At 45.4% G+C, this 57,671-nt stretch carries 55 protein-coding genes and 1 other annotated feature (1 of these 56 running past the window's edge); of the genes, 38 read left to right on the top strand and 17 right to left on the bottom strand.

Going from position 1 to position 57,671, the window contains the following annotated elements:
- Positions 1 to 544: the 3' portion of a Cof-type HAD-IIB family hydrolase gene (locus FFM77_RS11150; RefSeq protein WP_137635842.1), read on the top strand. 227 nt of this gene lie to the left of the window's left edge; 544 of the gene's 771 nt are visible here — the last part of the coding sequence; the start codon falls outside the window, past its left edge; its stop codon occupies positions 542 to 544.
- 502 nt (positions 545 to 1,046) lie between these two features.
- Here the strand turns inward: FFM77_RS11150 and FFM77_RS11145 are convergent.
- Positions 1,047 to 2,006, bottom strand: coding sequence for a nucleoside hydrolase (locus FFM77_RS11145; RefSeq protein ID WP_137635841.1), 960 nt, complete (start codon positions 2,004 to 2,006; stop codon positions 1,047 to 1,049).
- A gap of 353 nt (positions 2,007 to 2,359) precedes the next feature.
- On the opposite strand from FFM77_RS11145, the gene FFM77_RS11140 reads away from it, so the two are divergent.
- The 3 genes from FFM77_RS11140 to FFM77_RS11130 all read left to right on the top strand — a co-directional run bounded on the left by FFM77_RS11140 (position 2,360) and on the right by FFM77_RS11130 (position 4,185).
- Entirely contained in the window at positions 2,360 to 2,917 is a 558-nt protein-coding gene (locus tag FFM77_RS11140; RefSeq protein WP_137635840.1) for a nitroreductase family protein, read from the top strand.
- Between the two features lie 19 nt (positions 2,918 to 2,936).
- On the top strand, positions 2,937 to 3,821 hold the full coding sequence (locus FFM77_RS11135; protein ID WP_137635839.1) for a polyphosphate kinase 2 family protein: 885 nt from the start codon (positions 2,937 to 2,939) through the stop codon (positions 3,819 to 3,821).
- Positions 3,822 to 3,969: 148 nt separating this feature from the next.
- On the top strand, positions 3,970 to 4,185 hold the full coding sequence (locus FFM77_RS11130) for a DUF2929 family protein (protein WP_137635838.1): 216 nt from the start codon (positions 3,970 to 3,972) through the stop codon (positions 4,183 to 4,185).
- Between the two features lie 87 nt (positions 4,186 to 4,272).
- Here FFM77_RS11130 and FFM77_RS14025 read toward each other — a convergent pair whose 3' ends face one another.
- Positions 4,273 to 6,897, bottom strand: coding sequence for an Ig-like domain-containing protein (locus tag FFM77_RS14025; RefSeq protein ID WP_171001613.1), 2,625 nt, complete (start codon positions 6,895 to 6,897; stop codon positions 4,273 to 4,275).
- A 260-nt stretch (positions 6,898 to 7,157) separates the two neighbouring features.
- On the opposite strand from FFM77_RS14025, the gene FFM77_RS11120 reads away from it, so the two are divergent.
- From FFM77_RS11120 to FFM77_RS11110, 3 genes are all read left to right on the top strand, one after another.
- On the top strand, positions 7,158 to 8,189 hold the full coding sequence (locus FFM77_RS11120; RefSeq protein WP_137635837.1) for a PrsW family intramembrane metalloprotease: 1,032 nt from the start codon (positions 7,158 to 7,160) through the stop codon (positions 8,187 to 8,189).
- Between the two features lie 145 nt (positions 8,190 to 8,334).
- Positions 8,335 to 8,532: a type II toxin-antitoxin system HicA family toxin gene (locus FFM77_RS11115; protein ID WP_137635836.1), complete on the top strand. Its 198-nt coding sequence runs from the start codon at positions 8,335 to 8,337 to the stop codon at positions 8,530 to 8,532.
- A 14-nt stretch (positions 8,533 to 8,546) separates the two neighbouring features.
- A complete protein-coding gene (locus FFM77_RS11110; RefSeq protein WP_137635835.1) occupies positions 8,547 to 8,936 on the top strand; it encodes a type II toxin-antitoxin system HicB family antitoxin in 390 nt (129 codons plus the stop codon).
- Here FFM77_RS11110 and FFM77_RS11105 read toward each other — a convergent pair.
- Positions 8,921 to 9,691: an alpha/beta hydrolase gene (locus tag FFM77_RS11105; RefSeq protein ID WP_137635834.1), complete on the bottom strand. Its 771-nt coding sequence runs from the start codon at positions 9,689 to 9,691 to the stop codon at positions 8,921 to 8,923. The two genes, FFM77_RS11110 and FFM77_RS11105, sit on opposite strands and share 16 nt — an antisense overlap.
- Before the next feature lie 553 nt (positions 9,692 to 10,244).
- Here FFM77_RS11105 and FFM77_RS11100 point away from each other — a divergent pair.
- Positions 10,245 to 11,252: an NAD(P)/FAD-dependent oxidoreductase gene (locus FFM77_RS11100; protein WP_137635833.1), complete on the top strand. Its 1,008-nt coding sequence runs from the start codon at positions 10,245 to 10,247 to the stop codon at positions 11,250 to 11,252.
- A gap of 61 nt (positions 11,253 to 11,313) precedes the next feature.
- Here FFM77_RS11100 and FFM77_RS11095 read toward each other — a convergent pair whose 3' ends face one another.
- Together FFM77_RS11095 and FFM77_RS11090 are read right to left on the bottom strand one after the other, a co-directional pair.
- Positions 11,314 to 11,817: a hypothetical protein gene (locus FFM77_RS11095; protein WP_137635832.1), complete on the bottom strand. Its 504-nt coding sequence runs from the start codon at positions 11,815 to 11,817 to the stop codon at positions 11,314 to 11,316.
- Between the two features lie 500 nt (positions 11,818 to 12,317).
- On the bottom strand, positions 12,318 to 14,468 hold the full coding sequence (locus FFM77_RS11090) for an LTA synthase family protein (protein WP_137635831.1): 2,151 nt from the start codon (positions 14,466 to 14,468) through the stop codon (positions 12,318 to 12,320).
- Between the two features lie 482 nt (positions 14,469 to 14,950).
- Here FFM77_RS11090 and FFM77_RS11085 point away from each other — a divergent pair, with 482 nt between their 5' ends.
- The 3 genes from FFM77_RS11085 to FFM77_RS11075 all read left to right on the top strand — a co-directional run bounded on the left by FFM77_RS11085 (position 14,951) and on the right by FFM77_RS11075 (position 17,295).
- On the top strand, positions 14,951 to 15,388 hold the full coding sequence (locus tag FFM77_RS11085; protein WP_137635830.1) for a GNAT family N-acetyltransferase: 438 nt from the start codon (positions 14,951 to 14,953) through the stop codon (positions 15,386 to 15,388).
- Positions 15,389 to 15,482: 94 nt separating this feature from the next.
- A complete protein-coding gene (locus tag FFM77_RS11080) occupies positions 15,483 to 16,595 on the top strand; it encodes an NADH-dependent flavin oxidoreductase (RefSeq protein WP_137635829.1) in 1,113 nt (370 codons plus the stop codon).
- A 133-nt stretch (positions 16,596 to 16,728) separates the two neighbouring features.
- The gene (locus tag FFM77_RS11075; RefSeq protein ID WP_137635828.1) at positions 16,729 to 17,295 is read left to right on the top strand and encodes a hypothetical protein; all 567 of its coding nucleotides are present in this window, start codon (positions 16,729 to 16,731) and stop codon (positions 17,293 to 17,295) included.
- 445 nt (positions 17,296 to 17,740) lie between these two features.
- Here FFM77_RS11075 and FFM77_RS11070 read toward each other — a convergent pair whose 3' ends face one another.
- Positions 17,741 to 18,076, bottom strand: coding sequence for a winged helix-turn-helix transcriptional regulator (locus FFM77_RS11070; RefSeq protein ID WP_137635827.1), 336 nt, complete (start codon positions 18,074 to 18,076; stop codon positions 17,741 to 17,743).
- Between the two features lie 193 nt (positions 18,077 to 18,269).
- On the opposite strand from FFM77_RS11070, the gene FFM77_RS11065 reads away from it, so the two are divergent.
- Positions 18,270 to 18,467: a type II toxin-antitoxin system HicA family toxin gene (locus FFM77_RS11065; protein WP_223876826.1), complete on the top strand. Its 198-nt coding sequence runs from the start codon at positions 18,270 to 18,272 to the stop codon at positions 18,465 to 18,467.
- 1 nt (position 18,468) lies between these two features.
- On the top strand, positions 18,469 to 18,852 hold the full coding sequence (locus FFM77_RS11060; RefSeq protein WP_137635825.1) for a type II toxin-antitoxin system HicB family antitoxin: 384 nt from the start codon (positions 18,469 to 18,471) through the stop codon (positions 18,850 to 18,852).
- Positions 18,853 to 18,943: 91 nt separating this feature from the next.
- Here FFM77_RS11060 and FFM77_RS11055 read toward each other — a convergent pair whose 3' ends face one another.
- Positions 18,944 to 21,682 carry an MMPL family transporter gene (locus tag FFM77_RS11055; protein ID WP_171001612.1) on the bottom strand — a complete coding sequence of 913 codons (2,739 nt, stop codon included), beginning with the start codon at positions 21,680 to 21,682 and terminating at the stop codon, positions 18,944 to 18,946.
- 161 nt (positions 21,683 to 21,843) lie between these two features.
- Here FFM77_RS11055 and FFM77_RS11050 point away from each other — a divergent pair, with 161 nt between their 5' ends.
- Together FFM77_RS11050 and FFM77_RS11045 are read left to right on the top strand one after the other, a co-directional pair.
- Positions 21,844 to 22,479, top strand: coding sequence for a TMEM175 family protein (locus FFM77_RS11050; protein WP_137635823.1), 636 nt, complete (start codon positions 21,844 to 21,846; stop codon positions 22,477 to 22,479).
- A complete protein-coding gene (locus FFM77_RS11045; RefSeq protein WP_137635822.1) occupies positions 22,472 to 22,693 on the top strand; it encodes a hypothetical protein in 222 nt (73 codons plus the stop codon). The genes FFM77_RS11050 and FFM77_RS11045 overlap by 8 nt, the downstream gene beginning before the upstream one ends.
- 146 nt (positions 22,694 to 22,839) lie before the next feature.
- Here FFM77_RS11045 and FFM77_RS11040 read toward each other — a convergent pair whose 3' ends face one another.
- Positions 22,840 to 23,097: a hypothetical protein gene (locus FFM77_RS11040; protein WP_137635821.1), complete on the bottom strand. Its 258-nt coding sequence runs from the start codon at positions 23,095 to 23,097 to the stop codon at positions 22,840 to 22,842.
- 561 nt (positions 23,098 to 23,658) lie between these two features.
- Here FFM77_RS11040 and FFM77_RS11035 point away from each other — a divergent pair.
- The gene (locus tag FFM77_RS11035; RefSeq protein WP_137635820.1) at positions 23,659 to 24,720 is read left to right on the top strand and encodes an aspartate-semialdehyde dehydrogenase; all 1,062 of its coding nucleotides are present in this window, start codon (positions 23,659 to 23,661) and stop codon (positions 24,718 to 24,720) included.
- A gap of 188 nt (positions 24,721 to 24,908) precedes the next feature.
- Here the strand turns inward: FFM77_RS11035 and FFM77_RS11030 are convergent, their stop codons facing one another.
- The 3 genes from FFM77_RS11030 to FFM77_RS11020 all read right to left on the bottom strand — a co-directional run bounded on the left by FFM77_RS11030 (position 24,909) and on the right by FFM77_RS11020 (position 27,419).
- Positions 24,909 to 25,256 (bottom strand): DUF1801 domain-containing protein, encoded by a 348-nt coding sequence (locus tag FFM77_RS11030; RefSeq protein ID WP_137635819.1) that lies wholly within the window; start codon positions 25,254 to 25,256, stop codon positions 24,909 to 24,911.
- Between the two features lie 22 nt (positions 25,257 to 25,278).
- The gene (locus FFM77_RS11025) at positions 25,279 to 26,187 is read right to left on the bottom strand and encodes a magnesium transporter CorA family protein (RefSeq protein ID WP_137635818.1); all 909 of its coding nucleotides are present in this window, start codon (positions 26,185 to 26,187) and stop codon (positions 25,279 to 25,281) included.
- Between the two features lie 68 nt (positions 26,188 to 26,255).
- The gene (locus FFM77_RS11020) at positions 26,256 to 27,419 is read right to left on the bottom strand and encodes a VanZ family protein (RefSeq protein WP_137635817.1); all 1,164 of its coding nucleotides are present in this window, start codon (positions 27,417 to 27,419) and stop codon (positions 26,256 to 26,258) included.
- A gap of 754 nt (positions 27,420 to 28,173) precedes the next feature.
- Here FFM77_RS11020 and FFM77_RS11015 point away from each other — a divergent pair.
- The 16 genes from FFM77_RS11015 (at position 28,174) to FFM77_RS10940 (ending at position 42,148) form a co-directional block, all read left to right on the top strand.
- Positions 28,174 to 29,397, top strand: a complete 1,224-nt coding sequence (locus FFM77_RS11015; RefSeq protein ID WP_307722475.1) for a glycosyltransferase family 2 protein — start codon at positions 28,174 to 28,176, stop codon at positions 29,395 to 29,397.
- Positions 29,397 to 29,696 (top strand): hypothetical protein, encoded by a 300-nt coding sequence (locus FFM77_RS11010; protein WP_137635816.1) that lies wholly within the window; start codon positions 29,397 to 29,399, stop codon positions 29,694 to 29,696. The genes FFM77_RS11015 and FFM77_RS11010 overlap by 1 nt, the downstream gene beginning before the upstream one ends.
- A complete protein-coding gene (locus tag FFM77_RS11005) occupies positions 29,683 to 30,573 on the top strand; it encodes a polysaccharide deacetylase family protein (protein WP_171001611.1) in 891 nt (296 codons plus the stop codon). Before FFM77_RS11010 ends, FFM77_RS11005 begins: the two co-directional genes overlap by 14 nt.
- 657 nt (positions 30,574 to 31,230) lie before the next feature.
- The gene (gene hisJ, locus FFM77_RS11000; protein ID WP_137635814.1) at positions 31,231 to 32,061 is read left to right on the top strand and encodes a histidinol-phosphatase HisJ; all 831 of its coding nucleotides are present in this window, start codon (positions 31,231 to 31,233) and stop codon (positions 32,059 to 32,061) included.
- Positions 32,062 to 32,126: 65 nt separating this feature from the next.
- Positions 32,127 to 32,361: a binding site (T-box leader), on the top strand.
- Between the two features lie 68 nt (positions 32,362 to 32,429).
- Entirely contained in the window at positions 32,430 to 33,581 is a 1,152-nt protein-coding gene (locus tag FFM77_RS10995) for an ATP phosphoribosyltransferase regulatory subunit (RefSeq protein WP_137635813.1), read from the top strand.
- The gene (gene hisG, locus FFM77_RS10990) at positions 33,574 to 34,236 is read left to right on the top strand and encodes an ATP phosphoribosyltransferase (RefSeq protein WP_137635812.1); all 663 of its coding nucleotides are present in this window, start codon (positions 33,574 to 33,576) and stop codon (positions 34,234 to 34,236) included. The genes FFM77_RS10995 and hisG overlap by 8 nt, the downstream gene beginning before the upstream one ends.
- Entirely contained in the window at positions 34,233 to 35,519 is a 1,287-nt protein-coding gene (gene hisD, locus FFM77_RS10985) for a histidinol dehydrogenase (RefSeq protein ID WP_137635811.1), read from the top strand. The genes hisG and hisD overlap by 4 nt, the downstream gene beginning before the upstream one ends.
- A 12-nt stretch (positions 35,520 to 35,531) precedes the next feature.
- Entirely contained in the window at positions 35,532 to 36,116 is a 585-nt protein-coding gene (gene hisB / locus FFM77_RS10980) for an imidazoleglycerol-phosphate dehydratase HisB (RefSeq protein ID WP_137635810.1), read from the top strand.
- Positions 36,117 to 36,743: an imidazole glycerol phosphate synthase subunit HisH gene (gene hisH / locus FFM77_RS10975; RefSeq protein ID WP_137635809.1), complete on the top strand. Its 627-nt coding sequence runs from the start codon at positions 36,117 to 36,119 to the stop codon at positions 36,741 to 36,743. It abuts the gene before it with no gap.
- The gene (hisA, locus tag FFM77_RS10970) at positions 36,724 to 37,443 is read left to right on the top strand and encodes a 1-(5-phosphoribosyl)-5-[(5-phosphoribosylamino)methylideneamino]imidazole-4-carboxamide isomerase (protein WP_137635808.1); all 720 of its coding nucleotides are present in this window, start codon (positions 36,724 to 36,726) and stop codon (positions 37,441 to 37,443) included. Before hisH ends, hisA begins: the two co-directional genes overlap by 20 nt.
- Positions 37,437 to 38,195, top strand: a complete 759-nt coding sequence (gene hisF / locus FFM77_RS10965) for an imidazole glycerol phosphate synthase subunit HisF (protein ID WP_137635807.1) — start codon at positions 37,437 to 37,439, stop codon at positions 38,193 to 38,195. Before hisA ends, hisF begins: the two co-directional genes overlap by 7 nt.
- Complete coding sequence (hisI, locus tag FFM77_RS10960) at positions 38,192 to 38,509, top strand: phosphoribosyl-AMP cyclohydrolase (RefSeq protein WP_137635806.1); 318 nt, start codon at positions 38,192 to 38,194, stop codon at positions 38,507 to 38,509. Before hisF ends, hisI begins: the two co-directional genes overlap by 4 nt.
- Before the next feature lie 16 nt (positions 38,510 to 38,525).
- On the top strand, positions 38,526 to 38,846 hold the full coding sequence (gene hisE, locus FFM77_RS10955; RefSeq protein ID WP_137635805.1) for a phosphoribosyl-ATP diphosphatase: 321 nt from the start codon (positions 38,526 to 38,528) through the stop codon (positions 38,844 to 38,846).
- A gap of 12 nt (positions 38,847 to 38,858) precedes the next feature.
- The gene (hisC, locus tag FFM77_RS10950; protein WP_137635804.1) at positions 38,859 to 39,929 is read left to right on the top strand and encodes a histidinol-phosphate transaminase; all 1,071 of its coding nucleotides are present in this window, start codon (positions 38,859 to 38,861) and stop codon (positions 39,927 to 39,929) included.
- A 593-nt stretch (positions 39,930 to 40,522) separates the two neighbouring features.
- On the top strand, positions 40,523 to 41,281 hold the full coding sequence (locus tag FFM77_RS10945; protein ID WP_137635803.1) for a TerC family protein: 759 nt from the start codon (positions 40,523 to 40,525) through the stop codon (positions 41,279 to 41,281).
- Between the two features lie 6 nt (positions 41,282 to 41,287).
- Entirely contained in the window at positions 41,288 to 42,148 is an 861-nt protein-coding gene (locus FFM77_RS10940) for an NAD(P)-dependent oxidoreductase (protein WP_137635802.1), read from the top strand.
- Between the two features lie 115 nt (positions 42,149 to 42,263).
- On the opposite strand, the gene FFM77_RS10935 is transcribed toward FFM77_RS10940, so the two are convergent.
- From FFM77_RS10935 to trpX, 4 genes are all read right to left on the bottom strand, one after another.
- The gene (locus FFM77_RS10935) at positions 42,264 to 43,619 is read right to left on the bottom strand and encodes an FAD-dependent oxidoreductase (RefSeq protein WP_137635801.1); all 1,356 of its coding nucleotides are present in this window, start codon (positions 43,617 to 43,619) and stop codon (positions 42,264 to 42,266) included.
- Between the two features lie 158 nt (positions 43,620 to 43,777).
- Positions 43,778 to 44,557 carry an ABC transporter ATP-binding protein gene (locus FFM77_RS10930; protein ID WP_137635800.1) on the bottom strand — a complete coding sequence of 260 codons (780 nt, stop codon included), beginning with the start codon at positions 44,555 to 44,557 and terminating at the stop codon, positions 43,778 to 43,780.
- Positions 44,544 to 45,449 carry an ABC transporter permease gene (locus tag FFM77_RS10925; protein ID WP_137635799.1) on the bottom strand — a complete coding sequence of 302 codons (906 nt, stop codon included), beginning with the start codon at positions 45,447 to 45,449 and terminating at the stop codon, positions 44,544 to 44,546. The genes FFM77_RS10930 and FFM77_RS10925 overlap by 14 nt, the downstream gene beginning before the upstream one ends.
- Positions 45,446 to 46,444, bottom strand: a complete 999-nt coding sequence (gene trpX / locus FFM77_RS10920) for a tryptophan ABC transporter substrate-binding protein (protein WP_137635846.1) — start codon at positions 46,442 to 46,444, stop codon at positions 45,446 to 45,448. The genes FFM77_RS10925 and trpX overlap by 4 nt, the downstream gene beginning before the upstream one ends.
- 1,374 nt (positions 46,445 to 47,818) lie before the next feature.
- Here trpX and FFM77_RS10910 point away from each other — a divergent pair.
- The 6 genes from FFM77_RS10910 (at position 47,819) to FFM77_RS10885 (ending at position 56,171) form a co-directional block, all read left to right on the top strand.
- Positions 47,819 to 48,688 carry a homoserine O-acetyltransferase/O-succinyltransferase family protein gene (locus tag FFM77_RS10910; protein ID WP_137635798.1) on the top strand — a complete coding sequence of 290 codons (870 nt, stop codon included), beginning with the start codon at positions 47,819 to 47,821 and terminating at the stop codon, positions 48,686 to 48,688.
- Between the two features lie 2 nt (positions 48,689 to 48,690).
- Positions 48,691 to 49,974: an O-acetylhomoserine aminocarboxypropyltransferase/cysteine synthase family protein gene (locus FFM77_RS10905; protein ID WP_137635797.1), complete on the top strand. Its 1,284-nt coding sequence runs from the start codon at positions 48,691 to 48,693 to the stop codon at positions 49,972 to 49,974.
- Positions 49,975 to 50,004: 30 nt separating this feature from the next.
- A complete protein-coding gene (locus FFM77_RS10900) occupies positions 50,005 to 51,297 on the top strand; it encodes a homoserine dehydrogenase (protein ID WP_137635796.1) in 1,293 nt (430 codons plus the stop codon).
- A gap of 227 nt (positions 51,298 to 51,524) precedes the next feature.
- Positions 51,525 to 52,424 carry a DegV family protein gene (locus FFM77_RS10895; RefSeq protein ID WP_137635795.1) on the top strand — a complete coding sequence of 300 codons (900 nt, stop codon included), beginning with the start codon at positions 51,525 to 51,527 and terminating at the stop codon, positions 52,422 to 52,424.
- A gap of 1,106 nt (positions 52,425 to 53,530) precedes the next feature.
- On the top strand, positions 53,531 to 55,540 hold the full coding sequence (gene nagE, locus FFM77_RS10890) for an N-acetylglucosamine-specific PTS transporter subunit IIBC (protein ID WP_137635794.1): 2,010 nt from the start codon (positions 53,531 to 53,533) through the stop codon (positions 55,538 to 55,540).
- Between the two features lie 430 nt (positions 55,541 to 55,970).
- Positions 55,971 to 56,171 carry a hypothetical protein gene (locus tag FFM77_RS10885; RefSeq protein ID WP_137635793.1) on the top strand — a complete coding sequence of 67 codons (201 nt, stop codon included), beginning with the start codon at positions 55,971 to 55,973 and terminating at the stop codon, positions 56,169 to 56,171.
- Positions 56,172 to 56,821: 650 nt separating this feature from the next.
- Here FFM77_RS10885 and FFM77_RS10875 read toward each other — a convergent pair.
- Complete coding sequence (locus FFM77_RS10875) at positions 56,822 to 57,091, bottom strand: helix-turn-helix domain-containing protein (protein WP_137635792.1); 270 nt, start codon at positions 57,089 to 57,091, stop codon at positions 56,822 to 56,824.
- Positions 57,092 to 57,116: 25 nt separating this feature from the next.
- Positions 57,117 to 57,218, bottom strand: a complete 102-nt coding sequence (locus tag FFM77_RS14325; RefSeq protein WP_379893263.1) for a hypothetical protein — start codon at positions 57,216 to 57,218, stop codon at positions 57,117 to 57,119.
- Positions 57,219 to 57,671: the final 453 nt, after the last annotated feature.

The following is a 57,671-nucleotide window of genomic DNA, read 5'->3' as shown; positions in this document are numbered from 1 at the left end:
AGTACATCAACAAACGCTGACTCAAGCCAATGTCGCCGCTTTAGTAAAAGCCGCCGATGAGCAACAAGTTGATATGATTTTTGAATCTTTAGATGGGTTGCATGCGCATACCCAACCAAGTCAATCAACGCTGCAAGTCTTGCATGACTTTCGAGCACCACTCCCAGATTATGCGCCGGATTATTATTTAAATCATCCGATTTATCAAGCGATGATGTTTTATCGCCCTGAAGTGGATGCCAAGCTCCCGCATGCTGATGAGTTTTCGTTCGTGCGCTTCGCACAAAATGGCGTCGATGTGATTCCACGTGTCGGTTCTAAAGCGGAAGGGGTTGCTAAGTTAGCCGCTCAACTGCATGTTGACGGTAAAGATATTGTGGCGTTTGGTGATAACGATAATGATCGTGAAATGTTACGTAGCGCGGGCATTGGGATTGCGATGGGCAATGCCGAGCCAGCCATTCAAGCTTGTGCGAACTTAACTACGACGGATTGTGATCATGATGGCATTCAAAATGGATTGAAAGCAATTGGCTGGATTTAAAACTGAAACGCCGAAACGATTGTCGATAATGGCAGTCGTTTTTTTTCTGGTCATTAAGATAATTAGGTCATCAATTTTAGTCGTTATGGAGATTAATTTGAATAATACGCTTGGTGCTGGTTGGATTAAATTGTCACTCTAGTTGGGCCAGAATCGGCTGGAACGTGGTGGCCGCGTTTGGAAGCCAAAGGGCGGTCTTCCAAGCCGGGCTTTGACTAACCCGGAAAAGCCACCGGCTAAGTCAAACGACACCACTGAGCCCATTCTGGCCCGCCCGGCGTTAATTAACGGGAATTAATGACTATTTATTGTCGACCACAAATTTAGCTGAGCGGTCGGTTCCTAAAATGCTCAGCTGTGTCGTTGGCCCATGGCGTTTCAGCGTTTTAGGAACCAACCGGCAGGCGGCAATTTCAACCAGCACCAAGCGTATGCACAATAGTTAAAACCGCGTCCCTTCAGGCAATCATTCGTCTGAGGGGCCGCGGTTAATTTTAGATGATTAGTTTTGTTTGAATAAGTCGGTTAAGTAGGTCATGAAGGTCTTCAGATAGCGATCGGTATCCACCGTCAAGGCGACGGTGACGTTCGGATTAGCATCGGTCAATCGAGCGGGGTCACCGATTGTCCGCCCATAATCTTCACCACTCGCTTGCACGAACATGTTCAACTTCAACGTTGAGACGAAGCTAGGGTCTAACGCCACGCCGACTGCTAATGGATCATGTAAAGCACAGCCATGCAAGTGTGGGCTAGTGACCTTATAAGCGTCGATGTAGTAATCAACAATGTCAGCAAACTTTTCGCCAGCAGTCGTCTTTAAGTCACGCCATTGGCCAGTTTCCTTAGTGGTCAATAAAGTCCGCAAGGTGACATCTAAGCCGACCATCGTTAAGTTGATCTTGCTAGTGAAGACGGCGTTAGCGGCTTCGGCATCTTGGTTGATGTTGGCTTCTGCAAAATGACTCACGTTCCCAGGAACGGTCAAGGCACCGCCCATAATCGTGACATTACCAATTGTCGAGGCAATATCGGGGGCCTTCTTGATAGCGGCGGCCAAGTTGGTTAATGGGCCAGTTGGCACTAACGTTAAGTCAGAACCATATTGGTGCACGGCATCGATTAAGAAGTCTACCCCAGATTGTTGTTCTGGTTGGCGTTTTGGTTCAGGTAATTGGACTTCGCCAATTCCGTTGACGCCGTGAATCTGTGCTGAAATTGCCATCACGTCAAAGTGTTCCGTTGTGCTAGAATGTGGTTCCCCAACAAAGACTGGTACATCGGTTGCTCCGAGTAATTCCAAAATTTGTAAACTGTTATGAGCCGCTTGTTCCACGACGACGTTCCCATATGAACTAATAATCCCAATTAAATCAACATCGGGGGCTCCGACTGCATAGGCGATTGCCATTGCATCGTCAATCCCAGTATCTAGATCCAAAATCATTTTACGTTTTGCCATGTGCCAAATTCCTCCCTAAGTAGGTGTGATGGGTAATGTCTGGTAATGATCATATCGCGTTTGGTGTTAGTTGGATTAACTTGCCACTCTGGTTGGGCCAGAATCGTTAACAACTTGATATTGTAAATTAACAGTTATGCATGATTAATCAGTAAATCTAGCCGGTAGGCGGAAATTTTAACTAGCATCAAACGTTTACAAATAATGTTAATACATTAATTGTAAACGTTTGATTAAGGGGTGGCAACGGGTTCTAACGGATAAACTAATATTTTACGAGTTAGATCGGTGAAAAATTTGGTTTTGTCAAAGTGAAACCGCTGACTTATACTAAACCTAAGGAAGTGACTTGAATGAGTACGAATAATCCAATCATTGACGTTATGCAAGCGCGGCACTCGGTACGACAGTATGATGGGCAGACTGAAATTAAGCGTTCGGAGTTGGAACGCTTATTAAAAACGGCCTTCTTAGCGCCGACTGCCTTGAACCTACAACCGATTCGCGCGCTAGTCGTTACGTCACCAGTATTACGCAAAGAACTGACCACGGCGACGGGCAATATGAGTCAGCTAACGACAGCTAGTGCGGTCGTCTTGTTTGTGAATGACCGTGAGAATCAAGATGACGCCCAGCCATTTCAACCTGCTCAAAAGACCCCCACTCAGGCACATACGGATATTGGGGCGTTGGACGCTGGGTTAGTGGCGATGCAATTCATGCTGTTGGCTAAGGATGCGGGCTATGATACGAATCCGATGACTGGTTTTGACCACTTGGCTTTTAGTCAGATCCTGGACTTGGATATCAAACGTTATCAGCCGTTGTTATTAGTGTCAATCGGCATGGCGGCGCAGCCTGGACAACCAGCTAAGCACAAATCATTACGGCAAATTGTAGCATTTAGATAAGTATGGAGGAGTGGCGGCAGTGAATTTTGAAAAGCAATATCGGTATACCGGCAAGCAAGCATTGAATTTAACTAAATTGGATACGCAACCGGATGCTGACTATAAATCAGAAAAGGTCATTAAGGAACAGATTGCACAAAATATTAAACAATTGACGGATCTGCAAGGTAAGCTGTACGCTCAAGACCGTTATGGGGTATTGATTGTCTTTCAAGCAATGGATGCAGCCGGTAAAGACAGTATGATTGCGCACATTATGAGCGGCGTCAATCCGCAAGGGTGTAACGTTAGTTCATTCAAGCAACCAACGACTAAAGAAGTGGCCCATGATTATTTGTGGCGAATTCATGACCAAGTCCCGAAACGCGGGATGATTGGTATTTTTAATCGGTCGTATTATGAAGATGTGTTAGTTAGCCGGGTTCATCCCAATATTATTGTGAATGAGCATATTGGGGATATTGAGAAAAAGTCGCAAGTAGATGATGCCTTCTTTGACCGTCGTTTTAAAGATTTACGTTACTTTGAAGATTACTTGCAGCATAATGGCTATTTAGTGTTGAAATTCTTTTTACATATGTCCAAAGCCGAACAAAAGCAACGGTTTATTCGCCGAATTGAGATTCCTAGTCATAATTGGAAGTTCTCGGCCGCTGATATTCGGGAACGTAAGTATTGGGATGATTATCAACAAGCTTATGATGATGCGATTACCAATACCGCGACCAAGAGTGTGCCATGGTATGTGATTCCGGCCGACAATAAGTGGTACTCTCGGCTTTGTGTGTCCGAGATTATTAATAAGCGTTTAGGCGAGTTACCATTGGCTTATCCATCATTAGATGCCACTGATCAAGCCCAATTAAAGACGGCTTTGAATCAATTGGATCGTGAAACCGATTAACTTTTTGGAAAAGCTGGCAATTTTTTCAGTTTCGGATTAAGATAACTAACGACAGGTTTGCAATGCAATTTATCAGCGGGTCTGCTATAGTAAAGTTGAGCGAAATTATGGTTTTTAAGCTATTATCGGTTCAATAGGAGGGTCAAGTATGAATAAGAGTCATTGGTTTTCAGGGGCACTAATTACGGCCTTTTGGGGCGCAATTTTTGGTTTGGTCGTTGGTTACATTGGCGATCAAATCGTTAGTGCCATCCATCAAAAGTTTGCCTTACAATTAGGACCATCCGCCATTGTCGGTGTCATTATCGCGTTAATCGTGGTCTTTGGGCTTTACCCAATGTTAGGCCATCGCGAAGTTAAATAAGCAAAGTAAAATCCTCGTTGGGTTTGACCAGTGCAGCGTATTGCAACTGGTGCAAACTAACGGGGATTTTTTGCATCTTAACAACAACTAAATTTTCCGTGAGCGATGACTTAACCAGTGGCTACCAATGAGAATTAAGACTAATCCAAGGATGGCTAATAAGCTGGCCAAAGCATGGTGTTGCTCGTTAGTTTGTGGCAAGGTTGACGCTGGACGAGTTGTCGCCGGGGTGCCAGTGGTTGGTGCCGCTGGGGTCGGTGTTGTACTTGGTGCGGTGGCAATCATGCCGGTTGTGGATTGTGTTGTTGGCGTGGTGGCACTAGGAGCCGTGGTATGCGGTTGATAAGGGGTGCCACTAGTTGTTGGTGTGCTTGTCTGACCGGTGGCGCTGGTTCCAGGCACGCTGATTGTTGGTTTTTCAGTAGCTGGCTTGTTTGGCGCTGGTTCCGGCTGGCTTGGTTTGACTGGCTTTTCAGTTTCGCCGGTTTCACCAGGGGTGCCAGGTGCTGGCGTACTTGGTTTTTCAGGTTCAGTAACGGTTGGATGTTCGTCATCTTCATCTGGAAATTCTGGTTCTTGAGTCCCAGGCTTTTCTGGTTCCTCAGTTCCGGGTTTTTCCGGTTCTTCAGTGCCGGGCTTTTCTGGTTCTTCAGTGCCAGGTTTTTCTGGTTCTTCGGTGCCAGGTTTTTCTGGTTCCTCAGTGCCAGGTTTTTCTGGTTCTTCAGTGCCAGGTTTTTCTGGTTCTTCGGTGCCAGGTTTTTCTGGTTCTTCGGTGCCAGGTTTTTCCGGTTCTTCGGTGCCAGGATTTTCCGGTTCCTCGGTGCCAGGATTTTCCGGTTCTTCAGTGCCAGGCTTTTCTGGTTCTTCGGTACCAGGATTTTCGGGTTCCTCGGTGCCAGGATTTTCTGGTTCTTCGGTACCAGGATTTTCCGGTTCTTCAGTTTCGTCAGGAGTCAAAATAATATCGTCGGTTGCTTCCGCGTGATGGCCATCCTCATCTTCGAAGACGGCATCATTTTGGTAAACTTCAGCGACGTTACTTGCGGCTGCTTTCGTCTGATAGGTAATCGTTAGGTCAGCATCAACGGTCTCATTAATCTTGAAGGTGACCTGGTTGCCGGCGACTGAAGCAGTTGTTGGAATGGTGGTGCCATTCGCGGTGACTGAGACGCTGTCTGGAATATAAGTGTGGTTAGCGCTTAAGGTATCGGTAATGGTTGGCTTAACCAGCTTGTTACCGTTGCTAGTGACTTGTAATGTCCAGAGAATTTGCGATTTGTCATCTGGATTGACCCAAGCAGCCGTTTTCGTCATACTGATTGGCTTAGTCGGTTCTGGCTGGCTAGGTTCTTCCGGTTCCTGATCGTCTTCTTCATCGGGTGCTTCAATTTCCGCGGTTGCATTGGCGTCATTATCGGCATCATCGTGATAATTGGCTTTGTTTTGATAAAGTTCGCCTGGATTGGGTTGCTTCAACAAAGTCTGATAGGTTAAGGCGAGGTTAGACGAGAAGGTACCGTGTAACTTGAATATCAGCAGTGTATTCCCGTCATTTTCTGGTCGAGTCGATGACAAGACCGGAATCGACTCACCGGCTGGATCGGTGGCTTTCGCACTATTGGCCCAGTAATACTGATCAGGGCTTAGAAGGTCCGTGAAGACGGGATTAACGAGCTCGTTGCCGTTATTCTTAACTTCCAAGCCCCAATTGATCGTGGATGGGTTACTAGGATCACTCCAAGCAGCCGTTTTGGTCATTGAAATGGGCTCGTGAGTGGGTTCTGGCTCCGGTTCATTGGGTTCTTCTGGAACCTCAGTATCTGGTTTGTCGACATCCGCGGTGGCATCGGCGTGGTTACCATTACTGTCGGTATAAACCGCCGAGTTATGGTAAATCGTTGATTTCGTCGTCTGATCGACAGTTTCGGTTTGATAGGTTAAGTGAATATTAGTCTCATAGGTGCCGGCAAGCCTGAAGGTGACATTATGGGTGCCATCCGCATCGGGTTTAATCGAACTCGTTGAGGTGACTGGAATGGTTTTACCAGTCTCATCGGTTGCGTGAGCGCTATTTAACACGTACTTTTGACCAATGCTTAAGGTATCGGTAATTACCGGATCGACTAACTTGTTGCCATTACCAGACACAATCAAATTCCAATTAATCTTGGAATAGTCGTCGGGACTACTCCAAGCCGCCGTTTTCGTCATCGCAATTGGGCCACTTGGCGTGGGCTCGGGTGTCGGTTCTGGTTCGCCAGGTTTGCTGGCACCGGGGAACTTAAACCAAATACGACCACGTTTATTGAGATTATGGCTGGCTAGATAATTGTTAAAAGTCAACGTTGCTGTGTAAGCGCCGGTAGCCAATTTAAGCCGGCCCATCACGGATCCCGTGGATGCTTTGATCGCAACATCGATATCGGAATCATTATAAATATTGCTTGGGAGTGTCAGATACATGACATCACCTGATTTAACTCGGGTTGAATCGGGTATCGTCCAATTAAAATCAACCCGGTAAAGTTCCTCAGATGAGAGGTCAGCGGTATGTGACATAACTTCACCAGCATCATTAGTAATGGTAGCGCTATCGGCATCAGTCCCAGTCGCAGTCGTGATGACTTTAGCTTGGCCTAATAATGGGGGACTAAAGACCATTAATGCCAAGCCGGCGACCGCTAACAATAGAAAATGCCAAAATTTGTGCATCGAAAATCCCTCCAATCAATTCAATTCATACTGAGTTACTCCTAACTCGGCAACCAAATCATACCGCCAGTGTACAACTCGGTGATATTGGGACGGTTTATTCGGTAAGCTGGCAAATATAAGGGGCATTACGGATTAGGTTGCCACTCTGTTTGGTCCCGAATCAGCGGTAACCAACAAGGATTTGTACTTAATCCTCGAAAACGGTATGCTTAGAAGGCTAACTTTTAAGTGTGATTGAAGCAAGGAGGGATGCGGTGATGGGAACCACGCAGTCACCAAAACATCGTAACCATCTTTTAGATGATACGACGAAAGAGATTAATGAATGGACGGGGGAAGCCAAGGCGGTGGAGATTCACCCGTTACGGATGTTTTCAGAAGTATTTGACCGGCATAGCCAAGATGATGCTGATGAGGTCTTTTCAGCGGGCACCAAAGTGACGACGCCACCGTTAGCGGAAGTGTCCGATGCGCCGGTTAAGCCATGGCTATTTTCACGGGTGCTGGTCATCTTAATGGTGACGTTTGGGCTATTATTGTTATTATTTTATGCGTTTAAGAATGAACGGGTCTTACCGGGATTGCTAGTGATGGGCTCGTTGATCGTGCCACTGGCGTTGGTGGTCTATTTCTTTGAAATCAACGTATTTAAAAACGTGTCGATTTGGCGAGTGGTGGAAGTCTTTCTGATTGGCGGTGTCGCGTCGATGGTGGCGACGATGCTGTTATATTCGTTGATTCCAACGTCGAATGGGACCGATTTATGGTCGGCCGTTTTAATTGGGTTGATTGAAGAGACCGGTAAGTTACTAATTATTGCGATTTTTATCAACCACCTACAACTGAACTATGTGTTTAATGGCATGTTGATAGGCGCGGCAATTGGGGCGGGATTCGCGGCCTTTGAAACGTCTGGTTATGGGATGGATTATGGCTTAGTCGTATTAATGATTCGATCCTGGCAAGCGATTGGGACTCATACCATTTGGTCAGCGATGGTCGGGGCGGCGGTTGTCTTTGCTAAGGACGATTACCGGCCATTGACCACACAAACAGTGTTACGGCCTAAGTTTATGCGGTTCTATTTTATGGCGGTAGCCTTGCATGCCTTATGGGATTGGCGCGCGCCATTAGCTTGGCTGGATATCTTTTATATTCATCAACTGATTTTGATCGTTCTCGGTTGGGTCGTAATTTTTGTCTTGATCGAAGCTGGGTTACGAGAAGTACGGACTCTGCGTCAAGCCGGAATTCCGAGCGAAGAACATATCTTTTTGCCATTACCGTAATTTACTTAAGACTGGGAGAAGCCCCGGTCTTTTTTAATTATGATTGTTTTAGTTAGCGTATCTAGATAAAGAACACACTTATACGTGGTTTTAAATACTTTTAAGTTGTGTATAAGTGTGTATAATATAAAGGAGAAGTTAGCTAATGACAATGAAGCCACGGAAACTCGAACGTTTAGTGTTAAAAGCCGGTTTTAAATATGTACCAGAACTAGGACGTGGTGGTCATCGATTTTATCGTCATCCTGATGGTCGAACTACTGAAATTCCATTTCACTCAAAAGAACTAAAAAAGGGAACTGAAATGAGAATCCTTAAGCAAATTAGTTTGCCAGCTAAGTGAAAGGACTGAAAAGAATGAAAAAAAAGGTCGTTTATCCGATTGTTGCCGAGGAGTTTAATGATGAAGACGGACATTATTATGTTGCCAGTTCTCCCAATTTACCTGGGATGGTCACACAGGGAGACACACTTAATGAGTTAGCCGTTCAAGCAGAAGATGCCATTGCGACTATTTTGGAAGAAGGTCATTATCCTGAGGTTCAAGACCCTGCTGACTGGAAGTTAAATGACAATGAGCGTGTCATGTTTATTGCCGTTGATATGCAACAGTATCTAGCAGAAAAGGCTAAAACGGTCCGACGCAATATTAGTATGCCAAAATATATTAGTGATTTAGCAAGAGAAAATAGAATTAATGTTTCTCAGGTTGCAACGGATGCCATTAAAGCTCAACTTGGGTTATAACCATACAGAAATTTTACCAATAAGTAGTCGACTTGCGGATTAATATGCAGCATCGAATGTTGTGCCGTTAAGGGACTACCATGAATAATTTTAGTCACCGGTTGAAAGCCGTGTTGGGTCAGCGTTGTGCTGAAGGCCAACACGGCTTTTAGATTGACTTCACCATCGCCCTTAGTTTGCCAGATCTGGCCAGCAAGGTTAAGAATTGCCAGATGTTTGGGTAATTTGGCCAATTGCTGGGTGGTCACATGAGGGTAAGTTGAGGCAATCGTAACAAATTTATGGATGCGTGGTTGGTGCTGGGGTCGCGCAATTAAGTAATCAAAAATAATATTACCACCGGATGAATGACCGACTGCATTGTAGTCGGTGACGTGGTAACGGTCGTGGAGGACTTGCATGACCGTTACCAGTTGGTGTGCTTGTCGTTGGGGGTGATGATTATCTTTGAAGACCACTTGGATAGTCGGATTGTGCCGTAGTGGTGCGAATTGTTGGACGGCGACGTGACCATTCTTAGCGACGTTAATGACTAAAGCTTTGGTCATTAAATGCGTCGCACTGAGCCGATGGACGAACCCATTGGTAGAAAAGGCGCGGGCATAGTCGCCAGCAACGAAGATCGTTGGTGTGTTGGTCTGCTGAATCTTTAATGTTTTTAGTGGCGCTAACCGGTGTTGCCAGTAAGCACCTAGGCCCACAACTAGGCCGATACTAACCGTAGCCATAATGGTGATTAATCGAGATCGACGCATGCAAAGCACTTCCCTTTAACTAAAATGAAGTAAAGTTTGTCCAAGTAGTTTCATTACGCTTAGTGCTAGTTGGCTTAAATTGCCACTCTGGTTGGGCCAGAATCGGCTGGAACGTGGTGGCCACGTTTTCGAGCCAAAGTGCGGTCTCAAAAGCCGGGCTTTATCTAAGTCGGAAAGTCACCGACCAAGATAAACGACACCACTGAGCCGATTCTGGCCCGCCCGGCGTTGATTAACAGGAATCAATGATTATTTATTATCGACCATAAATTTAGCCGAGCCGTTGGTTCCTAAAATGCTCAGTCATGTCGTTGGTCTTAGTACGAGTGGTTTGCTCGGACTTAGGCCAAGGCTAGTTTTGAAGACAGCACTTTGGCTTCAAAATGGCCCATGGCGTTCCAGCGTTTTAGGAACCAACCGGTAGGCGGCAAGTTCAACTAACACTAAACATAGTTCCATTATAAATGAAACGCGTGCAAATGGTTTTGCAAATGCCATGGTAATCCACTAAAATGAGGTCAGTATCGTAATAATTGAGAAAGTTGGTTGCCGAATGAGTTCAGAATATGATTTAACGATTATCGGCGGCGGTCCCGTGGGGATGTTCGCTGCCTTTTATGCCGGGATGCGGAATGCCCACGTCCAATTGTTGGAGAGTTTGCCAGAATTAGGGGGACAAGTCCAAGCCTTATATCCCGAAAAGATGATTCACGATGTGGCTGGTTATCCAGCGATTAAAGGTCGCGATTTGGTAGCTCAGTTGGCCAAACAACTGGCTGAATTTCCAATTGATGTTCATACCAAAAGTCCGGTTGCGGATGTGACTGGTCAAATGGGTGATTTTACCATTACGACGACTGATGGCACGGTATCGCATAGTAAAGCGATTATTGTGGCGACTGGGACTGGGGCGTTTGAACCGCGCCGCTTAGCCGTTGAAAATGCGGATCAGTTTGAAGGTCAACAATTGTTCTATCATATTCCGAGTCTAGCGACCTTTAAAGATAAAACGGTCTTAGTGGCCGGTGGTGGGGATTCCGCAATCGACATGGCTTTAATGCTCGAACCAGTGGCTAAAAAAGTCTATATCATGCATCGGCGGAACCAATTCCGTGGCATGGAACATAGTGTTGACCTGCTGAAGGCTTCTAGTGTGGTTATTAAGACACCGTTCTTAATTAAAGAAATGCAACAATTAGCAAATGGCCAGTTGGATCTAATGATGAAGGAAGTCCGCGGTGACGCTGAAGAACATGTCGCGGTAGATGACTTGATTGTCAACTATGGCTTTATTGCTGATCATAAGGCGATTGAGGCTTGGCAAGTGGCACCAACGATGGATCACTATCTGATTGATGTGAATACGGAAATGAATACTAATGTTGCAGGTGTGGCGGCCATTGGTGATGCGGTTACGTATCCGGGTAAACTAGGCTTGATTGCCAGTGGCTTCGGTGAAGCACCGAACGCGGTCAATCAATTAATGATGACCTTGTATCCCGAACGACGCAGTCCATTACACAGTACGACGTTATTTGAAAAACGCGCGCATCAAAAGTAAAAAAATAAAGCGATTGTTGAAACCGGCCAGTTAGGCTCCGTTTCAGCAATCGCTTTTTAAATTATGATTTTTGTAAAATAATATGGCTAACAAGGCGTCGATAATAGAACCAAGTCCCAAGACTACCGCCAATTGCGGCCCCAATCGTGCCACCCCAGCTCCAATCTTCAAGGGTGATGGCATTGAGGCTAAATATTACAACTACCATGATGGTGGCGATGCCGAAGCGATACACGCTTTTCACTAATGCTTGATGTTTCCAAGCGCGATAGGCGGCTTCAGTGGTAACTTTAAACGGTTGATTAAGGCCATTTACCCGATTCTGATGGTCAGAAAGCAATGCTGGAATGAAGACGGCCATGAGTAAACATACCGTAACCAGACCAAAATGATGACCTGGCCGCATATCGGTCACCAAGCTAAGCAAAAGGATCAGTAATATTAGGAATTGCGACAGGTTAAATAAGCCGGTTGCTTGTTGACTGCGAACTTGTTGCTGTTGTTCAGTGACGGGTCCAAAATTGCCGTCATTAAGAACTAGTAGTGTTTTAATCAGTCGTTGCATGAATATCCCCCCTGAAGCTAGTGTAACGGAGTGTGGGTGGTAACACAATACGCTTGATGCTAGTTGAAGTTTCCGCCTGCCGGTTGGTTTTTAAAACGCTGGAACGCCATGGGCCATTTTGAAGCCAAAGTGCGGTCTTCAAAATTGGCCTTGGCCTAAGTCTGAGCAGACCACTTACACTAAGGCCAACGACACGGCTGAGCATTTTTAGAAACCAACCTCTCGGCTAAATTTGTGGTCGACAATAGAGCCTCATTAATTTCCGTTAATTAACGCCGGGCGGGCCAGAATCGGCTCAGTGGTGTCGTTTATCTTGGTCGGTGACTTTCCGGCTTAGATAAAGCCCGGCTTTCGAGACCGTACTTTGGCTCGAAAACGTGGCCACCACGTTCCAGCCGATTTTGGTCCAACCAGAGTGACAATTTAAGTCAATTAGCACCGAGCGTACACAATAGATAAAAAGAGCCATTAACCAGTAGCGGTTAATGGCTCTTGCGAACTTATTTCTTTGAATTACTGCTAGATGTTGCTGACATGTCATCCGGGTTGGTAATTTGAATCCGGGTCGAATCAGTCTTCTTGTGTGAGGCTTCGGGTGCATCGGTCTTGTACAGTGAAGTGGTGGATTTATGGCCATTTTCAGCATACAGACTGGTTGCTGATTTCTTCAAAGCTGTTTCAATCTTGATTTCTTTTTGCAAACCCTCGGCATAGTTATATGTCGAGGCATCAACTTTCTTAAAGCCTTTTGGTGTGTAAAAGCGTAACAAGTTCTTCGAATTTAAGGAGTCAGAAAGGCTGAGTTCTTTGCTAACCTTTTTTTGATCCTTATCGACGGCTTTTTGAACGGCCTCGGTGGCATCAAGTTGTTCGCCGGTCGTATTGTCGTAAACTTTGCCGCTTAAGACGGTGTATTTCGGTGTGACGAAATCGCGATTCCGGAAAGCGACGACTTGGTCATGTTGCTTCGAGAACAAGTCGGTCCCAAACTGGATATAGCGTTTGCTAGAGATGCCGAGTAAGTGCATGATCGTTGGTAAAACGTCAATCTCGCCGCCATACGTCGACTCAACTTTGCCGCCTTTAGTTCCTGGCATATTGACCATGAACGGCACCCGTTGAAGTTGGGCATTATCATACGCCGTCCAATCTTTAGCGGTCTTTCCAAGTAAAGGCGCCAGTGTGGTGTTTTCACCATTAGATAAACCGTAATGATCACCATATAGGACAATCATGGAATGCTTAAGTAAGCCTGATTTCTGCAAGTAAGCGTAGAATTCCTTGATCGATTGATCCAAATAATGCGCCGTTTGGAAGTAGCCGTTGATGGCCGAATCACTCGTATCAGTCGTCTTAAAGGTGGTATCTTCTTTGTCCATCGTGTACGGAAAGTGGTTGGTAACGGTGATGTACTTCACGTAGAAGGGCTGTTGCAGCCGTTGTAAATATTGAATCGAGTTCTTGAATAACAACTTATCTTTTAAGCCATAGCCGGTTGATTTATCGCCGGTTGTATCAAAGTAGCTGGCATCAAAGAAGTATTGATAGCCCATACTCTTATACGTGTTATTCCGATTCCAAAAGCTGGCGACATTCCCATGGAATACCGCACTAGTATAATTGCGGCGCTGCTTAAGAATCGCTGGGGCCGCTTGGAACGTGTTATCAGACCCTAGCTGGGCGAAGAGTGAGCCGGTTGGTAAGCCGTACGTGCTAGTTTCGAGCATGTTTTCGGCATCACTGGTCTTACCCTGACCGACTTGATGGAAGAAGTTCTTAAACGCATAGGTCGATTGACTATGATACAGCTTATTCAAGAACGGGGTGACTTCCTTACCATTAATCTTTTTGTCAATTAGAAATTGTTGGAAACTTTCTAAATGAATCACAATGACGTTTTTACCTTTCGCAATCCCATACATACTGCTATTAGGGGCCGCGTAATGGGACTTAGTAAAGTCGTGGACCGTATCTAGTTCTGACTTCTTAGCACTCGCACGTTGATGATGGGTCTGTTCATCTTTAATGCCATCGTAGACCGTAAACGCATCAAGACCTAGGTATTTGACGATATAGTTATTGTCAAAAGTCCGGGTCAACAATTGTGGTCGGTTAGCTTCAGCCAACGTCAAGTTCAATCCAAAGCCGGCGATGGCGACTGAGATGGTGGCAAAGGCCTGGCGTTTGCGAATGGGTTGGTCGTCATGTTTGATGCGGTGGAAAATGAATAGGACTAGCATGGCGATGATATCGATCCAGTAGAGCCAATCATACCAATTGACTAACGCGAGTGACGATCCCGTTAGCCCTTGACTGACTTTGGAATAGCCAGTGATGGTGCTGACGGTCATAAAATCCGTAAACTCGCGATAATAAATGACGTTGGCATACAAGAGGACGGTATCCAACGCGTCAATCAGTAGCAGAATATAATAATAGAACCCGGTTTTGCGAATGAAAAGAGCTAAACCAAATAAGAACACCGTAATGGCGATCGGGTTCACAATCATTAGCAGGACTTGTAAAATATCGGAAACTCCCAAGGAGAATTCGGTCAAGTACGCTAGTAATGTTTTGGCCCAGAAAAAAATAATCAGTAGCCAAAAGAACCCCATCCGCGTGTTTAGGTGTTGGCGGAGTTGCTTAAACATAGTTAAAAGACCTCATTTGTAGCATATTTGGATATGACTCAAAAAGCAGTCATCATGTCATTTTAACATATCTCTAGTGGCGTAATGCTTAACATTTTGTTTAGAGCAAGCGATGGCTCAGTTTGCACGTGGTTGAGATAGCTGTACTAAATATTGCCACTTTGGTTTGACCAGAATTGGTGGGAACGTGTTGGTCCCGTTTTCGAGCCGAAGAGTAGTCTCGAAAACTGGGCTTTATCTAAGTCGCAAGTCCACGACTAAGGTAAACGATACCACTGAGCCGATTCTGGCCCGCTTGGCGTTAAAGTTTTGGAGTACTGAATGAATGGGCTAATTGATGCTAGCTGATAGGGTTAATTTAAATCGTTTATTTTAGGTGGGATTAGGAGATAACTTGTATTAGACTGGTTATTATTCGAGACTTATTATTTTTGAACTTTTGAGTTTGGCACCAACAATAAAAAACAAGGTAGGAACTTGAAATGGAAATTAAGACAAGTAATCAGACGGATTCAGTCGTCTATGCCGATGCCATTATGATTCGTCGGGCAGTATTTATTGATGAACAACATATTGATCCAGCCGATGAGTTGGATACCGTGACTTCAGCGACTTGGCACTATGTGCTATATGATGATACGGCTGCTGCAGTGGCGACTGCCCGGATGACGCCGGAAGCAGGACAACAGTTACATATTCAACGGGTGGCAACCCTCAAGTCAGCTCGTGGGCATGGTTACGCCCAAGCAATTATTAAGCGGATGATTCAAGACGCTCAGCAACAAGGCTATCGCCAATTAGTTTTGGGGGCGCAAGTGACCGCCCAGAGCTTTTACAGTCAATTGGGGTTTCAACCAGTTGGTGACCGGTTTATGGAAGCGGGCTTACAACATCAAGAAATGGTGTTAGTTTTAAACTAAATTGTTGTTCAGTATTCGAACTTAAAAATTAAAAAAAGGCAACTTAACGTGTATAGTTTAAATAGATGAACTTAAATTGGAAAGGACGTTTTGTATGACTGAACTAACGACTTCGTTCACATTTAATTCTGGGATTACTTTGAAAAATCGATTGATGATGTCGCCGATGACGACTCGCCAAAGCTTCTTTGACGGCGAAGTCACCCAGGACGAAATTGCTTACTATACCCGTCGCGCCCATGGGGTGGGGGCTGTGATTACTGGGGCAGCTAATGTGCAAGCTGGTGGTAAAGGTTGGCCGGGTGAGTTAAGTGTTGCCGATGATGCGATGCTACCACGGCTACACGACTTAGCGACAGCGATTCAAGGGGCTGGGGCCAAAGCCATCTTACAAGTGGTCCATGCTGGGCGAATGACCCACCGAGCTACTTTGGGTGGTGAACAAATTGTGTCAGCTAGTGCCGTGCCAGCCTTGCGCCCGGATGCTGAGATACCACGTGCCATGACTAATGCTGAAATTCTGGCAACCATCCAGGCTTTCGGTGACGCAACTCGCCGGGCCATTCAGGCTGGTTTTGATGGGATTGAATTGCATGGTGCCAACACATATCTGATTCAACAATTCTTTTCACCCCATTCTAATCGGCGTGATGACCAATGGGGTGGTAGTCGTGACAATCGGGCACGGTTCATTAAAGAACTACTAAAGTGTGTTTTTGCGGCAGTTGAAACGTATGCTGACCGGCCATTTCTGGTTGGTTACCGCATCTCACCAGAAGAGTTTGAAACGCCGGGAATTCAGTTCGAAGACACGTTGTGGTTATTGCAGAAATTGGCCAAGACAAAGTTGGATTATATTCATATTTCACTTAATCATTATGACCGCGTCGCCCGGACTGATGGTTATCAAGCTAAATCCATCTTGGCGTATGTTCAAGCTGCAATTGGTGGTCAAATTCCGTTAGTTGGGGTGGGCAGTGTCCGCAATCGGCATGACGTTAAGCAAGTTTTAAAGCATACCGATCTAGTAGCAGTGGGCGAACAATTATTGTTTGACCCTGATTGGGCGACTAAGTTAGTGACGCATCAAGATAATCAAATTGTGACGGGCGATTTTAAGGCGTTGTTTGAACAGCAACGGCACCAATTCAGTCAGCCATTAGCGACTTTCTTAGATGCTCGCTACCACTCAACACCTAATATTTAAATCAAGTTTATGGCGAGTCTGAAAATTTTTGGCTCGTTTTTGGGGCTTTATTTGTTTCTGGACGGTATGTTGTCTAGCGTAAGTGGTATGCTGAAAGTAAGAGAGAAAGCGTCGTAACTTAGGGGATTTTAATATGGTAGCTGCAGCACCAGTGACGGTCACTGATATTGCCGGTAATATCGATCGGCAATTAACCTTTATGGATATCGAGATTGAACAAAAGCGTTATCCGCATTTAAAACCAAAGCATGGTTGGTTGGAAAAGGCGATGGGTTATAATCCATATGCGGTGGGTTTATTAACGATTACGTCGGGACGGATAACGTTAGCTGATGAACATGGTCACACTTTCCGGTCACTGGGGCCAACGATGATTACGGCCGCTCAATTGGGAATTTATCGGTCAACCACGCATGGTTTCGGCAATGGCATCCGGTTGGAGGATCGGTTGACAGTTAACTTAAACTTAACGACGACCAGTGGCACGTATCAGCTATTGAATGATGATTTGACAGTTATTCCGGTCTTGTTGACTTGGTTAGCAAGTTTTGACGTTCCGGTCACGGACCCGTTGCACTTAAAACGGTTACCGGCTGATTTCAATTGGCAGCAGGTGACCGCGGCAGAAATTGCCAAGTGGTCGGTCTCAACACCGTATGCAGCGCAGATGACGACATTAGGCGCTCGGAACCGACATTAAAAATAGTGTCTAATATACGTATAGTGTTAGTTGGATTAGATAGCCACTCTGGTTGGCCCAGAATCGGCTAGAACGTGGTGGCCGCGTTTGTGAGCCGGAGAGCGGTCTCACAAGCCGGGCTTTATCTAAGTCGCAAAATCACGACTAAGATAAACGACACCACTGAGCCAATTTTGGGCCGCCCGCCGTTAATTAATTGGTATTTTATAGATTAACGTTAATGCATTGTAATGAATAGCTTTAGCCATGTTATTGGTCTAAATTCGAGTGGGCTTTTTTGGGACTTAGGTTAAGGTCAGGTTTAAAGGCCAGACTTAAAGTATTCCATGGCATTTTAGAAGCCAACCGGTAGGCACCAATTTTAATTAATACTAAGCGTATCATATAAAAAACGATTCAGGAATTTTTAATCAAATTTCTGAATCGTTTTTTGTTGATTGGTCGCTTAGCTTTTTAATTGCGCCATCGTATAGCGTTGTTGCCATTCTTGCCAGGTTGTGAGCAATGTTTGGGCAAATGGCGTTAATTGGTAGCGTACTTTGGTGACGGTATCAGGTTGTTCTAACTGACTGGTGATGAGTTGCGTTCGAGTTAAAGTTTGTAGAGCCAAGGTTAGGCTAGGCCTAGTGATTGGACTAAGCTGGGTTAATAGGTCTTCGTAATATTTTGGTGTTGTTAGTGCCGTTAAAATGGCCGTTTTAGTGTGGTCGGTTAATAAGTCGCGTAAGTCAGCAGTCGGTGTTTGGGACGAATGACGAGTTTGCATGGTTAACGTATTCATGGCAGTCGCTTCCTTTTTGATTAAAGCTTAGCAGATAGCTGATTAATCATGGGGTGCCGGACGCTTTCAAGGTAAGCTAACGAACAAAATCGTTTGATTGCAGACTGTTTGACGTCACTAAACTTGTACGACTATTTATTAGCTTAATGCGTATAAATGCGTATAATATGAGTATCGGAGTGGAAGCATGCCAATGAAAACGCGAGCGTTAATCAGACTGCTAGAAAAGCATGGTTTTAAAGTTGTGAGTCAAAATGGATCGCATGCTAAATTTAAGAATGCGACAACGATTATTATTGTGCCAATCCATCGACGTGAAGTTCCTAAGGGAATTTTACAATCAATTTTGAAGACTGCTGGTATCAAACCAACTAATCGAGGAGGATTTTAGGATGAAACATGATTTAGCAATTTATCCCGCAATTTTTGAGCCAACTGATGGTGTGATAATGGTCAGTTTTCCAGATGTCCCGGCTGTGCATACCTTTGGCGATAATGACGTTGAAGCAACTTTGATGGCCACTGATGCCTTAGCCTTGGCTTTGTATGGTGAATCTCGGCCCAAACCATCTGCTGTGGCAGATGTCCAGCTTAAGGCTAATCAATATTTAGTGATGATAACGGTCGACATGGATGAAGCTCGGCGAAAAATCACCAGACCAACCGTTAGAAAGAATGTCACTATTCCGGCTGACTTAGAAGTTTTAGCACGCAAACAAGGGTTAAATTTCAGTGAAGTCTTGACTAAGGCGTTACGTACCCAATTACATGCTTAGATTTTGAGCTCGAAATATTAGCAGCACTAATCATTTAGAGATCACTAAAAAGCCGCGCACCCAATCAGCAATGGGTACGCGGCTTTTAGTGTTATTTAGTTTCTGAATTGGATTTTGGTTGGCGCGTCACACGCTGTTTAATCCAAGATCCCCAGTTTTTAAAACTGATCTTAGGCGGATTAACCGTCCAAGCAATCAAGCCTGGGAGAATTAGTGGGGTGACGAGATTACTTAAAATAATCCCAATCACTAACATGACACCAGTTGACTGGAAGAGTTGCTCTGGCATGCCTAACATTGGCAAGTAGAAGACTAACTCGAACAGACTCACTGGCAGAATCAAGCGACCGCTTAATGCAAAGTGTTGCTTTAAGTCGGCTAATTCAAACCGATGTAGCCAGTCTTTGCGGTTCACGGTGACCGTACTGATTAGCAGCCAGTGCAAGGTGAGTAAGATGCTTCCCCAAATCAAGGTTAACCATGGTAAGTTACCCAGTTGTGCAAAGGTGGAATAACCTAAGCGGGTTAAGCCCCAGCTGGAGGCAATCATAATGGCTAGGCCAACGACCAAGTATTCACTGAGCACGATTGATCGTAAGCTCAACCAGAGGCAAATGGCAATCAGCACGAAGGCTAACAGACCCCACTTCAAGTAGTTAGAAATAAAATTCTGACGAACTTGACTTTGCGTGACCGTCTCACCGCTATAAACGACATTAGCTTGGGCAAGTGGTGTCGCTAACAAGTTAGCTTTGGTGGCTTGTTTAACGGCGGTCAACGCATGGAAACTGCTGGTGCTAGTTGGCGCTTGTTTAAAGGTGACGATTAACTGAGTGACCTTGCCCGTTTTACCAGTGTTAGTCGTCAGACTATTACGGAATAAGTCACTATTATAAGCATCGGCCGGAATAAAGAAGGCTTTACCAACTTCACTGGCTTTCAAGCTAGCTAGGTAGGTACTAGTACTGTTAATTGAACTATTAACTGTTCCAATCGTCTTAGCGGTCTTAGCAAGTTTCTTCTTAACGGACTTTAACTTGGTATTGGTATCATCATACATTGAGATGACGCTGTCTTGATTCATTTGAACGGTATTCGTTAAATCGGTAATCGAAGCCACTAATGAATCAGCTTTGTTCAATTCACGATTGAGTTCACGTAATGCAGCACGACTACGCTTATTTTTACCACTTACGTTGCCCGCGGCCATCTCCGTGTTCACTAATTGCGTGGAGATACGGTCGTTGTAGGTTGAAAGCTTGTTGAGTTGTTTACGTAACTTCTTCAAGCTCTTGAGCTGTTTGCCAACTTGAGCGCTAGCAATGGTTTCTTGGTTCGCTTTTAGGTGCTTTTGAACTTTGGCTAATTGTTTCTGATTAGCCGCTAAACTCGTTGTAATGGCAGTTAATTGGTTGCCAACGTAATATTGCGCTACCTTTTTACCGGTTGGTTGTGTCACGGAAACAACGGATTTAACGCCTTTGACGTGTTGTAGCTTAGTGGTTAACGTATCTAAAACTTGTAAATTATTTTGCGTCGTTAAGTTATGATCAGCCGTGATGTTAATCACCACGGGTGTTGCAGCCCCGGCACCAAAATGCGCAGCGATAACTTGGTTACCGTCTTCCGCATTTGTCGTCGTAGCTAATAAGTCAGGTGTCAGGTTGTCATATGAGAATTGGGCACGGGCAAACCAGAGGCCAGGAACCAATAAGATGATGGCAATTAGCCAACCAAGCATGGGTTTCCAACTGCTGAGCAAGCCAAATTGCTGCCAGAGGTTCTTGGGACGATGGCCCCATGATCGATTACCAGGCCAGCGAATCCCATGACCCAATAAGGCAGCAAACGTGTAGTTCAAGGTTGGCACGGCCAAGGTAGTCAAAATAACGGCCAAAGCGATAATCCAACTTGAGGCAACGGCTGGAAGTTGGGCAAAGCTCAGGCCAATAGCCATTAAGGCCAAACTAATTAAGACAACTAACCACTTTTTAAATTGTAAAGCGAGTGTCGCTTGAGCATCAGCTTCATGATCTTTGTTCTCAGCAGCTGTAGCCAAATAGTCGCTCATGTATGACCAAGTCAAAACGGTACTCAAAACTAAGACGACAATGCCAATAATGAGCACACTATTACCAGCAAATGGCAATTTCCAGAAGTCGACGGCATTCGCTGCAATACTGGTCGTAGTGATTAGGGCAATTGTTTGGATTAATAAGTTAACCAACGGAATGAGTACCGAACGGAAAATAATGCCCAGTAGTAAGAGGGCACAGACAGCACCAATAATCAGAATCGTGATTGTGTGATTTAATTGTGCTTGTTGGCGCTGAGCCGCAATTAGATCAGGACTGGTGACATAAGTCTCTAGGCCGCTAACGGTCATTGCATCATTTAACTGTTTGGCGACAACTTTTAACTCAGATTGTTGCTTGTCGACAGAAACAACGGCAAGTTCGGTCGAGCCGTCACTGGACGTTAATAATTGCTGATCATTGGTCGAAGTATGTATCGTCCGGAGTTGCTTGATGCCATAATACTTGGCTTTCTTATTGATCTGCGTTAAAGTCTTGTCAATTTTAGTTTGTTGACTGGACAGTAACTTAGTCCGCTGGTTATTAAAGACCAAGACTAGTTGATCGGTATGGTCTAACCCGCGTCCCCAATTTTTTTGAATCTTCGTCAATTTGGTCGTGGTACTTTGGTTATTCGTAGCCGTTTGGTGACTGTCGATCAGCGATTGCACATTAGGCAAAGCTGCAATACCGACAAAGACCACGACAATCCAGAATACCAGGAACAAAAATTTCGGTTTGAGAAATTTCTTCATGTGGATGTGACGCCCCTCATCTTTTGATTTCGTTACCATAAGTCTACCATAGAAAGCCGGACGCTAACATGACAATTGAAGTTGTAACCGCTTGAAAAAGCAAATGTCAGCATTCAAAATAAAATTATGATATTCTAATTGGATTGCGGGAGGCAGAATTAATGAAAACAGATCGCTTTCAGGCATTTAGCGATGGTATTTTTGCGATTTTAATTACTATTTTAGTCTTGGAGTTTCATATTCCAGATTACCAGCCCGGTCGCTTGTTACCGGCGTTACTGGCGCAATGGCCTTTGTTTTTGTCTTATGCATTTTCATACTTTTACGTCGGAACATTGTGGTTATTTCATCATGATTATTTCAGTATGCTGGAGCGCATTGATCGGAATGTTAACATACTGAATCTACTGATGCTTTTTAGTATCACATTGTTAGATTATCCGATGTCGTTGGTTGCCGATGCGTTAACAAGCGGTAATCGCGCGGATATGCAAACGGCATTTATTGTCTATGATTTAGTCGCGCTGTTTATTTCAGCGACGTTCTATTTTATGTATGCTTATTTGCATCATCATCAAGAGCTCAAAAGTCACGCCATGTCGAATGATTTCTATGCAGCGATTAAGTTTGACCCTGTTCGGAGTGTGACGATTTATGGTTTGGCGATTTTGACGACATTGTGGTCCGTCTGGCTCGGAGCGGTCTTGCTGGCTGCAGGGATTATCTTCCACTTTTTTGCCTATTTACGAATGAGTAAGCAAATGGCACGTTCGAAAGGAGCAGTCACTCATGACTGATTATTCAACTTTACTAGGTCCTGACCGCTATGATTTGGCAGTGAGTTTAGGACAGCAGTATCATTTAGATCCAAGCCAAGTGTTATTTGGCTACTTACAGGTTGTCAGTGATGTCACTGGCGGTGATCAACCACAATTAGGGGATTTACATGACCCTAAAATTTTGGCAGTTATTAATGAACAGTTTGATCATTTCTTGAAGCAACGCCACTAGCTGAATTGGTTAGTGTTTCTTGCCACGCTGGCTCGCCCAGCGTTTTTCAGTGATTACCAATCGCAAAAGCCCGTCTGTCGTTTTTTAGCGACAGGCGGGCTTTTGGTAAAAAAAGAACCCGTTACCGGATTCTTAAAAGGTTAGTTCTAACATTTATCTAAGTTCGCGTAAAGCGCGTCTAAGTCATCGATGGTGTTCATCATTGTCATTTGTTGGGGCGCTTCCGATGTCTCATCTGTGGATGTTGGTTGCGCCGCTTTAAACCCGTGTGGAACCAGGCCGGTGGTTGCCACTTGATGATAATATTCTGAAACTAGATTAGCAGAATTCATTTCCAAAGTATCCAAGACGTGATTAACATTCGCGAACAGCTTAACCCGCGTCGATCGTTTTTTGGTTGGCATTTTCTCACCTCAACCAATATTTTGCACCCTTTGACATCAATAAGCAAATAAAGTGAAACGGTTAAACTAATTTGTTGATATTTTCTACTTACTAATACCGTCTTTTCAATGATATCGGCTTTTTATTGCATTTTTGACAGTTGAAAATGATTCTAAATAACCACATAAGGTTAAAAATATTGATGATAATAAGGTCAATTGATTAACTTGTCAAACCTTACGCTTGGTGCTAGTTGAGATTGCCGCCTGCCGGTTGGTTCCTAAAACGCTGGAACGCCATGGCCATTTTGAAGTCAAAGTTGAGGTGTTCGAAAACGCGGCTACCACGTTTCAGCCGATGCTGGCCCAATCAGAGTGACAAGTTAAACCAACTAGTACCAAGTGTAACCGTATGAGTATCTTTAGCTGAGGGTTGGCACTAATTGATAAGTTTAATCTAACTTGTGTCTGACATAGGGACAAGCTAAGGTAACAAGCCAACAAATATAAACTCATTAGTTTCTAATAATTAAAATTGTGCTATAATAAAGTTTCAATAACTATCAAAGCGAGGTCTTCATTGTGAGTGGATATAACGTCGCGATTGTCGGTGCTACTGGCGCAGTTGGTGCGCGGATGATCAAAATGGTGGAACAAACGAGTTTACCAGTTAATTCAGTTAAACTATTGGCATCAAGTCGGTCAGCAGGAAAACAGCTTAAGTTTAATGGTCAAGATCTAACCGTTGAAGAAACGGTTCCAGAATCATTTGAAGGTATTGATTTGGCCTTATTCTCAGCTGGGGGTTCTGTTTCCAAAAAATTCGCCCCAGAAGCCGTAAAACGTGACGCGGTGGTCGTTGATAATACGAGTGCGTTCCGGATGGATCCTAAGATTCCATTAGTGGTTCCTGAAGTCAACGAATCTGCACTTTACCAACATCATGGGATTATCGCCAACCCGAACTGCTCAACCATTCAAATGGTTGTTGCGTTGGAACCAATCCGTAAAGCCTTCGGGTTGAAGCGGGTAATCGTGTCAACGTATCAAGCCGTTAGTGGTGCCGGTAACCGGGCCTTAAAGGAATTACGAGACGAAACCCAAGCTTACTTGGACGGTAAAGAAATGGAAGCTCATATCTTACCAGTCTCTGGCGACAAGAAGCATTATCCAATTGCTTTTAATGCGTTACCACAAATCGACGTCTTTGAAGAAGACGGCTATACGCATGAAGAATGGAAGATGATTCATGAAACCAAGAAGATCATGTGTGATGGTGACATGGACAGTAAGGATATCAAAGTAACAGCGACCTGTGTTCGGATTCCAGTGCCAGTCAGTCACTCTGAATCAGTATACTTCGAAGTCGAAGATCCTAAAGCGACGGTTAAGGGCATTCAAGATGCTTTAGCTGCGGCACCTGGGATCGTTTTACAAGATGATCCTGACAACCAAATCTATCCACAAGCCCACGAAGCAGAAGGCTCACGGGATACGTTTGTTGGTCGGATTCGTCCTGACCAAGAAACGCCACAAGCCTTCCAGATGTGGGATGTTTCTGACAACATGTTAAAGGGTGCAGCGTGGAACTCAGTTCAAATCGCTGAACACTTGGACAAGTTAGGCTTGTTGCACATGCAATAAACCAGAGTGTGAGGGCCAACGGGTTGTCCCTGAGCATTGCCTAGCTAGTTAATGGTACGGGTGGTTTTTCCCGTGCGATTAACTGGCGTAGCAAGCGGAGGGGGCAGTTGGCCCGAACACGTTTCGGCTAATTGAGTATAAAAACAAAAAAGGGTCTGTAAATTCAACCGAATTTACAGACCCTTTTATTATCCAACTAACTTTAAAATAGCCTTCACCAGTTCAACCGGTACTTCCTGATCAAAATCAATATTCAATCGTTTCTGACCAGTGGCATAGCCCGCAGCTTTAGCAGTTGCTAAAAGTTCTGGGGTCAAATTTGCTGAAAGGCTCAAACTGACATGGGCCTTATAAGCCGCAATGCCAACGTACTGTTTACCGAGTTCAAAGAAAGGAAGATTCCATTTGATTTTAGCAGTTGCATTCGGCAAGCCAGTTTCAACGAGTTGTTGTAACTGTTGTAAATAAGGCTGTGCGATTGGAGCAGCTTTGCTGATATATTCAGCAGTATCTTTTACGGGGACTCGACTTGGCATTTATAAGACTTCTTTCATAGGGTTATTTACGAAATGAATTGCGACGTAAGAGCCAGACGGTCAAGGCACACAGTCCAATGGCAATGACGACGGTAATTTCCCAGCCAAACGGATTCTTCATGAATGGGAGATCAACGTTTTGACCGAAAAAGCCAAAGACAATATTAGGCATGGTCAGAACGATTGAAAAGATGGTTAGCAGCCACATCGTGTTGTTCAGGCTGTTATCCAAGATATTGGAATAGGCATTTGACACGCGGCCAATAATATCAGAAGCGATGTTGGCCATTTCCAACCCTTGTTGCGCTTCAACAATAATGTCATCGAGGCGTTCTTTTTGGGCGGTCGATAATTTAATTGGCGCAAACCGTTTTAATGATTGCAACATGTCGTTATTAGTCTTAAGCGAGGTCAAAAAGTAGACCAAGGTGGTTTCTAATTCCATTAATTGTAAGATAACAGAGCGTTGAATCTGTTTACGCATCTTCGACTGAATATTTTGCCGGTCACGGTTAATCGCATTGATGGCTTGAAAGTATTGACGCGATAGCTTGTAAAGTACATCGAAAATGTAATCAATTGGGCGTTGGACCTTTTCCCAATCAGCGTCAATGACGTCGGCAAGCAGGTCTTCGACAAAGTCCGTCTGATCAGTCGTAAAGGTCAACAAAGTATGTTCAACCAACATAAAGCTGACTTGCGCGGTATAAGTGCCTTCATCACCATTTTGAGTGACCACATCAAAAATAATCGTCGTGATGGCGCTTTTGGCATCGTATTCCAAGCGCCCCCGTTCATGGCGGTCGGTGGCATAACCAAGCATCTCGTCGGTGACATGTTCTTCAGTGATGAGTTGGTGGTAATCATTATCCGTATAATTGTTAACGGCGACCCAGCGAAAGTCGTCGCTTAATGCTTGTACTTTTATCATTTTTTTAACTTCCAGATTTTTAGTTACTCTAAATTTAACATGGCAGGCTAACCAACGTAAAGCGGTTTTTACTTGACGGTGGTTTTACTGAGGCGCTCGCACCAGAGCTGATGGTCGCGGCTAAAGAACGTTAGGAGTAAGTCATAACTAATCACTAACAGGGTCAAGGACACCACGACGAGTGAAATATCCCAACGATTGAGTTCCGGGCTGGGAACATTGCCTAGCTTATTGAAGAACCATAAATCTAAGAAGAGTAGCGGTAGACTGACTAGATAGAGGCCACCGTAATGAATCAACAACTGCCAGCCAGTTGCCACTTGACCGCCGACGCTCACGATACGACTGTTGGTCAACCAACCCCCAATTGTTTTGCCTTGCCATAGTCGTGCGGGTAACCAGAAGAAAAGCAAAATATTGGCCAAGTAGAGCCAGCGAAAGTCGTGTGGCAAGGGCCAATTAAAATGTTTAACTAAGACGAAGTAGATAGTGTCGAAGCCGGCAATTAAGCCCCAGTCAATGAGTAAAGCCGTGATTCGCCGCCAGTTGATGGGGTGATTGGTATGCTGTAACTGCTTGGAGTGATCAGTGGTCCACCACTTTTGTGGCAATAATGTTAAGCCAACCGCTCCTAACCAGCCGCCAAATGTATTCGTGATTAAGTCGTCAACATCAAACATGCGATAAGCCCGACTATAATAGCCATATAAGCCAGTGAGTTGAGTCGTTTCAAAGAAAAGCGATAGTGCTAGACTCGCTAAAGTAATCAACCATAAAGGCCAATGATGGCGGGCTTTTAAGTAAGCACCAAAGGGCATCAATAAGAGCACATTGAAGAAGGGCTGAAAGAAAGTCGACGTTTTAAAGGTGGCCAGCCACGTTGCCGGATTGCTGAGTTGAAAACCGGTCAAAAGCCTGAGCTGACTGACAAAGAAGAACGGCTGTAAGTTATATTCAGCGCCAGTCATCGTTGCAACGGAACTGCGGGTTGGCAACGGTAAGATAATGAGTAAGTAAGCTGCGGCTAAGTACCAGATAAAGGTATAAGTACTAACGATTCGGCGTTCACTCAACGTTTGTTGGGTGCGTAATTGAATGGCTAGAATAATGAGCGCGATAAACAACGTTAAAAATGGTAGGGCCAAAATAATGATATGGGCCGGTTCCAGTAGCGTGCTGACAATATGACTGGTTTGAGCCAATTGATAAAGTTTTGTGATTAGATTCTGCATGGGACTCCCCCTGAAATAAGCTGCTCCTATTGTACTGTAGAAGCAGTGGCTGCGGGCGGAAATTAATAGAATTTTCAATTTACATAATAAAATTAGTAAAAAGTTAGTCATTAATCAGTTTTAAGGACGTTTAGTGCTAGTTGGGTTAAGTTGCCACTCTGGTTGGGCCAGCATCGGCTGGAACGTGGTGGCCGCGGTTATGAGCCGAAGAGCGGTCTCATAAGCCGGGCTTTGACTAAGCTGAGCAGACCACTCAACTAAGTCAAACGACACCACTGAGCCAATGCTGGCCCGCCCGACGTTAATCAGGTGATCAGTTATAAGCAGTTCAAGCTGCCAGTTTAGCCGGGAGGTTGGTTGCTAAAATGCTCAGCCGTATCGTTGGGCTTAGGCCAAGGTCGGTTTTGAAGAACGGGCTTTGGCTTCAAAATGACCCATAGCGTTCCAGCGTTTTAGCAACCAACCGGCAGGCGGCAAGTTTAACTAGCATCAAACGTATTTTGGGTCGGTTGTTAGAACATGGAAGCGGCCTGATTTGAAATTAAGGTAAGTTTAAAGAAGTTTTAACTAGTGATTAAAGGAGATTCATCACGTTTCAGGATAACCAGTACAGTTGAAGCGTGCGGCTGCATTTTGGTCAACGGTTAGGAGCAAAAATCAGTCGTTTATGCGAAGGGGGCAGTATTTTCTGAAAACGTATGTTAGAATAGTATGCTTATTGACCGGGAAAGACTTAAAGGAGCAGTTATTAACTATGTGGGTTATTAATTTAATGAATGATTTTGTGATTGGTTATCCGATTTTAGTGGCGGCAATCTGGATTATCGGTTGTTTGTACTTTGGCCGGTGGCAACATAGTCAGGAACGACCAGACCTGACGCCGGCCACCGCACCACTAGTTTCAATTCTAGTGCCGGCACATAATGAACAGGATACGCTAAAGGGGGCCGTAGCTTCGATTGCGGCGTTACACTACCATAATTTTGAGATTATTTTGATTGATGATAAGAGCAGTGATGACACGTTAGGTATTATGTATCAGCTGCAAGCACAATATGCGGAGCGCTTTTTAATCAAAGTTGTGCCGATTGAGATTAACCAGGGGAAAGCTAATGCCTTGAATCAAGGGTTAAAAGTGGCCAATGGGGTTTATATCTTAGGCATTGATTCGGATTCTATCCTAGATTATCAATCATTGTCAGAGCTAGTTAAAACCCTAAATAGCGATCCGAAGATTGGCGCCGTTGCTGGTAAACCAGTCGTTCGTAATCGGACCACCATTTTAGGTCGACTACAGTTGCTAGAATATATTGGAGTGATTGATATTATCAAAAAAGCCCAGGCCTTTTTAACTGGGCGGATTACCACCGTTTCTGGGGTGATTGTGGCCTTCAGACGTTCAGCGCTGGATGCGGTTGGCGGTTGGAATCCCGCCGTTATGACCGAAGATATTGATATCACTTGGCGAATGTATCGACATGGGTGGCAAGTTCGCTATGAACCGCGCGCAATTTGTTGGATTTTAGTGCCTGAAAGTATTCGTAACCTTATTCGGCAACGGCAGCGTTGGTCGCGTGGCGGCTTGGAAGTTCTCGTTGGAAACCGTGACGTTTTAACCCGTGGCAGTTGGAGTAAACGGGCGCTGTTGTACGAAACCGTAATTAGTAATGTTTGGGCAATCTGTACCACGCTAAGTCTGATTTCATGGGTCCTTAACTTAATTATGGTTCACTCTGTTCAATTAGACGGCGATATTTTATTAATCTTGTTAGTGATTAGTTTTACCCAATTCGGGATCGGGTTTAAGGCGTCACAATCAGCTGCGTATTTGCAATGGCGCGATCTTTTATTGATTCCAGTCTACATTTTGTACTACTGGATGATTAACTTGATCAGTTGTATTGCGGCGATTATCTCATTCGTCTTAGATCCAGATCGGATTGGGACGTGGACGAGTCCGGATCGGGGGTTGAAGTAATGCGTAATAGTGAAAAGTTCATCATTCGTAAACAAACCAGCCACCGCCGGACTTGGGGGCGAGTCGTTATTTTGACGGCCCTATGGCTTTTCGTGGCTTTTGTCATTATCGTTAACTTTAGTTTTATTTTTCATCTGTATAGTGATTCATTGGTTAGCTTTTACTTATTGATGAATCTAGATTATCGCTTGTATGGCATTGTTTTAGGGGTCATCATTGCGGTATCTTTGTTTGTCTGGGGTTATGCTGCTTGGCGCTTACGGCAGTTACGGGGGAAGCAAAAACATGAATCGGCATAAACGTAAAATCTTAATTTGGCTGGCGGCCATTGTGGTCATCGTGGGGATGGGCTTTACCGTTCAACGCAACTTTCAGTTCAATAAGGGTGGCGATGCGAATTATGCACTGCGACCACAAGATGCTAAAGTTAAAAACGGAATCATTATCTTTTGTTACCATCGGATCTTAAAAAATACGTTGGGCGTCCAGACCTCGAAGCTGTTATCCAGTAATTCACAGTTACATGATTTTGACGTGCCAGCGAATCAATTTGCCGCACAGATGAAGTACTTGCATGATCATCATGTCAGAGTCATCTCGTCAGCGCAAATGGCAGCTTTAAAAGCTAGCAAAACGCCAATCAAGGGGAAATATGTCGTCTTAACTTTTGATGATATTGACCGCACTACGATTGATAATGCCTTGCCAATCATGAAAAAGTACCACTTGCCCTTTACGACCTTTATCATCACCGGGAACACGGGCCGTTATCGGGAAGGCACACAATTAGCAACTTGGTCGCAGATTCGAGCAGCTAAGCGGTCAGCTGGCGACTTAATGACGGTGGGCTTGCATACGCATGATATGCATTATTTGACGAAAAAGTTCACGCCAATCTTTGATCAACCGCATGAATATCACCACTTTACGCGCGACTTTGCGCTAAGTAAACGGGAACTAAAAGCTCATCTTGGGGTGAAAGCACAAATGTTTGCTTATCCATACGGGAGTGGCCCACAACGGATCAGTAATTTCTTAGGCCGTCAAAACTTGCCACATGGTGTTGCAACGTTGGATGTGGGGATTGTGACCGATGCGACGAGTATGAATAACTTGCCACGAATGATTATTAATCAAAATAGTTGGCCAAGTATTGAACGTTGGTTGGGGAAGTAAGTCGGTTGGATTGAATCTGCCGCTTTGGTTGGTCTGGATTGACGCTGGAACGTGGTGGCCACGTTTGTGAGCCGAAGTGCGGTCTCACAAGCCGGGCTTTGACTAAGATCGGGAAAATCGCCCAATCTAAGTCAAACGACACCACTGAGCGTCATCCAGCCCGACCTGCGCTAATGCAACTTTAAAATGTTAGATGTTAAAACTTAAAAAAGTATCAGGGTGATTTGAGTGAACAAGCCTCAGATTGTACTGATACTTTTTTTACGTTTAATGTTAGTTGAAATTGCCGTGTGCCGGTTGGTTCCTAAAGCGCTGGAACACCACAGCTGGCTAAATAACCGAACTGAAATAATCAATCGTTAATTTTTCAATCATCGTTAATTAACGGCGGGCGGGCCAGAATTGGCTCAGTGGTGTCGTTTATCTTAGTCGGTGATTTTCCGACTTAGATAAAGCCCGGCTTTCGAGACCGCATTATGGCTCGAAAACGCGGCCACCACGTTCCAGCCGATTCTGGCCCAACCAGAGTGGCAATTTAAGCCAACTAGCACCAAGCAACCTTTTTTTTGTTACCATCAGAGTTTAGGCTAAGCCCAAGTTGCACAAACTGGAAATTTATGTTTGAATAGTGAACAATTATTAAAGGAGGATGAGAAAATGCTAATGGATGGTCACACGCACACGGAATTATGTCCACATGGCAGTGGCGAATCAACGGAAAAAATGGTGCAACGGGCAATTCAATTGGGCATGCAAAAGTACTGTATCACCGAACATGCCCCGTTGCCACCGACCTTTGCCACAACGTACGCTGGCGATATTACCGGGATTACGGAAGCCTCGTTAACCATGGCCCAAGTGCCGACCTACTTAGCATTGGGTCAGCATTTGCAGCAACAATACCGTGATCAGATTGAGATTTCGGTTGGCTTTGAAGTGGATTATTTACCCGGATTTGAAGCATGGACGCGGGACTTCCTAACGACTTATGGGCCCCAAACGCAGGAAAGTATTTTGTCCGTGCACTTTATGCCAGGGGTCGGGGACAAGACTTGGGCGATTGACTTGTCGCCAGAAAACTTTGGGGTGGCGTTTGCCGACTGGCTTAACCAGCCGCAACGCTTGTTTCAAATCTACTATCAAACTGTGCTAGCGTCGGTTCAAGCTGACTTGGGACCGTACGCCCCGCAACGAATTGGCCATATGAGTTTGGTGCGTAAATATCAAGATTATTTTGGACTTACTGAACCATTGGCAGCTGAAAATCTGAAGTTAGTCGATCAGATTTTAGACTTATTAGTCAGTCAGCATCGTGAACTAGATTTAAATCTGGCCGGCTTATATAAACCATTTTGTAATGACTTTTACCCAGGTGACCAGATTATTCAACGAGCTCGGCAGCGCGGTATTCCGCTGATTTATGGCTCGGATGCACATGATATTGTCAGCGTTGGTCGCGGTCAACATTTAATAAAAAAATTAATTTAATGGTTGACAAGCGCCATGAAAGTCACTAGAATGAGTTTTAAATTAAATAACTAATCAAATTTTAATAAACGGTTGTGATTAGAAAAAGTAGTTAATAATTTCCTCATCCAGAGAGTCCGGGTAGCTGCGAACCGGGCAGACATTATTAATGAACCCACATCTATGAACTGCTAAGGTGAACCAGTCTTATTAGCCTTAGTCGAATGGCATCGTTAGCCACGTTGACTTTTTGTCAACATGAGGTTACCAGTGTGAGCTGGCAACGAATTAAGGTGGAACCACGTTCAAAACGTCCTTTTAGCAATTTTGCTAGAAGGGCGTTTTTTTATTAAAATCAATGATCAAAAAACGTTAAGGAGGCGTTGGCAATGTTAAGTAATCTTTTACCACTCGGTACGCGTGATGAGTTCGGACGACGGGCTGCCACGAAGCAACAATTAATTTCGGTGATCCAAGCCCATTTTAAGCAACGCGGGTTAGCGCCGATAGCAACGCCGTTATTAGAGAATCAAGCGGTCTTTGATCCGTACCAAATGGGCAACACCCAATTGTATCGGTTGTTAGATCCGGAAGGCCAGACCTTAGTGTTGCGGCCAGATATGACGTTGCCGATAGCCCGCTTCTTGAGCGCCACGAAAATCCCATTACCGCAAAAGTTTAGTTACGTTGGCGATATCTTTCGGGTGAGTCGTCGTTTGTCGGGGTCTTATAACCAAATGACCCAAGCGGGTGTCGAACTGATTGGGTATCCGTCATTAAAAGCAGAGTTGGAATGTTTAGCGATTGCCAATCAACTCAGCGCTGAACTGATCGATGATGCCGTTGAGATTGAACTCGGGGATGCGCAATTTGTACCGCAAGTCGTGGCGACCTTGACGGCTGATCCCGCTGAACAAACAGCAATCAAACAAGCGTTGTTCAATAAGCAAGTCCCACGATATGAAGCATTAATTGCGGCGTACCAAGATCAAGCCTTATATCCATTCTTACAACAATGGCCACGGTTGTTTGGTGATCCAGCGACAATTTTTAAGCAATTGGCGACCGCGTCCTTACCCACCATTGTGGACGGTGCGGTTGCCCGGTTGAAGACGGTGGTGCGTTGGATGCAAACCACGATGCCTGAACAAGCAGTTTCGATTGATCTTAGTAGCCAAGCACCACAGAAGTATTATACTGGCCTGACTTTTCGTGGCTATTCGCAAGCCGGCGCTGGGTACTTATTCAGCGGGGGACGTTATGACCAGTTACTGGCGAACTTTCAAGCTAATAGTGAACCAGCAGTGGGGATGGGCTTAGACCTGGACTTGTTGACTGAATTAGCGCTCAAACAGGCCGTACCGACCCCGCGCCAGTTGATTTACTTTCAACCAGCGCAATGGTCACAAGCGGAACAGTTGTTGTTGAAATACCAGCAGGCTAGTTTGAGTTTAGCGGATAACGTGGCGGCTGCAAAGCAAGAAGCCGCACAGATGGGTGCCACTTTGATTGATTTGACGGAAGGTGACTTAGATGAGTGACTCACGATTAAAAATCGCTTTAACGAAAGGTCGGGTTGAGACGCAGGTCTTACCCTTATTAGAACAAGCCGGGGTTGATTGTTCGTTAGTACGGCATAAGCAACGGCGGTTGATCTTTGATTCCACCACCCAACCGTATGAATTCATCCTCGCAAAAGGCCCGGATGTGACGACGTTTCTCGAACGGGGCGCTGCCGATATCGGTATTGTCGGCAGTGACATTCTGGTTGAACATCAAAGTACGCAATATGAATTATTAGATTTAGGGGTCGGCCAATGTCAATTCGTCTTAGCCTCGACTGCCGATTTTGACCCACAAGCCCCACAACGTAAGATTATTGGGACCAAATATCCGTTAATCACGAAACGTTACTTTGACCGGTTGGGCCAAGACGTGGAGATTATCAAGATTGAAGGGTCGGTAGAATTGGCACCGTTAACCGGTTTAGCGGATGCCATCGTTGATATCACTGAAACCGGTACGACGATTCGGGAGAACCACTTACAGATTTATGATTATCTACAACCAGTTTCTACGCGGTTAGTTGTCAATCGACTAGCGCTCAAGCAACATCAAACCGCTATCTTCTCATTAGTCGATCAACTGGCCGCCGTCGTGAATGCCAATGCAGAAAAGGAAGTCTCGCAATTATGAAAATTATTAATGAAGATTTAGCGACTTTAAAAAAGTTAGTCCAGACTAAAACGCAACAATTAACTGACGCCAAAGTGGTTGCCGCCGTCCAAAAGATTATCGCTAATGTGATTGAAAATGGCGATACCGCCTTAAGAGCCTATGAACAACAATTCGATAACGTTGATATTGATCAATTCAAGCTCGATCAAGCTACGATTGATGCGGCTTATGAGCAATTAGATCCAGCGGTTAAGCAGGCGTTGTTACTCGCTAAGCGCAACATTACCAGCTTCCACGAAAAGGAAAAGGCGACGGGCTTTATTGACGCCGAACAACCGGGGGTCTTGCGCGGACAAAAGTTATTGCCACTAAAGCGGGTCGGGTTATACGTGCCAGGTGGGACGGCAGCCTATCCGTCAACGTTATTAATGAGTGCCTTACCGGCCAAGATTGCCGGTGTCGATGAAGTTATTATGGTGACACCACCTCAGCCAGATGGCATTAATCCTGCCGTGTTAGCCGCTGCTAAAATCGCTGGTGTCGATGCAATCTATCAAGTTGGCGGTGCCCAAGCGATTGCGGCTTTGGCATACGGGACGGATTCCATTCCGCAAGTTGATAAGATTATCGGTCCCGGGAATGTCTTTGTGGCAACGGCGAAGAAGCAAGTCTTTGGTCAAGTGGCCATTGATATGGTTGCTGGTCCTTCAGAAATTGGGATTATTGCCGATGATAGTGCTAATCCGCGCGAACTGGCTGCCGACTTATTGAGCCAAGCGGAACATGACAAGTTGGCACGGCCCATCTTAATCACTGATAGTCCCAAGCTAGCTCAAGCGGTTAGTGACAATGTGACTTCACAGTTGAGTGTTTTGCCACGAACGGCAATTGCCACGGCATCCGTTAATGAAAAAGGGTTTATTGCAGTCGTTGACCGGGTTGAAGATATGTTTGAGTTGATGAATACGGTCGCTCCGGAACATTTAGAGATTCAGTTAACAAACCCAACCCAGTACTTAAACTTGATTCGTAATGCGGGGTCGGTCTTCTTAGGCCGTTATGCTTCCGAACCTTTAGGTGATTACGTCGCTGGTCCCAATCACATCTTACCTACCAGTGGGACGGCACGGTTTAGTTCACCTTTAGGCGTTTACGATTTCGTCAAACGCACGTCCTTTATTCAATATACAAAACCAGCCTTAGCTAAAGAAGCTAAAGCCATCACTACCTTAGCACGAGTGGAAGGTCTAGAAGGTCACGCCCGTGCGATTGAAGCCCGTTTTGACACGTACTACGACTAGGAGGTCCTATTTATGCGACAAGCAACCATTAAACGCGTCACCCAAGAAACACAGATTGAAATTAGTTTGAACTTAGATGAACAGAGTGGCATTGAGATTGATACGGGAATTGGCTTTTTAAATCACATGCTGAACTTATTCGCCAAGCACGGTCGTTTCGGCCTGGTTGTCAAAGCACATGGCGACTTGGATGTTGATCCGCACCACACGACTGAAGACACCGGGATTGTCTTAGGTGAGTGCTTCAAAAAAGCGTTGGGCGATAAAGTCGGCATCGAACGCTACGGGACAGCATTTGTGCCGATGGATGAGACGCTCGGCCAAGTTAGTGTCGACTTGAGTGGTCGCTCATACTTAGTCTTTGACGCCGAATTAACCAATCCACGCTTAGGTGGACTGGATACGGAAACCGTTGAAGACTTCTTCCAAGCGGTTGCCTTTGCAGCCGAGATGAACTTACATGCGCGGATTCTTTACGGTCGGAATACCCACCACAAAGTTGAAAGTTTATTCAAAGCTTTGGGTCGCGCGATGCGGGCGGCGGTCACAGTTAATCCCGACATTATCGGCGTGAACTCGACGAAGGGCGTGATTTAGATGTTTGCAATCGTGGATTACGATACCGGGAACACCCGCAACTTGCAAAAAGCATTTGCTTATTTACAAGTACCGACGACCTTAACAGCTGATCCAGCAGTCTTAACGCAAGCGGACGCCGTTATCTTACCAGGAGTTGGCGCCTTTGCTGCGGCGATGACCGCCTTAAATAACCGGCAACTAGTTCCCGTCTTGCAACAAGTAGCGCAAGCGGGCAAGCCGATGTTGGGGATTTGTTTAGGCATGCAATTATTGTTTGAACGCAGTAGCGAATACGGCGATCACGCGGGGCTCGGTCTATTGCAAGGCCAAGTGACTGCGATTCCTAGCGATTTAGGTGTAAAAGTGCCACAGATGGGCTGGAATGAAAATGAACTACAACAGCCCAATAGTCCCTTTGCCAGTATTGATGGTGCGTATACGTATTTCGTGCATTCGTACTATGCGGTCAGTCCAGCTGAGCAGATTGTTGCGACCGTCCAGCATGGCGTGGCAATTCCGAGCATCGTCCAACGGCAAAACGTCGTTGGCATGCAGTTCCATCCGGAAAAAAGTGGGCAAGTCGGGTTACAGCAACTAGCAAGTTTTAAGGAAATGGTGAGTGCCAATGATTTTTCCAGCAATTGATTTAAAAGCCGGCCAGAGCGTCCGCTTATATCAAGGTGATTTTAGTCAAGCGACCTTGATTAACGCGGACCCGGTCGTGCAAGCGCAACAAATTAATGCCGCCGGATTACAACAGTTACATTTAGTTGATCTAGATGGGGCAAAATCTGGTCGACCAGAAAACTTGGCCACGGTGGCCGCGATTCGGGCGGCCTTTAATGGAACACTGGAGCTAGGCGGCGGGATTCGTAGCTATGACTTAGCGGCTCGTTACCTAAAATTAGGCGTAGATCGTTTAATTATTGGCTCCGCAGCTTTGACTGATCCGGCGCTAGTGAAGCGGTTATTAACCACATTTGGTGGTGAACGCATCGTGATCGGCGTTGATGGTCAGGATGGGCAAGTGGCAATTAACGGTTGGTTAGAACAATCGCAGACCAAGATGAGCACACTGATTCAAACGATGATGGCGAGTGGTGCTAAGCACTTTGTCGTGACTGATGTCGCTCGCGATGGCACCATGCAAGGGCCTAACTTGAATTTACTTGGTCAGTTACATGCTCAATTGCCCCAAGCGCAACTTGTTGCTAGTGGGGGCATTCGCAATGTGGCCGATTTGCAGACACTACAGGCGATGGGCATTGCCGATGCCATTATCGGTAAAGCTTTGTATGAAGGGTCCGTTACCTTGGCAGAACTAGCGGAGGTGGATGCATGTTAGCAAAACGACTTATTCCTTGTCTCGATGTGGCCGATGGGCGCGTCAAAAAGGGTGTGAACTTTGTGCACCTAACCGATGTCGGCGACCCAGTTGCCATTGCCGCGGCCTATCAGCAGCAAGGCGCCGATGAATTAGTCTTTCTAGACATTTCAGCGACTAATGAACATCGCAAAACAATGGCAGCGTTGGTTGAACAAGTTTCCGCCCAAGTCTTTATGCCCTTAACGATTGGTGGTGGCATTAGTAGTGTCGCTGATATGCAGCGGTTATTAAAAGCCGGGGCCGATAAAGTCGCCATTAATTCGGCCGCCGTTGCTGACCCGCAGCTAATTCAAGCGGGGGCCGAAAAGTTTGGCAATCAGTGTATCGTGGTTGCCATTGACACTGCTTGGGATGCGACAGCCCAACAATACCGGGTGTATACCCATGGTGGTCGTCAAGCAACGGACTTGGAGACGATCGCTTGGGCTAAGCAAGCCGTGGCGTTAGGTGCTGGTGAATTATTGGTGACGAGCATGGATCGCGATGGCACTAAAGCAGGCTTTGACTTAGGCCTCTATCAAGCGTTAGGGGCGGCAGTTAAAGTGCCCATTATCGCCTCTGGTGGGGCCGGTGGGTTAGCCGACTTCGTGGATGTTTTCCAACAATCCCCAGTGGATGGGGCGTTGGCGGCCTCCGTGTTCCATTATGGTGAGCTGACCATTAGTGAAGTTAAGCAGGCGTTACGGCAAAAGGCGGTGGTTGTGCGATGAATGAACAACCTGATTTTGAAAAAGGGGCCGGGCTAGTGACGACCGTCGTGACAGATGCGCAGACCAAGGATGTATTGATGGTCGCTTGGATGAATGCGGAAAGTTATCGGCGGACCCTCGCGAGTGGTCAGACTTGGTTTTGGTCCCGGTCGCGGCAAGAGTTATGGCATAAAGGTGCAACCAGCGGTAATTTACAAGATGTGGTCAGTATTAAGCTCGATTGCGACAATGACACTTTGCTTATTGCGGTGACGCCGCATGGGCCAGCGTGTCATACCGGCCACAAGAGTTGTTTTTTTAAGACAGTCAAATAAGAGAGGATTATCACTTATGCAAAATATGGAAGACTTATATCAATTAATCGCCCAACGGCAAAAAAATCCGAAAAAAGGGTCGTATACCGATTATTTATTTACCGAAGGACTCGATAAAATTTTGAAAAAAGTCGGTGAAGAGTCGACGGAAGTGGTCGTGGCCGCTAAAAATCCAGACGACGATGCCTTAGTCTACGAAACAGCCGACTTGTTCTACCACGTCTTAGTGTTGTTAGTTCAACGTGGGGTCAGCTTTGATCAGATTAAGGCCGAACTCGCTAAGCGGGAAGGTAAAATGAGTGACTTTAAGGACCGCCCCAAAATCAAGAATTTGTAGGAGGCCTTTTATATGAAGGAAAGCATTCAAAAGTTAACACCGTATGTGCCCGAAAAACCGTTGGCGACGCTCAAAGCAGAGCTTGGCTTAGACCGGTTAGTTCGGTTATCGGCCAACGAGAATCCTTATGGGACCTCACCCAAAGTCGCAGCGGCGGTAAAAAGCTGGGACTTCAATCAAAGTAATCGTTATCCGGATGGCGATGCGACTGCTTTGCGGCAAGCGATTGCGACCCAACAACAAGTTGATCCTGTCCAACTGGTCTTTAGTGTGGGGCTAGATGAAATGATTGTGATGGTTTCGCGGACCTTTTTAGCTCCCGGTGATCAAGTCCTCGTTTCAGCGCCAACCTTTTCAGAATATGGGTTGCATGCAGAGATTGAAGGAGCGCGCTTAGTCTCGGTACCAACCTTAGCTAATGACCACGTGGACTTTCAAGCATTGGCGCAAGGGTTGACATCAGCGGTCAAAATGGTCTGGTTATGCAATCCGAATAATCCAACCGGGACAGTTGAAACCTTAGCGGACTTAGAAGCCTTTATTCAACAAGTTCCCGCGGAAACGATTGTGCTAATTGATGAAGCATACCTTGACTTTGTTCCGCATGCCGGCGCAGTTTCAGCGATGCAATTACCGCGTCGTTACCCGAATGTGGTGGTGATGCGGACGTTTTCTAAGGCTTATGGGTTAGCCAACTTCCGCGTGGGCTATGCCGTTTTCTCCAAGCAATATGCCCCAACGATGCAGTCAGTGCGGTTACCTTATAATTTGAACTCACTGACGCAAGTCGCAGCATTAGCAGCCGTTCAGGATCAAGATTTTGTTCGGCAGACCGTTGCTAAAAATGCGGCTGAACGGGACAATTGGCAGCAGTTCTTTCAGGCGCAAGGGATTCAAGCTGACGAGTCCGCGGCTAACTTCATTTTCTTTTACTATCCACAAGCGGATCAGTTAGCGGATTACCTATTACATCACGGGTACAGTTTACGAACTGGTTTGCGACCAGATTGGCTGCGGTTGACGATTGGGACTGCCGCGGATGGGGCGCAACTGCGGGCGTTGATTAAGGCCTATGCGGTGTAGGAATTAGATTAAAAAAATAATTATTGGCAGTTAAAAACGGTCGCCGGTTGGTTGGCCGTTTTAATGTGTTAAGCGGTAAATTGGCTAAGATTTAGATCATTAGGGGTTGTGATAACTCAAGTTAGATATTTTTCTCACAAGGCGTATAATTAAAATTATATGAAATAAGTACACTTGGTGCTAGTTAGTTTAAATTGCCACTCTGGTTGGGCCAGAATCGGCTGGAACGTGGTGGCCACGTTTTCGAGCCAAAGTGCGGTCTCGAAAGCCGGGCTTTATCTAGGTCGGAAAATCACCGACTAAGATAAACGACACCACTGAGCCAATTCTGGCTCGCCCGGCGTTAATTAACAGGGAATAATGATTATTTATTATCGACCACAAATTTAGCCGAGAGGTTGGTTCCTAAAATGCTCAGCCGTGTCGTTGGCCTTAGTGTGAGTGGTTTTCTCGGACTTAGGCCAAGGCCAGTTTTGAAGACCGGGCTTTGGCTTCAAAATGGCCCATGGCGTTCCAGCGTTTTAGGAACCAACCGGCAGGCGGCAATTTCAACTAGCACCAAGCGTGAAATAAGTAGAAGGGAGCACGTCAGGATGCGTTTTATTGAACAACTGTACGCGCCATTTTTCAGCCTTGAAAATTGGCGTCAGATTATCACCACCCCTGATGATTGGATTATTATCTTATCATTGGCCCTGATTGAGTGCTTGTTGTCCGTGGATAATGCTGTCGTCCTAGCCGCTCAGACCCAAAGCTTGGATTCTGTGAAGGATCAAGAAAAATCATTGTTTTACGGGTTGTGGGGGGCTTATATCTTCCGCTTCATTGTGATCGGGATTGGGACCTATCTGATCGGCTTCTGGGAAATCAAGATTTTAGGCGCTGGTTATTTAATTTATTTAGTTTATCAATTCTTTACGAAAAAAAAGCAGACGACGGCTAAGCCGAAAAAACAACGCCGCTTTTTGGGCATGAGTCAGTTTTGGTCAGTCGTGGTTCAGATTGAGTTAATGGATATCGTCTTCTCAATTGACTCAGTGTTAGCGTCGTTGGCGATTTCGAAGAATCCAGTGATTGTGTTAATCGGTGGAATGATTGGGATTGCGGCCATGCGTGGAATCGCTGAAATCATCATGCGCTTGATGCAAAAGATCCCTGAACTAGAGACGATGGCCTATTGCTTAATTGCCATCATTGCGCTTAAACTATTCCTATCAATTCCGGCAATTGATATTGAAATTCCTGCGGTGGCCTTTGGTTTAATTGTTTTAGGGGCTGTGGTAATCACGTTAATCATTCATTTTATTCGGCAAAGTCGCAAAACAGCGCCGGATAAAGACCAGAAAGGATGACTCATAATGAAACTTGGTTTAATTGGTACTGGTGTGATGGGGGCCGCAATTGCGCATAATTTGATGGCTGCCGGTTATGAAATGACGGTCTATAATCGCACGAAACGAAAGGCTGATGCACTTGTCGCTGAAGGGGCAGTCTGGGCGGATACGCCGGCTGCCGTGGCTGCGGTTAGTGATGTGGTCTTGACGATGGTCGGTTTCCCTAAGGACGTGGCACAAGTTTATTTTGGTGAAGACGGAATTTTTACGAGTCTGAAACCAGATAAAACGGTGATTGATATGACGACCAGCCAACCAAAGTTAGCGGCAAAAATTGCGGCTTACGCGGCTGCCCATGGCTTTCATGCCTTGGATGCCCCGGTATCTGGTGGGGATATTGGTGCTAAAAACGCAACCTTAACGATTATGGTTGGCGGTGATCCCGCGACTTATCAAGCGATGCAACCGATATTTAAGGTGATTGGACATCAAGTCAACCACTTTGGCGCGGCTGGCGCTGGTCAGCATGCGAAGATGGCCAACCAGATTATGATTGCCGGAACGATGACTGGCTTAACGGAAATGTTACTTTATGCTAAGGCAGCGGGGCTTGATACTGAAAAAGTTTTAGCAACCCTCGCTAGTGGTGGCGCGGATAATTGGAGTATGGACAATTACGTGCCCCGTATCTTGAAGAATGACTACACGCCCGGTTTCTTTGCCCGGCATTTCTTAAAGGATCTACGCATTGCGTTGACGGAAGCCGATGCAATGGGCTTAGACTTAGTCGCCACCGCCCAAGCTAAACGGTTATATGAAGTGATGGTCGATGTTAAAGGTCTCGGTGATCAAGGGACGCAAGGCTTGATTAATATTTACAAGTAAAGTTAAACCTAAAAAAGACGCCCAATTGGACGTCTTTTTTGATATTGGTGGTTGGATTAAACTGCCACTCTGGTTGGACCAGAATCAATCCAGGCCGTCCGGAGCGGTAATTTAATTATTTCAAGGAATCAATCGCTTTTTGCGCCGCAATATTCATGATATTCCAAGGCCGGTCGAAGCCAGGTTGGAAGAAGAAGTCGGTATAAGCTAAGTCGTAAACGGTTAGGTTAGCTTGGATGGCTAGTGAAATCGTATTGATATTCGCCGTGACATCCTTTTTCGACATAATTTGGGCGCCAAGAATGCGACCGTCTGCTGGGTCAAAAGTGAGCTTGAACCAGACCTTAGCGTTGCCAGCATCATTTGGAACAAAAGCCGGTTGAGCCGTCTCGGTGACTAGGACTGATTGGCTCTTAACGCCTAGTTTTTCACTAGTCCCAGCTTTAATCCCAGTTGAAGCGAAGTGGTAATCGAAGACGGATAACGCTGACGAGCCGGAGACCGCTGGCATGGTGACCTGGTCACCGAAGATGTTTTTGGCGGCAATCCGGCCTTGTCGCCGTGCATTCGTCGCTAAAGCAATCCGGTTTGATTGGCCGGTTGGAGCGAATGGGACAAGCGTGGCATCGCCCACGGCATAAATATTGGGATCACTGGTTTGAAGGTAATCATTAATCTTGATTAAGCCATGGTCATCTAAAGCCACCACATCTTTTAAGAAGCCCGTATTAGCCCGAATTCCAGCCGCAGAAATAACTAGATCAGCGGGGTACTCGCCTTGGTCAGTAATCAGCTTGGTGACTTTACCATTCTTACCTTCAAAGGCTTTGACACCTTGACCAGTGGCAGCTTGAATCCCATGGTCAGCCATCGTTTGGGTCAGGGTGTCGGTGAATTCAGCATCCAGATAAAGACTCAGTAGGCGTGGTAGCATATCGACAATGGTGACGTGTTTGCCAGCCTTGGCGAAGACTTCCGCGGCTTCAATACCGATATAGCCAGAACCAATCACAACAACATTTTTGATGTTGGGATCAACGGTCTTCGCCTTGAGCTTGATGGCCCAGTCACGTCCACGCATCGCGTAGACATTTTCTAAGTCATGCCCGGGAACGGGTAAGTCGAATGGTACCGCGCCGACCGCCAAGACGAGCTTGTCATAGCCTTCATCCCGTTCTTCACCGGTCGCGTGATTAATCACGTGGACGGTTTGCCGATCAGGATGAACGGTCGTAATTTCTTGCTCCGTATAGACATGAACGCCTTGTGCTCGCATCCCAGCTGGTGTGGCATAGCTAACGGCATTAACATCTTTGACCGTGCCTTCCAAGTAGAGTTGCATCCCGCAGGATAGGAAGGACAAAAAGTCGCCTTTTTCGTACCACTGAATCTCAGTTTCGGGATGGGCTGCTAAAATCCCACGAACTGTTTCATAACCACCATGTGAAGACCCCACAACGATAACTTTCATAATAACTGCCTCCAATAAATTTTAGATTAGAACTGTTCTAATATCTAAGGTAACACTAATCGTACACAATTAAAAAGAAAGCAACTTATTTATTTTATGTGGGTCCAGCCAATTAAAAAGTGGACTAGAATCAGCTGAGATTCTAGTCCACTTTTTAGCTATTCGATGGTATCAAAGAAACTTAAGAGCTTATCTTTGGTTAAGGCGGCTTTTTCAGCGCCGCGCACATCGTATTTGATCTGTCCTTGATCCAGCACAATCAAACGATTACCGTACTTTAAGGCATCGTCCAAATGATGCGTGATCATTAAGCAGGTCAGCTTTTCTTGGGTGACCCGTTGATTGGTTTGCGTCATTAGTTCGGCACTAGTCTTGGGGTCTAACGCTGCCGTATGTTCATCCAACAAGAGTAGGTCGGGATGCTGTTCAGTCGCCATCAGGAAGCTCAATGCCTGGCGTTGGCCACCAGAAAGGCTCTCCGTGGCGGTGCTTAAGCGTTCTGATAAGCCGTTATTCATGGTTGCCGTCAATGCTTTGAAGTGCGGTAGTGATTGCTTTAAGCGTCGTAAACGTAAGGTGCGCCGTTTGCCTCGTTGACTAGCTAATAGTAAGTTTTCAGCGACCGTCATCCGCGGCGCCGTGCCCATCTTCGGATCTTGAAAGACGCGGGCTAGAAAGGCCGTCCGCTTTTCAACGGATAGATGGGTAATGTCGTGATCTTTGAGTTGGATGTGGCCGTCGTTAACTGGCAATTCACCACTAATCGTATTGAAGAGGGTCGATTTCCCGGCACCATTGGAACCAAGGACAGTGATGAAGTCACCAGCGTAAATATCTAAATTCAAGTGCCGTAAAATCATCACTTCATTCGGCGTGTTGACGTTGACTTTAGTCACGATATTGGTTAATGAAAGTAATGGAGTTTCAGTTTTCGTCATATTTAGCCACACCTTTCTTTAGGACTTGATTTAAATGCAACTTTTTGCTGAGTTGCGGCAACATTAGGCAGACTGCCAAGATAATCGCGGACAATAAGTTCAAATCGTTAGTGCTGAAACCTAATTGCAACACGATTAAGAGGACGAAGCGATATAAGATACTGCCTAAGGTGACGGCAACTAACCGTTGATTCAAGGTCAGTTCACCAAAGACAACTTCGCCAATAATAATTGAGGCGAGGGCGATGACGATAATCCCAATCCCCATGTTCACATCGGCATAACCGTTATTTTGGGCAATTAAGGCGCCACCCATCCCAATCATCCCATTGGAGACCATCAAGCCCATCATGGTCATGTTATCGGTGTTAATCCCGATTGACCGCGCCATGATCCGATTATCACCAGTGACGATAAAGGCTTGGCCAAGATTGGTCTGTAGGAACAAGATGAGTAGGACGGTGACAATCAGAATGACCACTAAGCCGATGAAGACACTGTCAAAGTATTTCGGTAAAGATTGTAAGAAATGACCTGAGAAAATGGTTTGCTTGCCTAGTAAGGAAACGTTGGCACTACCCATAATTCGCAAGTTGACCGATAAACAAGCGGTCATCACTAAAATACCGGCTAATAAAATCGGAATTTTACCTTTCGTGTAGAGCAGGCCGGTAATTAATCCGGCTGCGGCCCCTGTTACAAAGGCTAATAATGTCGCCGCATATGGATTCATCCCGTGGGCAATCGCCGTGACAGCGGTGGCCGCCCCGAGTGGGAACGTGCCTTCAACCGTCATATCTGGGAAATCTAAGATTCTAAATGTTAAGAACAAGGCAATCCCTAAAATGGCCCAGAGTAAGCCTTGTCCAATACTCGATACAATCATGCTCATTTGAAGATTTCCCCTTTCTGTTTGGCTTCCTTAATCACACTAGCTGGGAAGGTAATCCCAAGCTTCTTAGCTTCGGTGAGGTTCAATGTCATCTCACCTTTAGTAATTAACTTAATAGGATAGGTGGCAGGTGACTTGCCTTTTAAGACTTTAGCCGCCATTTCACCGGATAATTTACCAAGTTCAAATTGGTTAACGGATAAAGTAGCTAAGCCGCCATCTTTGACCATCGTATCAACTGCTGGAATGACCGGCACTTTGGCTTTGTTAGTGACTGAAATCAACGTCTTCATGGCACTGGCAACCCCGTTATCTTGTGGGGCATAGACGGCGTCAACTTGTGACGCCATCGTTTCAGCGACTTGTTGCATATCATTAGTAGAAGAAATCGTGTAAAGCTTGTAAGCGACGCCTTCCTGCTTGCAAATCTTAGCGAACTTCTTGGCGTTATATTCACCACCGTGATCCGAAGTTGTGTAGATAATCCCAATTTTCTTTGCTTTAGGGACCAGCTGCCTTAGTAAATCTAAATGGGACTTTAATGGTGATTCACCAGATGTCCCAGTGACATTACCACCGGGATGTTGGTTGCTCTTAATCAAGCCACCGCCAACGGGGTCGGTAATTCCGGCAAGAATTACGGGGGTATCCTTACCCGCGGCATTCGCTAAAGCCTGTGCGGACGGGGTTGCAATGGCAATCGTTTCATCAGCGTTTTCGTTGATGAACTTTTGGCTCATCGTCTTTAAGTTACTTTGATCACCTTGGGCGTTTTGATAATCAATCTTAATATTCTTACCAGGCGTATAACCGCCAGTTTTAAGCCCGGCGATAATGCCACGATGAATGGCGTCTAGGGCTGGATGGGTCTGGAGTTGGAGAATCCCAACCGTTGGTACTTTTTTGGTACTAGTTGTTTTGGTCGTGGTCGAATTGCCAGTCATGAAAAAGGCAATGCCGAGAAAAACGATGAGCGCGCTAATAAATGCAAGCATTCTTTTCAATTTGGTCACCTCATATAATGAATTGTGTTTGGGTTGGAGCAGGTGGATTGTTGTTGGGCCGAAACGTGTTCGGACCAACTGCGCCTTCCGCTTAGCTACGCCAGTCAACCATCCGGAAGTTCACCGGATAATTGACTAGCTAGGCTAATGCTCAGGAGCAACCCGTTGGTCCTCACACTCTGGAATACAAAAAAGGGCAAACCAGTAAGCTCTGGTTTGCCCTTTACGGAACCGAAGCCTGCTGTGTCTAAAACCCATGCAGACTTCTTTGAATATCAAAGTTAGCCGGCACAGATACAAACTGTTTGCCAGATTGTATCCGTGTGGCGGAATTACAATCTGAATCGCCGGCTTTGCCATGAACTATTCAAGTTGCGTTGTGCTAACTTTGTCATCCTTGGTTCCTCACTTTCCGTTAATTGATTGAATTCAGTATAGGCAAAGTTAAAATGTCTGTCAAGTCTATTATTAAAAAAATATGAGAAAACAACGAGTGAATGCTCAATAAAGGTTCCGATACGGATTAAATTTGCCACTCTGGTTGGGTCAGAATCGGCTGGAGCGTGGTGACCACGTTTTCGAGCTATAGTGCGGTCTCAAAAGTCGAGGGTTATCTAAGTCGGAAAAACACCGACCAAGATAAACGACACCACTGAGCCAATGCTGACTCGCTCAACGTTAACTAATAACGGATATTAAAAAATAATGATTAATTATTTTCAGTTCAGTCATTTAGCCGAGCAGTTGTTGCTAAAATGCTCAGCCATGTAGTTGGCTTTAGTGCGAGTGTGCTTCTCGAATTTAGGTCAAGGTCAGTTCGGGCAGCTAAATTAATGTCGATAATAAAAGAATGGAAACTGAGTTGACAATTAAAAAAGATGGTGTTAGATTAATAGTACATTAGAAAATGATTAAGACGTTGAAGAGAAGAGTAGCGTTGTGACCAACTCCCCAGAGAGCTTCGAAGTGGTGTGAGAAGCAGTTGTGAGCAAAGTGAAGATGAGCTTGGAGTCATGATTCGGGTCGCAAGGCTACGAATGCGGTGGCAACCGATATATTGCGGAGTATCCCCATTTGGCGGGGTACTTGTCGAGGTTATCATTGTGAGATGGTAACGAATCACGGTGGTAACGCGAAAGCTTTCGTCCGGTAGTTTCCTTAGGGAGACTATTGGGCGGGAGCTTTTTTTGTAGAGTGTGAGCGAGGGCGGGAGCTTCTGAGCATTGGCCTAGCTAGTCAATTGTCTCGGTGATTTTCCGAGATGGTTGACTAGCGTAGCCAAGCGGAGGAAGCTGCCCGAGCGAACACGTTTCAGAAAACCTACATAGTACACTCAAAACTAACTAAAGAGAGGAAGTCATCAAAATGACCGTAACTGCAGTAAACGGCTTACTAAAAGCCCAACAAAAATGGATCAATCAACCCCAAGGTGGCGCGCCAATGCGGCTGTTAATCTTGAACTTGATGCCGACAAAAGTCACGACGGAACGCCAATTCTTAAGTAACTTCGCTGCGGTGCCTGGTGACTTCGAGATCACCTTTATGTATCCGGCGACTCATCAATTCAAAAGTTTATCGCGGGAGACGGTGGCGGCTGCGTATGTCAGCTTGGACCAAGTCTACGACCAACATTTTGATGGCTTAATCATCACCGGTGCACCGGTTGAAAAAATTGACTTTGAAGCGGTGGACTATTGGGATGAGTTTGGAACGATTGTGGATTGGGCACAAACGCACGTGACCCAAACGTTATTTGAATGCTGGGCCGCCCAAGCTGGCTTGTACTATCAGTTCAATATTCAAAAGCGACTCGTTGCTCAAAAAATCTTCGGTATTTACATGGCCACGAGTTTAGATGAGCAGTCGCAATTGGCACACAATCTTAGTGCTGGCGGGTTGTTGAAGATGCCCCAATCCCGTCACACGCAGTTGGTTTTACCAACCACCGTACCGAGTGACTTGCACGTGGTGGCGACTAACGATGAGATTGGACCGTTGATTATTACTGCACCAGCGGCTAACGCCGTTTATGTTACCGGTCATCCGGAATACGATACGGATACCTTAGCGAATGAATATTTCCGTGATCAGCGCAAGCACTTACCAATTGAATTGCCCAAATACTATTTTAAAAATAAAAACTTGCAGACAATCAATGATAGCTGGCATCAGACGAGCCATCAATTATATGCCAATTGGATTGAAACTCTTAAATTAACGAAAGTAGGTCTTTAATAATGACAACATCTAATGAAAAGTTACACTTTGAAACGCTCCAAGTTCATGCGGGTCAGACGGTGGACGAAACCGGGTCACGAGCTGTGCCGATTTATCAAACAACCTCCTATGTTTTTAAGGATGCTAAAGAGGCGGCTGGGCGCTTTGCCTTGACGGATGCCGGAAACATTTATACGCGGTTGACTAATCCCACGACGGATGTTGTCGATAAACGAGTCGCCGCGCTGGAACACGGTACCGCGGGCGTGACGTTAGCAACGGGTTCGGCGGCGATTACCGCGGCAATTTTAAACATCGCTGAACAGGGTGATGAGATTGTCGCGGCTAACACGTTATACGGTGGGACGTTTGACTTATTTAGCGTCACTTTGAAAAAGCTAGGCATTACGACGCACTTTGTAGATCCAGACGAACCGACTAACTTTGAAGCGGCAATCAATGAACATACCAAAGCGTTGTATGTTGAAAGTATTGGAAATCCGGGCATTAATCTGGTCGACTTTGAAGCGATTGGTAAGATTGCTCATGAGCACAATATTATCTTTATCGTGGATAATACGTTTGGGACGCCTTATCTGGTGCGGCCATTGGAACACGGTGCTGATGTGGTTGTGCATTCCGCGACCAAGTTCATTGGCGGTCATGGGACGACCATGGGCGGCGTGATTGTTGAAGGTGGGACGTTTGATTGGCAAGCGAGTGGTAAATACCCTGGCTTTACTACCCCAAGTCCTCAATATAATGGGCTGGTCTTTGCTGACTTAGGTGGTGCGGCCTTTACGACGAAAGTCCGGGCAGAAACCTTACGTGATACTGGCGCGACAATTAGCCCATTTAATTCGTTCTTGTTGTTACAAGGCTTAGAGTCTTTATCATTGCGGGTGGAACGTCATGTGGCTAATACGCGTAAGATTGTTGACTATTTAAATGCCAATCCGAAGGTCGCTTGGATCAACTATCCTGAACTCCCTGACAGCAAGTATCATGCGCTTGCGACGAAGTATTTTCCTAATGGCGTTGGTTCAATCTTTACCCTCGGTTTAACCGGTGGTGAAGCGGCAGGGAAGGCGTTAATCGAGCATTTGCAATTATTCTCGTTACTAGCCAATGTGGCGGATGCCAAGTCGTTGATTATTCATCCGGCGTCAACGACCCATGCACAACTTAATGAACAGGAATTACTAGCAGCCGGAGTCACACCGGATTTGATTCGGATTTCAGTCGGCGTAGAAAATGTGGATGATTTGATTGCGGATTTGGATCAAGCATTGGCACAACTTTAAGTAACAACCATTAGAAAGGCGTGATTAAAAATGACAACGACAATTGCAGTGGGCATGTTAGGACTCGGAACAGTGGGCAGTGGTGTCGTGATGCGGTTAACGCAAGCGGCTCGTAAAATTGAACAAACTCAAGGACTCCGGTTACAACTAGCAGCGGTTGCCGTGCATCATTTGAATGCGCCACGGGCAGTGACGTTACCCATCGGCACGCGTTTAACGGATTCCATCGAGTCAGTCGTCACTGATCCTAAGATTCAATTGGTGATTGAAGTTATGGGAACGTTGAAGACGGCGGAACAAGCCATTGTTACAGCACTACAGCATGGCAAATCAGTCATTACGGCTAATAAGGATCTGATTGCAACGGCCGGGGACCGGTTAACGACTTTAGCTCAGCGTCAACATTGTGACTTATTCTATGAAGCTAGTGTCGCCGGCGGTATTCCCATTCTACGGACGTTGACGGATAGCTATGCGACGGATCAGGTGACGGCAGTCGCTGGGATTATTAATGGGACGGCTAACTACATCTTAAGTGCCATGACAGCGGGCAAGTCTTATCCACAAGCGTTAGCCGCCGCACAACGGGCCGGTTATGCTGAAGCTGATCCAACGAACGATGTCGGTGGGTTAGATACGACTTACAAATTAATGATTTTAAGCCAGTTTGCTTTTGGTCAGCAGTTGACGATCAATCAAATTGCCCCGCAAGGTATAACGCGATTGACCGCTGAACAGTGCCAACAAGCCGCTCAAGCTGGCTGGCAAGTTAAATTACTCGCGCAAGCGCAACGCTTTGGTGACCAGTTGGCTTGTCGAGTTGCGCCGGTGGCCGTGCCACAGACGACTGCTTTGAGTCAAGTCCAAGGGGTACAAAATGGCGTAGCGGTCACAAGTCAAGCGATTGGTAACAGCTTATATACCGGTCCGGGTGCCGGCAGTACCGCCACGGCCAATAGTGTCTTGAACGATGTGATTGTGGCCGCCCAGCAGTTGGTCCGCCAGACTCGGGGTCGCGCTTTTAATCAAAATCATGCTAACTTAGCGGTGACACGCTTAGCTGCCTTACCACAACGATATTTAATTTTCACAGATAGTTCCGTATTGGCTCTCCAACGCGCCGCTAATGAAGGGGAGTTCTCATTAAAACGCCATACCGCTGATTGTTATGAGACCAGTGTTGTAACCACTGACCAATTACAACAATTGACTGTTGATTTAGCCGTTGATGGCCACGGATTAACCGCGTTGCCAATCGCATTTTCAACCGTTTCAACAACGGCTGCGGCTAAAACGGTGCAACCAGTTCACGTTGCGATTTGAAAAAGGACGCTGACGTACAGTATACTGTATGTGAGCGTCTTTTTTTGTGGCGTTATTCGCTGGTAGTGTCATGATGGTGATGCTGTCGAAACGTGTTCGGGCCAGCTGCGACCTGTGCTTGCGACGCTATCCAAACAACTCGGAAAATTCACCGAGTTATTCGGATAGCTAGGCAATGCTCAGTCGCAACCCGCTGGCCCTCACACTCTTGAATTGGAGTGAAATAAATGAAAATTGCGGTAGTCACTGATAGTTCCGCAAATCTGTCCGCTCAGGCGGCACAAGATTACAAAATTACCGTGGTAAATGATCCAATTATGTTTGGTAACCACGTGTACCATGAAAATGTAGATATTAATGCCGATCAATTTTACCGATTATTAAAAGTAGAAAAAGATATTCCGACGATTTCCCAAATTTCAATGCCGGAGATGCAAGTGGTTTTTGACCAATTGCAAGCAGCCGGTTATGATCAAGTGCTAGTGGTTGGCTTGAGTAGTGGAATTAGTGGGTATATTAATAATCTCAAGACTTACGCGCCATCCGTAAAAGGCCTTGCCGTGGAAGTCTTTGATTCACGGACCGCCTGTGCTGGGACCGCGAATATGGTGAAGTTAGCGGCAGCGATGGCGTTAGCTGATTACAGTATGGCTGATATCTTAGCCCAACTGGATCTCTTGCGGACAACCACGCAGACTGTTTTGATCGTCAATAGTATGCGGCATCTGGTCAAAAATGGTCGTATCTATAATAATAGTAGTTTAGCTGGGACGATGGTCTTACGTAATAAACCGATTATTACCTTTAATGAGCATGGCAAGATTCAAGTACTGGGTAAAGAACGCACGTTAAAAAATGCGCAACAAGCTGTGCAAGATGAGTTTAACCGGTTCGTGATTACGAGTGAACAACCCGTTCGCTTGGATATCATTAATGCCAATGATCCGCAGATTGCGGAAGATTGGACCAGTGAACTCCGTTATCAATTCCCAGCGGTTCGAGTTAAGACTGGTGAGATTGGGCCGTTAATGGGTGTTCTAACGGGGGAACATGCGCTGGGCATGATTTGGTCGTATGATTGGAAACCATTGCTAAATACGCTTAATCAGCAGCGCGTCGTTGATTAAGAAAGTTAAGTCTTAACGGCGATTAACTGGCTAATAGCGGGTAGCTTGGTTAAGATTCAATCGTGGTGTCATCAAGGGTTGACAGTTGTGATAAATGATATTATGGTTATAACATTAAAGCTTGATGAAAAAGTCAAAATGGTTTGAAGGAGTCGTTAGATTGACATGCGAAGCAAGCACCGGTCGCTGGGAAGGTGTCATGGCAATCTAATTAAAGTTCAATCATGACGCGAACTTTTCGAGGTTCGCTGGGGGCACCCATTAGCGTGCATACGTTTAGTGATACTGAACGTACTGAGGAATCGTGAGTGATTACGATTCAAACTAAGGTGGTAACCCGTGTGAAACGTCCTTTGGATTTTTAAATCCATTGGGCGTTTTTTCGTTGAGTTGAACACATAAGCTAGTTGTTCCACCTCCACATAGCAGTTTCACATAGCATTACTATTAAGGATTCCAGCACACATAAAGTATGTTTGGTGCTAAATTGCCACTCTGGTTGGCCCAGAATCGGCTGGAACGTGGTGGCCACGTTTGGAAGCCAAAGCGCGGTCTTCCAAGCCGGGCTTTATCTAAGTCGGAAAGTCACCGACTAAGATAAACGACACCACTGAGCCAATTCTAGGCCGCCCGCCGTTAATTAACGGGAATTAATGACTATTCATTGTCGGCCACAGATCTAGCCGAGAGGTTGGTTCCTAAAATGCTCAGTCGTGTCGTTGGCCTTAGTGCGAGTGTTCTGCTCGGGCTTAGGCCAAGGCCAGTTTTGAAGACCGCACTTTGCTTCAAAATGGCCCATGGCGTTCCAGCGTTTTAGGAGCCAACCGGCAGGCGGAAATTTTAACTAGCACCAAGTGTTAAAGTGCCATTATTGATGGCTTCAGTCACGAGGCCCTGTCAGCTGATAGGGTTAAATTTAAATTATTTATGAAAAGTTCTGAATTTTTTCAGAACTTTTTTCATTTTCTTAAAAACTGATTTAATCATAATGAAAACGGTTATTTTGATATTGGTCTATACATAAACGAGCCCGATAAGCTTTTATCTAAATAACTGCTGTGCTAGTATTTAGAACGTGTTAGAAAAGATGACAGGGAGAAATTGGTATGAAGACATATTTTCAACGGATTGGGCAATCGTTAATGTTGCCGATTGCGACGTTACCCGCCGCAGCAATTCTAGTCGGGATTGGTAACTATTTACCAAAGGCTTGGATTTTATCACGATTTTTAATTAACGGCGGTGACGTCGTTTTAAATAATTTAGCTTTATTATTTGCGGTCGGCTTAGCGGTCGGCATGTCAACGAATAAGGATGGGGCGGCAGCGATTGCCGGGGTTGTCGCTTACTTAGTACCTGTATCAATGTTAAAGCCAACTGGAACCAATGGGTTGGCGAACTTGCTGGCGATTAATGCCAGTGCTGCTCAGCCAGCGTTTAGACAAATCAATAACAATGTTTTATTTGGGATTGCAGCCGGCTTGATTGCGGCGGCACTTTACAATAAGTTCCATGAAGTAAAATTACCGATGGCGTTGTCCTTCTTTAGTGGGAAACGCTTAGTGCCAATTTTAGCGGCATTTGTCATGTTGATTGTTACCGCGGTGATGTATTTTGTTTGGCCATTCTTCTATGATGCCATCGTATTATTTGCCACAAGTATTTCAAAGTTAGGCTTTGTTGGGGCCGGGTTATATGGCTTCTTCAACCGGTTATTGATTCCAACTGGATTACATCATGCATTGAATTCAGTGTTCTGGTTCAATGTCGCTGGGATTAATGATATTGGGAACTTCTGGGCCAGCAAGGGGATCAAAGGGGTTACCGGGATGTATGAAGCCGGCTTCTTCCCAATTATGATGTTCGGATTACCCGCGGGGGCCTATGCGATTTATCGTAATGCGCTACCAGAACGTAAAAAAGAAACGGGGTCGTTGATGCTGGCCGGGGCCTTTGCCTCATTCTTTACTGGCGTCACTGAACCCTTGGAATTCTCATTTATGTTTGTTGCTTGGCCATTATACGTGTTGCATGCTGTTTTCATGGGCTTATCATTGGGCTTTGCGGCCTTGATGCACTGGACAGCGAGCTTCTCATTTAGTGGTGGTTTAGTCGATTATTTGTTAAGTTTCCGGATGCCATTAGCCAACCAGCCTTACATGTTGATCGTGCAAGGGGTTGTCATGGCCGGTATTTATTACTTTGGATTTGATTTTGCTATTAAAAAGTTTGATTTAAAAACGCCGGGTCGCGAACCGCTTGCGGAACCGGCTGAAGACGCGCCCGCGGTGGCGACAGCTGATGGTGATGATAAGTATATGAAGCAAGCCAAACGCATCTATGCGGCGATTGGCGGGCACGATAATATTAGTGTCATCAACAATTGTACGACGCGTTTACGGTTACAATTAAAAGATACCGGTAAAGTGGATCAAGCGGCGGTTAAAGCAGCGGGCGTTCCCGGATTAAATATCTTGGATGTGCATAACATTCATATTGTGATTGGGACGGAAGTGCAATTCGTGGCCGAAGCCTTACAACAATTAGACGATGGTCGTGTGAGTGCAACACCACAACCAGAGTTAGCTTTAGCTGGCGCTGGTGGGACTGAATCAGCTGACACCACAGCAACGGTTGAACAACCAAGTGTCGCGACTGTTGCCAAAACAACGATCTTGCATGCACCAGCGACTGGTACCTTAATGCCAATTAGTGACGTCGCCGATGAGACGTTTGCCCAAAAGCTGTTGGGGGATGGCTTTGCGGTTGAACCAACCAATAATGAAGTGGTCGCACCAGTGAGTGGTGAAGTGACCAGCATCTTCCCAACCAAGCATGCACTTGGTCTGAAGACGGCCTCAGGGTTAGAAATCTTGCTCCATATGGGGATTAACACGGTTGAAATGAACGGGACGCCATTTGATTTGCACGTAGAAACTGGTGATCAGATTGCTGCTGGTAGTGCAGTTGCCACGGTTGATCTGGATGCCATCAAAGCGGCAGGTAAAGCCACAACGATGATGGTGGTTATTACGAACATGGATCAAGTTGATCATTTTGAAATGAACCAAACTAAGACGGTTGCCGCCGGTGATATTATCGGGGCAGCGGAATAAGACGATTGAATCAGCGTTAACGTGGTGACACGTTAGCGCTGATTTTTTATAGTTGGATTAAGTTGTCACTCTGGTTGGCCCAGAGTCGGCTGGAACGTGGTGGCCGCGTTTTCGAGCCACAGGGCGGTCTCGAAAGCCGGGCTTTATCTAAGCCGAAACCCACGACTAAGATAAACGACACCACTGATCCAATTCTGGCCCGCCCGGCGTTAATTACCGGTAGGCGGCAAGCTTAACTAATACCAAGTATAGTTAATGTATGTTTTGGAATAAGATTGTTAAGTCATAGGGAGTGGGGTATTATAAGAATAATGATTTGCGGTTATATAAAGAATTGGTCATTTGGGCCAGATATAAAGCTGATTGCTAGTCAAGCTTGACACAAGCAGCATTAATTGTTTTATGAGATGTTAGATTTGGAGGGACTTTCGTGCAACTATTCGGTGACATCGTGGTGTTTATCTATCTTATGTTAGCGTTATGTGTGGGCGTTTACCATTTATTGAAGCATGTCCATAATCATAGTGGCTGGGTTTTAGTGACCGCGGATACAACTTTAACGGTTGCGACGATGCCGATGTTAGTTATCTTTGGCATGTTAGTGTTGGCAGATTTGCAGTTGTTGAGTTAGGGAAAGCTTTAGGGTGCCTCTTATTTGCATTTTTACATCTGTCACACTATCATTTCATTTGGGCTTATCCCTTAATCATTGGGATAACTCGCTATCCAATCACGGCGTTGTGGCGTGCGACATAGACGTTACAGGGTGGCATCTATGTCCATTTGTTTGCAGATATTGTCTTAATTATGGGGACGTTGTTTTAAAAACAAAGGGTGAGGGACATGTTAATGGTTAATAAACTCATAAACGGCGTTAAGCAGTATCCAGTTAGAAGTCTAATTATTGTTTGCGTTATCAGCCTGTTAATCTATCTGATTAGTGATTCTTCAGTGATTAGTTCGTTTATTCAAGGTTTTAAGGATGGTTATGCTGGAAAATAGTCTGGTGGATTAAGCTATAAAAATAATTGTTTTAAGCTAGCAAGTGAAAAAACGGTTGAGTTTGTACGCAGTCCATCTCAAGTTAATGGATAAAATACGATAATTTTACTCAAGCGACTTCATCATGATGGCGTCGTTTCTTTGTCTCGGTCGTATTTTTTAGTTAGCTTTTAATTTGCTACTCAAACGTACTGGTCTTACATCAAAAATCACGCTCAAATTCTATTATGGATAGAATTTGAGCGTGATTTTTTTTGAGACTCATGAATAGATTGGAAATCAGTTATTAGTTCCGGTTGCTTGTAAGGGCGTGATTTTTAATTGGATTTGCCAACCCAATCCGCACGCATAACGATTTAAAGTTGTTAGTGATGGAATTGAATCTAAGTTTTCGATTTTAGCCAGTTGTGGTTGTTTCATGCCCAGAATTGCAGCAAAGTCTTTTTGTGAAATTCCGCGTTTTAAGCGTTCAACTTGTAAGGCGCTAAGTGTATCAATGATGAATTTTTCTTCGTCACTAAATGAATGTAATGCTTTTTTTATAGTCATGCCAGTTCCACTCACTCATGAACAATCATTCCTTTCGGTTTAGCCAGTCTTCAAAATTATTGAGGAATTTTTCAATTTCTCGATAGTCAGTTTTATTTTGTCGCTTAGTATAGTGGTGTAATAATATGATTCGATTATGATCTAACGTTGCAAAAAATATACGTTCAGGTATTGACCGTAATCGTAAAGACGATAGTTGTAGTCCTTCAACAATTTGCTCTGTGGTTAGCCCAGAATCGGCTGGAACGTGTTGGCCGCGTTTGGAAGCTAAGTGCGGTCCTCCACAAGCCGGGGGTTATCTAAGTCGGCAAATCACCGACCAAGATAAACGACACCACTGAGCCGATTTTGGTCCGCCCGGTGTTAATTAACGTGAATTAGTGTATCTATTGTCGACCATTAATTTAGCCGAGAGGTTGGTTCCTAAAATGCTCAGCCGTGTCGTTGGCTTTAGTGCGAGTGGTCTGCTCGGACTTTAGGCCAAGGCCAGTTTTGAAGACCGCGCTTGAGGCGTACCCCAAAAGTTGGAACTTATAATTTAACAGTTTGTTGTTCGAACACTACTGGTGATAAGTCGTTC

Source organism: Lactiplantibacillus songbeiensis, from assembly GCF_005405125.1.
Classification (GTDB): domain Bacteria; phylum Bacillota; class Bacilli; order Lactobacillales; family Lactobacillaceae; genus Lactiplantibacillus; species Lactiplantibacillus songbeiensis.
The sequence above is the reverse complement of the archived record's forward strand: the minus strand, read 5'-3'. Positions and strand labels throughout refer to the sequence as shown.

Coding starts and splice junctions, on each gene's coding strand:
- FFM77_RS11020 (WP_137635817.1), bottom strand. CDS start 27,419: ATGCAGAATCTAATCACAAAACTTTATCAATTGGCTCAAACCAGTCAT.
- trpX (WP_137635846.1), bottom strand. CDS start 46,444: ATGCTTGCATTTATTAGCGCGCTCATCGTTTTTCTCGGCATTGCCTTT.
- hisE (WP_137635805.1), top strand. CDS start 38,526: ATGCAAAATATGGAAGACTTATATCAATTAATCGCCCAACGGCAAAAA.
- hisF (WP_137635807.1), top strand. CDS start 37,437: ATGTTAGCAAAACGACTTATTCCTTGTCTCGATGTGGCCGATGGGCGC.
- FFM77_RS10925 (WP_137635799.1), bottom strand. CDS start 45,449: ATGAGCATGATTGTATCGAGTATTGGACAAGGCTTACTCTGGGCCATT.
- FFM77_RS11055 (WP_171001612.1), bottom strand. CDS start 21,682: ATGAAGAAATTTCTCAAACCGAAATTTTTGTTCCTGGTATTCTGGATT.
- FFM77_RS14025 (WP_171001613.1), bottom strand. CDS start 6,897: ATGCACAAATTTTGGCATTTTCTATTGTTAGCGGTCGCCGGCTTGGCA.
- FFM77_RS11065 (WP_223876826.1), top strand. CDS start 18,270: ATGAAAACGCGAGCGTTAATCAGACTGCTAGAAAAGCATGGTTTTAAA.
- hisB (WP_137635810.1), top strand. CDS start 35,532: ATGCGACAAGCAACCATTAAACGCGTCACCCAAGAAACACAGATTGAA.
- hisC (WP_137635804.1), top strand. CDS start 38,859: ATGAAGGAAAGCATTCAAAAGTTAACACCGTATGTGCCCGAAAAACCG.
- FFM77_RS11030 (WP_137635819.1), bottom strand. CDS start 25,256: ATGCCAAGTCGAGTCCCCGTAAAAGATACTGCTGAATATATCAGCAAA.
- FFM77_RS10900 (WP_137635796.1), top strand. CDS start 50,005: ATGACAACGACAATTGCAGTGGGCATGTTAGGACTCGGAACAGTGGGC.
- FFM77_RS11105 (WP_137635834.1), bottom strand. CDS start 9,691: ATGCGTCGATCTCGATTAATCACCATTATGGCTACGGTTAGTATCGGC.
- FFM77_RS11005 (WP_171001611.1), top strand. CDS start 29,683: ATGAATCGGCATAAACGTAAAATCTTAATTTGGCTGGCGGCCATTGTG.
- FFM77_RS11130 (WP_137635838.1), top strand. CDS start 3,970: ATGAATAAGAGTCATTGGTTTTCAGGGGCACTAATTACGGCCTTTTGG.
- FFM77_RS11080 (WP_137635829.1), top strand. CDS start 15,483: ATGACTGAACTAACGACTTCGTTCACATTTAATTCTGGGATTACTTTG.
- hisD (WP_137635811.1), top strand. CDS start 34,233: ATGAAAATTATTAATGAAGATTTAGCGACTTTAAAAAAGTTAGTCCAG.
- FFM77_RS11090 (WP_137635831.1), bottom strand. CDS start 14,468: ATGTTTAAGCAACTCCGCCAACACCTAAACACGCGGATGGGGTTCTTT.
- FFM77_RS10875 (WP_137635792.1), bottom strand. CDS start 57,091: ATGACTATAAAAAAAGCATTACATTCATTTAGTGACGAAGAAAAATTC.
- nagE (WP_137635794.1), top strand. CDS start 53,531: ATGAAGACATATTTTCAACGGATTGGGCAATCGTTAATGTTGCCGATT.
- FFM77_RS10895 (WP_137635795.1), top strand. CDS start 51,525: ATGAAAATTGCGGTAGTCACTGATAGTTCCGCAAATCTGTCCGCTCAG.
- FFM77_RS11095 (WP_137635832.1), bottom strand. CDS start 11,817: ATGCAACGACTGATTAAAACACTACTAGTTCTTAATGACGGCAATTTT.
- FFM77_RS11050 (WP_137635823.1), top strand. CDS start 21,844: ATGAAAACAGATCGCTTTCAGGCATTTAGCGATGGTATTTTTGCGATT.
- hisH (WP_137635809.1), top strand. CDS start 36,117: ATGTTTGCAATCGTGGATTACGATACCGGGAACACCCGCAACTTGCAA.
- FFM77_RS10935 (WP_137635801.1), bottom strand. CDS start 43,619: ATGAAAGTTATCGTTGTGGGGTCTTCACATGGTGGTTATGAAACAGTT.
- FFM77_RS11120 (WP_137635837.1), top strand. CDS start 7,158: ATGGGAACCACGCAGTCACCAAAACATCGTAACCATCTTTTAGATGAT.
- FFM77_RS10910 (WP_137635798.1), top strand. CDS start 47,819: ATGACCGTAACTGCAGTAAACGGCTTACTAAAAGCCCAACAAAAATGG.
- FFM77_RS11100 (WP_137635833.1), top strand. CDS start 10,245: ATGAGTTCAGAATATGATTTAACGATTATCGGCGGCGGTCCCGTGGGG.
- FFM77_RS11010 (WP_137635816.1), top strand. CDS start 29,397: ATGCGTAATAGTGAAAAGTTCATCATTCGTAAACAAACCAGCCACCGC.
- FFM77_RS10995 (WP_137635813.1), top strand. CDS start 32,430: ATGTTAAGTAATCTTTTACCACTCGGTACGCGTGATGAGTTCGGACGA.
- FFM77_RS11085 (WP_137635830.1), top strand. CDS start 14,951: ATGGAAATTAAGACAAGTAATCAGACGGATTCAGTCGTCTATGCCGAT.
- FFM77_RS11075 (WP_137635828.1), top strand. CDS start 16,729: ATGGTAGCTGCAGCACCAGTGACGGTCACTGATATTGCCGGTAATATC.
- FFM77_RS11110 (WP_137635835.1), top strand. CDS start 8,547: ATGAAAAAAAAGGTCGTTTATCCGATTGTTGCCGAGGAGTTTAATGAT.
- FFM77_RS10905 (WP_137635797.1), top strand. CDS start 48,691: ATGACAACATCTAATGAAAAGTTACACTTTGAAACGCTCCAAGTTCAT.
- hisG (WP_137635812.1), top strand. CDS start 33,574: ATGAGTGACTCACGATTAAAAATCGCTTTAACGAAAGGTCGGGTTGAG.
- FFM77_RS10930 (WP_137635800.1), bottom strand. CDS start 44,557: ATGACGAAAACTGAAACTCCATTACTTTCATTAACCAATATCGTGACT.
- FFM77_RS11025 (WP_137635818.1), bottom strand. CDS start 26,187: ATGATAAAAGTACAAGCATTAAGCGACGACTTTCGCTGGGTCGCCGTT.
- hisA (WP_137635808.1), top strand. CDS start 36,724: ATGATTTTTCCAGCAATTGATTTAAAAGCCGGCCAGAGCGTCCGCTTA.
- FFM77_RS11040 (WP_137635821.1), bottom strand. CDS start 23,097: ATGCCAACCAAAAAACGATCGACGCGGGTTAAGCTGTTCGCGAATGTT.
- hisI (WP_137635806.1), top strand. CDS start 38,192: ATGAATGAACAACCTGATTTTGAAAAAGGGGCCGGGCTAGTGACGACC.
- FFM77_RS11140 (WP_137635840.1), top strand. CDS start 2,360: ATGAGTACGAATAATCCAATCATTGACGTTATGCAAGCGCGGCACTCG.
- FFM77_RS11070 (WP_137635827.1), bottom strand. CDS start 18,076: ATGAATACGTTAACCATGCAAACTCGTCATTCGTCCCAAACACCGACT.
- FFM77_RS11145 (WP_137635841.1), bottom strand. CDS start 2,006: ATGGCAAAACGTAAAATGATTTTGGATCTAGATACTGGGATTGACGAT.
- FFM77_RS10945 (WP_137635803.1), top strand. CDS start 40,523: ATGCGTTTTATTGAACAACTGTACGCGCCATTTTTCAGCCTTGAAAAT.
- FFM77_RS11015 (WP_307722475.1), top strand. CDS start 28,174: ATGTGGGTTATTAATTTAATGAATGATTTTGTGATTGGTTATCCGATT.
- FFM77_RS11115 (WP_137635836.1), top strand. CDS start 8,335: ATGACAATGAAGCCACGGAAACTCGAACGTTTAGTGTTAAAAGCCGGT.
- FFM77_RS10940 (WP_137635802.1), top strand. CDS start 41,288: ATGAAACTTGGTTTAATTGGTACTGGTGTGATGGGGGCCGCAATTGCG.
- FFM77_RS11060 (WP_137635825.1), top strand. CDS start 18,469: ATGAAACATGATTTAGCAATTTATCCCGCAATTTTTGAGCCAACTGAT.
- hisJ (WP_137635814.1), top strand. CDS start 31,231: ATGCTAATGGATGGTCACACGCACACGGAATTATGTCCACATGGCAGT.
- FFM77_RS11045 (WP_137635822.1), top strand. CDS start 22,472: ATGACTGATTATTCAACTTTACTAGGTCCTGACCGCTATGATTTGGCA.